Annotated in this window: 46 protein-coding genes (1 of these 46 running past the window's edge); 38 read left to right on the forward strand and 8 right to left on the reverse strand. The window is 43.1% G+C overall.

Annotation, left to right across the window (positions count from 1 at the left end; translation table 11 throughout):
• Positions 1-231 precede the first annotated feature (231 nt).
• The 33 genes from QUW60_RS05400 to QUW60_RS05560 all read left to right on the forward strand — a co-directional run bounded on the left by QUW60_RS05400 (position 232) and on the right by QUW60_RS05560 (position 35,100).
• Entirely contained in the window at positions 232-780 is a 549-nt protein-coding gene (locus QUW60_RS05400) for a UpxY family transcription antiterminator (protein WP_289558975.1), read from the forward strand.
• 2 nt (positions 781-782) lie between these two features.
• Positions 783-1,214 carry a BT0820 family HAD-type phosphatase gene (locus QUW60_RS05405; RefSeq protein WP_289558977.1) on the forward strand — a complete coding sequence of 144 codons (432 nt, stop codon included), beginning with the start codon at positions 783-785 and terminating at the stop codon, positions 1,212-1,214.
• A gap of 3 nt (positions 1,215-1,217) precedes the next feature.
• A complete protein-coding gene (locus QUW60_RS05410; RefSeq protein ID WP_289558979.1) occupies positions 1,218-2,753 on the forward strand; it encodes a lipopolysaccharide biosynthesis protein in 1,536 nt (511 codons plus the stop codon).
• A gap of 8 nt (positions 2,754-2,761) precedes the next feature.
• A complete protein-coding gene (locus QUW60_RS05415) occupies positions 2,762-3,634 on the forward strand; it encodes an SDR family NAD(P)-dependent oxidoreductase (protein ID WP_289558981.1) in 873 nt (290 codons plus the stop codon).
• A gap of 2 nt (positions 3,635-3,636) precedes the next feature.
• Positions 3,637-5,397, forward strand: a complete 1,761-nt coding sequence (locus QUW60_RS05420; RefSeq protein ID WP_289558983.1) for a thiamine pyrophosphate-binding protein — start codon at positions 3,637-3,639, stop codon at positions 5,395-5,397.
• 6 nt (positions 5,398-5,403) lie between these two features.
• A complete protein-coding gene (locus QUW60_RS05425) occupies positions 5,404-6,495 on the forward strand; it encodes a polysaccharide pyruvyl transferase family protein (protein ID WP_289558985.1) in 1,092 nt (363 codons plus the stop codon).
• 2 nt (positions 6,496-6,497) lie between these two features.
• A complete protein-coding gene (locus tag QUW60_RS05430; protein ID WP_289558987.1) occupies positions 6,498-7,436 on the forward strand; it encodes a glycosyltransferase family 2 protein in 939 nt (312 codons plus the stop codon).
• Positions 7,437-7,439: 3 nt separating this feature from the next.
• On the forward strand, positions 7,440-8,480 hold the full coding sequence (locus tag QUW60_RS05435; RefSeq protein ID WP_289558989.1) for a glycosyltransferase: 1,041 nt from the start codon (positions 7,440-7,442) through the stop codon (positions 8,478-8,480).
• Positions 8,481-8,488: 8 nt separating this feature from the next.
• Complete coding sequence (locus QUW60_RS05440; RefSeq protein WP_289558991.1) at positions 8,489-9,061, forward strand: serine acetyltransferase; 573 nt, start codon at positions 8,489-8,491, stop codon at positions 9,059-9,061.
• Positions 9,062-9,071: 10 nt separating this feature from the next.
• A complete protein-coding gene (locus QUW60_RS05445) occupies positions 9,072-9,812 on the forward strand; it encodes a glycosyltransferase family 32 protein (protein ID WP_289558993.1) in 741 nt (246 codons plus the stop codon).
• 13 nt (positions 9,813-9,825) lie between these two features.
• Entirely contained in the window at positions 9,826-10,836 is a 1,011-nt protein-coding gene (locus tag QUW60_RS05450; protein WP_289558995.1) for a glycosyltransferase, read from the forward strand.
• 131 nt (positions 10,837-10,967) lie between these two features.
• Positions 10,968-12,005 (forward strand): hypothetical protein, encoded by a 1,038-nt coding sequence (locus tag QUW60_RS05455; protein WP_289558997.1) that lies wholly within the window; start codon positions 10,968-10,970, stop codon positions 12,003-12,005.
• 8 nt (positions 12,006-12,013) lie between these two features.
• Positions 12,014-13,090, forward strand: coding sequence for a glycosyltransferase family 2 protein (locus tag QUW60_RS05460; RefSeq protein ID WP_289558999.1), 1,077 nt, complete (start codon positions 12,014-12,016; stop codon positions 13,088-13,090).
• Between the two features lie 6 nt (positions 13,091-13,096).
• A complete protein-coding gene (locus tag QUW60_RS05465; RefSeq protein ID WP_289559000.1) occupies positions 13,097-14,074 on the forward strand; it encodes a glycosyltransferase family 2 protein in 978 nt (325 codons plus the stop codon).
• Positions 14,075-14,087: 13 nt separating this feature from the next.
• Positions 14,088-15,389, forward strand: coding sequence for a hypothetical protein (locus QUW60_RS05470; RefSeq protein ID WP_289559002.1), 1,302 nt, complete (start codon positions 14,088-14,090; stop codon positions 15,387-15,389).
• Positions 15,386-16,252 carry an alpha-1,2-fucosyltransferase gene (locus tag QUW60_RS05475; protein WP_289559004.1) on the forward strand — a complete coding sequence of 289 codons (867 nt, stop codon included), beginning with the start codon at positions 15,386-15,388 and terminating at the stop codon, positions 16,250-16,252. The genes QUW60_RS05470 and QUW60_RS05475 overlap by 4 nt, the downstream gene beginning before the upstream one ends.
• A gap of 106 nt (positions 16,253-16,358) precedes the next feature.
• Positions 16,359-17,921 (forward strand): ATP-binding protein, encoded by a 1,563-nt coding sequence (locus QUW60_RS05480; RefSeq protein ID WP_289559007.1) that lies wholly within the window; start codon positions 16,359-16,361, stop codon positions 17,919-17,921.
• Positions 17,922-17,995: 74 nt separating this feature from the next.
• Entirely contained in the window at positions 17,996-19,135 is a 1,140-nt protein-coding gene (locus QUW60_RS05485) for a glycosyltransferase family 4 protein (RefSeq protein ID WP_289559009.1), read from the forward strand.
• Positions 19,132-20,367 (forward strand): glycosyltransferase, encoded by a 1,236-nt coding sequence (locus tag QUW60_RS05490; RefSeq protein WP_289559011.1) that lies wholly within the window; start codon positions 19,132-19,134, stop codon positions 20,365-20,367. The genes QUW60_RS05485 and QUW60_RS05490 overlap by 4 nt, the downstream gene beginning before the upstream one ends.
• Before the next feature lie 269 nt (positions 20,368-20,636).
• Positions 20,637-21,761, forward strand: a complete 1,125-nt coding sequence (locus QUW60_RS05495) for a glycosyltransferase family 4 protein (RefSeq protein WP_289559013.1) — start codon at positions 20,637-20,639, stop codon at positions 21,759-21,761.
• Positions 21,762-21,831: 70 nt separating this feature from the next.
• Positions 21,832-22,425: a sugar transferase gene (locus tag QUW60_RS05500; RefSeq protein ID WP_289559147.1), complete on the forward strand. Its 594-nt coding sequence runs from the start codon at positions 21,832-21,834 to the stop codon at positions 22,423-22,425.
• A 10-nt stretch (positions 22,426-22,435) separates the two neighbouring features.
• Positions 22,436-22,705, forward strand: a complete 270-nt coding sequence (locus tag QUW60_RS05505; protein ID WP_289559015.1) for a PqqD family protein — start codon at positions 22,436-22,438, stop codon at positions 22,703-22,705.
• A gap of 13 nt (positions 22,706-22,718) precedes the next feature.
• Positions 22,719-23,810: a nucleotidyltransferase family protein gene (locus QUW60_RS05510; RefSeq protein WP_289559017.1), complete on the forward strand. Its 1,092-nt coding sequence runs from the start codon at positions 22,719-22,721 to the stop codon at positions 23,808-23,810.
• A 46-nt stretch (positions 23,811-23,856) separates the two neighbouring features.
• Positions 23,857-24,777, forward strand: a complete 921-nt coding sequence (locus QUW60_RS05515) for a phosphoenolpyruvate carboxykinase (protein WP_289559019.1) — start codon at positions 23,857-23,859, stop codon at positions 24,775-24,777.
• Positions 24,778-24,794: 17 nt separating this feature from the next.
• The gene (locus QUW60_RS05520) at positions 24,795-25,586 is read left to right on the forward strand and encodes a polysaccharide biosynthesis/export family protein (RefSeq protein WP_289559021.1); all 792 of its coding nucleotides are present in this window, start codon (positions 24,795-24,797) and stop codon (positions 25,584-25,586) included.
• Positions 25,587-25,603: 17 nt separating this feature from the next.
• A complete protein-coding gene (locus QUW60_RS05525; RefSeq protein WP_289559023.1) occupies positions 25,604-27,955 on the forward strand; it encodes a GumC family protein in 2,352 nt (783 codons plus the stop codon).
• A 424-nt stretch (positions 27,956-28,379) separates the two neighbouring features.
• The gene (locus QUW60_RS05530; RefSeq protein WP_289559024.1) at positions 28,380-28,568 is read left to right on the forward strand and encodes a single-stranded DNA-binding protein; all 189 of its coding nucleotides are present in this window, start codon (positions 28,380-28,382) and stop codon (positions 28,566-28,568) included.
• Between the two features lie 22 nt (positions 28,569-28,590).
• Positions 28,591-30,855, forward strand: coding sequence for a fimbrillin family protein (locus QUW60_RS05535; protein WP_289559025.1), 2,265 nt, complete (start codon positions 28,591-28,593; stop codon positions 30,853-30,855).
• A 75-nt stretch (positions 30,856-30,930) separates the two neighbouring features.
• Entirely contained in the window at positions 30,931-31,113 is a 183-nt protein-coding gene (locus QUW60_RS05540) for a hypothetical protein (RefSeq protein WP_289559027.1), read from the forward strand.
• 136 nt (positions 31,114-31,249) lie between these two features.
• Positions 31,250-31,576 carry a hypothetical protein gene (locus QUW60_RS05545; RefSeq protein ID WP_289559029.1) on the forward strand — a complete coding sequence of 109 codons (327 nt, stop codon included), beginning with the start codon at positions 31,250-31,252 and terminating at the stop codon, positions 31,574-31,576.
• Positions 31,577-31,607: 31 nt separating this feature from the next.
• Positions 31,608-32,795, forward strand: a complete 1,188-nt coding sequence (locus tag QUW60_RS05550) for an OmpA family protein (protein WP_289559031.1) — start codon at positions 31,608-31,610, stop codon at positions 32,793-32,795.
• Between the two features lie 173 nt (positions 32,796-32,968).
• A complete protein-coding gene (locus QUW60_RS05555; RefSeq protein WP_258337010.1) occupies positions 32,969-33,433 on the forward strand; it encodes a S24/S26 family peptidase in 465 nt (154 codons plus the stop codon).
• The gene (locus QUW60_RS05560; protein ID WP_289559033.1) at positions 33,430-35,100 is read left to right on the forward strand and encodes an ABC transporter ATP-binding protein; all 1,671 of its coding nucleotides are present in this window, start codon (positions 33,430-33,432) and stop codon (positions 35,098-35,100) included. The genes QUW60_RS05555 and QUW60_RS05560 overlap by 4 nt, the downstream gene beginning before the upstream one ends.
• Here the strand turns inward: QUW60_RS05560 and QUW60_RS05565 are convergent.
• A complete protein-coding gene (locus QUW60_RS05565; RefSeq protein ID WP_289559035.1) occupies positions 35,086-35,676 on the reverse strand; it encodes an aminotransferase class IV family protein in 591 nt (196 codons plus the stop codon). The two genes, QUW60_RS05560 and QUW60_RS05565, sit on opposite strands and share 15 nt — an antisense overlap.
• Entirely contained in the window at positions 35,660-36,655 is a 996-nt protein-coding gene (locus QUW60_RS05570) for an aminodeoxychorismate synthase component I (RefSeq protein WP_289559037.1), read from the reverse strand. The genes QUW60_RS05565 and QUW60_RS05570 overlap by 17 nt, the downstream gene beginning before the upstream one ends.
• Positions 36,656-36,843: 188 nt before the next feature.
• On the opposite strand from QUW60_RS05570, the gene QUW60_RS05575 reads away from it, so the two are divergent.
• The gene (locus QUW60_RS05575; protein WP_289559039.1) at positions 36,844-37,752 is read left to right on the forward strand and encodes a hypothetical protein; all 909 of its coding nucleotides are present in this window, start codon (positions 36,844-36,846) and stop codon (positions 37,750-37,752) included.
• A gap of 181 nt (positions 37,753-37,933) precedes the next feature.
• The gene (locus QUW60_RS05580) at positions 37,934-42,817 is read left to right on the forward strand and encodes a RecQ family ATP-dependent DNA helicase (RefSeq protein ID WP_289559041.1); all 4,884 of its coding nucleotides are present in this window, start codon (positions 37,934-37,936) and stop codon (positions 42,815-42,817) included.
• A gap of 385 nt (positions 42,818-43,202) precedes the next feature.
• On the opposite strand, the gene QUW60_RS05585 is transcribed toward QUW60_RS05580, so the two are convergent.
• On the reverse strand, positions 43,203-44,099 hold the full coding sequence (locus tag QUW60_RS05585; protein WP_289559043.1) for a fimbrillin family protein: 897 nt from the start codon (positions 44,097-44,099) through the stop codon (positions 43,203-43,205).
• A 13-nt stretch (positions 44,100-44,112) separates the two neighbouring features.
• On the reverse strand, positions 44,113-46,140 hold the full coding sequence (locus QUW60_RS05590; protein ID WP_289559045.1) for a fimbrillin family protein: 2,028 nt from the start codon (positions 46,138-46,140) through the stop codon (positions 44,113-44,115).
• Positions 46,141-46,630: 490 nt separating this feature from the next.
• Between QUW60_RS05590 and QUW60_RS05595 the strand changes: the two genes are divergently transcribed.
• From QUW60_RS05595 to QUW60_RS05605, 3 genes are read left to right on the forward strand one after another with little or no spacing between them, the layout of a single operon-like run.
• Complete coding sequence (locus tag QUW60_RS05595; RefSeq protein WP_289559046.1) at positions 46,631-48,448, forward strand: DUF262 domain-containing protein; 1,818 nt, start codon at positions 46,631-46,633, stop codon at positions 48,446-48,448.
• Between the two features lie 31 nt (positions 48,449-48,479).
• Positions 48,480-50,036 (forward strand): RNA-binding domain-containing protein, encoded by a 1,557-nt coding sequence (locus tag QUW60_RS05600; protein ID WP_289559049.1) that lies wholly within the window; start codon positions 48,480-48,482, stop codon positions 50,034-50,036.
• Between the two features lie 17 nt (positions 50,037-50,053).
• Positions 50,054-50,785, forward strand: coding sequence for a hypothetical protein (locus QUW60_RS05605; RefSeq protein ID WP_289559052.1), 732 nt, complete (start codon positions 50,054-50,056; stop codon positions 50,783-50,785).
• Between the two features lie 135 nt (positions 50,786-50,920).
• On the opposite strand, the gene QUW60_RS05610 is transcribed toward QUW60_RS05605, so the two are convergent.
• The 4 genes in view from QUW60_RS05610 to QUW60_RS05625 are tightly spaced (at most 3 nt apart) and all read right to left on the reverse strand, a layout consistent with a single transcriptional unit that may run on beyond the window.
• Positions 50,921-52,693 (reverse strand): hypothetical protein, encoded by a 1,773-nt coding sequence (locus QUW60_RS05610; protein WP_289559054.1) that lies wholly within the window; start codon positions 52,691-52,693, stop codon positions 50,921-50,923.
• Positions 52,693-54,123, reverse strand: coding sequence for a BREX system Lon protease-like protein BrxL (gene brxL, locus QUW60_RS05615; protein ID WP_289559056.1), 1,431 nt, complete (start codon positions 54,121-54,123; stop codon positions 52,693-52,695). Before brxL ends, QUW60_RS05610 begins: the two co-directional genes overlap by 1 nt.
• A 2-nt stretch (positions 54,124-54,125) precedes the next feature.
• Positions 54,126-56,573 (reverse strand): BREX-4 system phosphatase PglZ, encoded by a 2,448-nt coding sequence (gene pglZ / locus QUW60_RS05620; protein WP_289559058.1) that lies wholly within the window; start codon positions 56,571-56,573, stop codon positions 54,126-54,128.
• A gap of 3 nt (positions 56,574-56,576) precedes the next feature.
• Positions 56,577-57,671, reverse strand: the 3' end of a protein-coding gene (locus tag QUW60_RS05625) for a DUF6079 family protein (protein WP_289559060.1). The gene runs 2,340 nt beyond the window's last position; only the last 1,095 of its 3,435 coding nucleotides appear in the window; the start codon falls outside the window, past its right edge; it ends in the stop codon at positions 56,577-56,579.

A 57,671-nucleotide genomic window follows, 5' to 3' on the forward strand; every position in this document is an offset into this window, starting at 1 on the left:
TTATTTTATTACCTTTGCCTCAGAAAATCCATCTCATTTTAGAAGATGAATAAAAGGTTGTCTGATTAAATAGTACGCAAAATCCTACTATTTATGAAAGACAAAAAAAACAAAAGAGTGAAAATTTGGCGCGGGGAATTGAGAGAAGTTTTAGGATTTTTCTTGTAACTGCTTGTTATTCTGACTTTTACAATAACTTGCAGGATTAGAGATAGTATCATTTTTTGAACTATGGAAAAGTTTACTCCTTTGCAAGAGGTTCGGTGGTTTGTGATGCGTGATCTGAAAAGAAGCAACGCCAAACTGCCTGCATACAAAATGCTCGAAGATATGAACCTTGAGATTTTCACTCCCAAAGTATGGAAACTGGTCACGTGCAAAGGCAAACGGATGCCTGTAAAAGTGCCGTTTATGCAAGACTTGCTGTTCGTGCATGACTCCCGCAAAATACTGGATCCCATTGTAGAAAGAATAGGTACATTGCAGTACAGGTTCCTGAGGGACGGACACGGAACTCCCATGACGGTAAGAGACGCCGACATGGAACGTTTCATCCATGCCGTGAGTTCGTGCGAGAATCCGCGCTACTATATGCCGGGCGAAATCACTCCCGACATGATAGGCAAACAGGTGCGGATAATCGGAGGCGCGCTGAACGGCTATGAAGGACGCCTGCAGAAACTGCAAGGATCGCATATCAAACGGCTGTTCATCGAACTTTCCAGCCTCCTGACAGCTTCCATCGAAGTACAGCCCGAATTTATCCAACTGGTGAAATAAATATGGTCATCGCAGTAGACTTTGACGGAACGATTGTGGAACACAAGTATCCGCAGATCGGAAAAGAGATACCGTTTGCCATCGCCACGCTCAAAAAGCTTCAGGCCGAACGCCACCTGCTGATCTTATGGACAGTGCGCGAAAACGACCTGCTGGAGGAAGCGGTGGAATACTGCAGAAAACGCGGACTGGAGTTTTATGCGGTCAACGCCAATCATCCCGACGAACAGGTCAGGTCCGACCAGACTTCTCCATGCCGGAAAGTGCGGGCAGACATGTACATCGACGACTGCAACGTGGGCAAACTCCCCGACTGGGGCGCAATCTATGAAATGGTGCATAACCGATGGAGCTTTGAGCAGTATATGGATATGGTGCATGGCGGCAGACAACAGCAAAAGACCTCATTTTTAAAAAGAATTTTCGGGAAATAAGACATGACATCTCATGCGGAAAATACCAAACGCATTGCAAAGAACACGCTGATGCTCTATGTACGGATGCTGTTCAGCATGCTTGTGTCGTTGTATACCTCACGGGTGGTGCTGAATACATTGGGCGTGGAGGATTATGGTATAAATAATGTAATAGCCGGTGTTGTTTCAATGTTTTCGCTATTATCTTCTTCTTTATCTACAGCTATAAGCAGATTTATAACCTATGGGTTAGGAAAAGGAGATATGCAGACCCTGAAAAAAATCTTTTCATCTTCGATAAATGTTATGCTGGGTTTAGCAACACTTATAATCATACTTACCGAAATAGTTGGAACATGGTTCTTGAATCACGAAATGAATATTCCCACAGAAAGGATGGATGCAGCAAATTGGGTGTTGCAATGTGCTATTTTTGCTTTTGCTGTTGGACTGATTACAGTGCCATATAGCGCCACGGTCTTGGCCCATGAAAAGATGGACGTTTATGCATATATAAGTATGACTGAAATCTGTTTAAGATTGGTAGTCGTATATTGTTTGTATGCCTCACCTTTCGATAAGTTAAAGTCGTTTGCACTGCTAACAATGACTGTCACAATTGTTATTCTTATCATTTATTATTACTATTGCCGAAGAAATTTCCACGAATGCAAATATTGCTATGTGTACGACAGTAGTCTTTTAAAGAAAATGTTAAGTTTTTCAGGGTGGAGTCTCTTGGGAAGCGGAGCTTATTTATTCAACACCCAAGGTGTAAATATCTTGATGAATTTATTTTTTGGAGTCGGAGTTAATGCAGCTCGCGGAATTGCAACTCAGGTAGATGGAGCTGTACAATCATTTGTCGGCAGTTTTACAATGGCAATGAGCCCACAAATCATAAAGTCATATGCCATAAATGATCTTGAGTATATGCACACTCTAGTTTGCCGAGGTGCAAAATATTCCTATTTCATGACTTTTTTTTTAACCATCCCACTAATATTAGAAGCTCAACAAGTCCTATCGATATGGCTCGGCGTTGTTCCTGATCATGCTATTGTATTTGTGCGAATGACATTACTATCCTCATTAACAGTAGTTATTGCCAATACATTGATAACAGCGCAAGTGGCTACTGGAAATATAAAAAAATATCAGATAATAGTTACACTGTGTGGACTTTGGGTTTTCCCGTTATCATATATATTTTTCAAATTGGGTTTTTCTCCTGAAACGGCATACATTATTTATTTTATAGTCTATTTCGGTTTGATTTTTGTCCGCTTATATTTAGTGAAGAATCTAATAAAAATGAATTGGATAAAATACGCAAAAGAAGTGTTACTCCGAATGGGATTGGTATCAGCATGTTCAATTATTTTTCCTTCTCTAGTATATTTCAACATGCCATCATCACTTATCCGTCTATTAACTATTTGCATAGTGTCGGCTATATCATCTCTCACTTTCATGTATCTATTAGGATTAGATAAGAATGAACGTATTTTTATTATAAATAAGATACAAAACAAAATTCATTTATCCAAACATTGATTAGGGATATGTCATTTCGTGAATATTTAAAACGCGGCATAAAATATGTAATTTACGGTATACCGCAAAAAACTATGACAGCCAACATTTCTTCTATTACGCCAAATGAGCTGCTAAAAAACAAAACAGCTCTTGTTACTGGTGGAACAAGCGGAATAGGTTTGGAAATCATCAAGGCATTTTTGAAAAGCGGTGCTGTTGTTGTATACACAGGAAGAAATGAAGAAAAAATCAATAAAGTATACGATAATATAGTAAAAGAAGAACCTAACTATGCCAACATGCTTTATGGCATTCTGATGGATAATTCCCATATATCTTCTTTTGAAGATATATTTCAGAAAATCTTATCTTTGATTGGCGGTAGACTGGATATTTTGGTCAATAATGCAGGAGTGATGGGAGGAAATTTTGGAAGTGCTTCAGAACAAGAGTATGACAAAGTTCTTGCCACAAATTTAAAAGGCAGTTTTTTCCTTTCTCAAATAGTTGCAAAACACATGAAAAATAACTCAATAAAAGGAAATATCTTAAATATTGCGTCATCCTCAAGTTTACGTCCAGCCAACTCTGCCTATATCTTATCAAAATGGGGAATAAGAGGATTAACTTTAGGACTTGCCAAAACTCTAATTCCATATGACATTGTCGTAAACGGCATAGCACCTGGACCAACTAAAACCCCAATGCTCATCGATGAGAAACAAAAAGACATTATAAATGAAAACAACCCATTAGGACGTTATATTATGCCAGAAGAAATAGCCAATATGGCTGTAATATTAGTCAGCAATATGGGCAGAAGCATAGTTGGTGATATAATTTATATGACTGGCGGTGCAGGAATCATTACGCTTGACGACATTAAATATTCATTTTAAATATGAATGACTTACATTATACAAATGAGCGGCAGATATTAATATTAATATCTTTACTGAAAGCCTATGGCATTCGTAAAATAATCGCTTCTCCTGGGGCAACAAATGTCACCTTCATAGGAAGTGTGCAGCAGGATGATTTTTTCGAAATCTATTCATGTGTTGATGAACGTTCGGCTGCTTATATGGCATGCGGTTTAGCTATAGAGTGTGGCGAACCTATAGTTTTAACATGTACAGGAGCCACCTCCTCTCGTAACTATTTACCAGGATTAACAGAAGCTTATTACCGTAAATTGCCCATATTAGCTATAACCTCTACCCAATTAACAGAAAGAGTTGGACATCTAATAGCTCAAGTTATTGACCGTTCTACAGCTCCTAATGATACTACACAGCTAAGCGTTTATCTACCTATAATCAAAGACGAAAATGATGTTTGGATATCCCAACTTAGAATTAATCAAGCATTACTAGCATTAAAAAGACATGGTGGTGGTCCGGTTCATATTAATCTAGAAACATCTTACAGTTGCGATTTTTCTATAAAACAATTACCAAAAGCACATGTCATCAATAGAATTACAGTTCATGATGAGTTTCCTACATTTCCAGACGGTAATGTTGCTGTATTTGTCGGTTCACATAAAATCTGGACAAAAGAGGAAACCGAAGCTCTAGACAGATTTTGTAGTTCTCACAACGCTGTCGTCTTTTGCGATCACACCAGCGGCTATAAAGGGAAATATCGTTTCTTATCAGCTTTAGTTAAAGCTCAATATTACAATCAGCCTTTACTCCCTAAAATAGAAACATTAATTCATATAGGAGAAGTGTCTGGAGACTATTACACCCTTGGAATTTCAGCAAACCAAATATGGCGTGTAAGTGAAGATGGAGAACTCAGGGACACATTCAAAAAATTGCATTATGTGTTTGAGATGCCTGAAAAAGTTTTTTTCTCACATTATACGACATCAAAAGCGGGAGATGATAGTTTTTTGAATTTATGCAAAAAGGCATACGATAAGACATACAATCATATTCCTGATCTACCTTTTAGCAATATTTGGATAGCACAACAACTTGCACCTCGCTTGCCAGAATACTCAGTAATCCATCTTGGCATATTAAACACACTGCGGTCATGGAATTTTTTTGAAATACCTACATCGGTTTTATCATATAGCAATGTGGGCGGCTTTGGTATAGACGGTGGCATGTCATCACTAATTGGAGCATCATTGGCCAATCCCAATAAATTATATTTTGGCATTTTGGGTGATTTAGCGTTCTTTTATGATATGAATGTAATAGGCAATCACAATGTAGGACATAATGTACGAATTATGCTTGTCAATAATGGACGTGGTACGGAGTTTCGCAATTACAACCACATGGCAAACATGTTTGGTAATGATGCCGATACATTTATAGCCGCAGCCGGACACAACGGCAATAAATCTAAAAGCTTAGTTAAACACTACGCAGAAGATTTAGGCTTTGAATATATAAGCGCTTCCTCAAAAGAGGAATTCAATATCGTTTATTCCAAGTTTCTCCAGACAGAGATAACCAATAAACCAATATTATTTGAGGTATTTACCGATAGCCGTGATGAAAGCGATGCATTACAAGCTGTTTCTACATGCTTGAAAAGTGCTAAGAATGAGCTATATGAGAAGATGGTGGATACAACAAAAAAAATGCTAGGCGGAAGTTCTAAAACAGCAAGCGCCATATACCATAAATTGAAATCCTAATAAATTATGAAAATTGGTATATTGACTTTTCACTGCGCAAATAATTATGGAGCAGTTTTGCAGGCATACGGTTTGCAAGAATATTTAAAAAAATTAGGATATGACACGTATATTGTTGACTACCGACCTAAATACATTACATCACAATATAAAACGTTTGCCAAAGAACTACCTCAAGGAAACCTGCCAATGAAAGTAAAGCATTTACTTCGCAATATATTAATCATCCCCATACGAAAAAGACGGTGTAAAGTATTTAATTTATTTCGAAGAAATCGCTTAAAAATATTCAAGCTAAATTTAAATAATTCAGAGAACGATTTTGATTCATTTATTTTTGGAAGTGATCAGATATGGAATCAGTCACTTACCGGCGGCAACTTGGACAAAATATTTTTAGGAGATTTTCCCGCGGCAAACGGAAAGAAATTAATTGCATACGCTGCAAGTACAGGCAGTTTAAAAAACATCAGCAATAAAAGTGATATTATTGACAAGCTATTAAAATTTAAAGCGATTGGAGTTAGAGAGCAATCATTAGATATATTTATAGGGAATAATATACCAAATTCAATACACTCTTTGACATTGGATCCTGTATTATTAGCCGGAAAACAAATATTTGAAAAACTCATTAAACCAATATATCCTGACACTAAAAAAAAATATTTACTACTATTCCAACTAGGATACGATATTCACGTTGAAAAAATAGCAAGTCAGATAGCCAATGAAAAAGGATTGAGTTTAGTTAAAATATCGTCATATTTCGAATCTTTGACAGACTCAAACATAATAAGCGACGCGTCTCCCGAACAATTTTTAGCATATGTAAAAAATGCTTCATACGTAGTAACTACGTCATTCCATGGAACAGCTTTTTCTATTCTTTTCGAAAAAGATTTTAACACCATCGGGTTAAGTGAAACAGTATCTGAACGTATGATAAATTTATTATTGCAATTAGGACTTGAAGATCGATTCTATAACAATAGCAACAAAATTAATACAACAGAGATTAACTATAGATCAGTTAATAAAAAATTGGAACAGTTACGTATAGCTTCTAGATCCTTTATAAATACAGCCTTTGCTTAAACATGAGATTGATAAAAATTTCAGTCATAGTACCGATTTATAATGCGGAAAAATATTTGCATCGTTGTATTGACAGCATCTTATCACAATCTTTCAAGGATTTTGAGGTGCTGCTTATTGATGATGGCAGCACTGATAATTCTGGGAAAATATGTAATAATTATGCTGCTAAAGATGCAAGGATTAGAGTCTTCCATAAAAAAAATGGTGGCGTTTCTACAGCAAGAGAGTTAGGTGTACAACAAGCCAAAGGAGAATATTCAATACATGTAGATGCGGATGATTGGATTGAATGTCATATGCTAGAAAAGATGTATAGGAAAGCTAAGCAAGAACAACTTGACATGTTGATTGCAGATTTTTATCATGATGATAAAGGAAAATCAATTTACATAAAACAATCTGGACTATCGACCTATCCAGACAGTGTGTTAAAAGATATTTTACAGAACAAACTTTTTGGTAGTTTATGGCATAAATTAATAAGGCATAATTTATATAAAGAAAAGAATATACACTTCATAGAAAATATCAATTACTGCGAGGATGTACTTGTTCTTGTTCAACTGCTACAACAGCCTATAAAAATAGGATTTCTTAATGAAGCTTTTTATCATTATAATTCCTCAAACAGCAATTCAATAACAAGAAATTATAAGCTTGATACATATTATATGCGAAAACAATACGTCACAATATTGATGGAGTTATTACCTATGACATATGAACCGTTCATCATGCAGGTAGCTACATTGGTAAAGAAAGAAGCGTTTACGCATAAAATCTTACCCAAGAACGAATTTTATAATTTCATGCCACTCACAATAGCAGAAATAATCCATTCCAAAAATCTTGGGAGAAAGTGTAAAATGTGTTACATATTAGCTTATTTAGGTTTATATAAATTATCGATGGAGTTATCTTCATTAATTAGAGCTTAAAAAATGAATCATTTGGATTTAAAAAATGGATTGTCAGGTTTAATGCGACTCAAAAATGAGGGGCCTTTTATCAAGAATTGCGTGGAATCTTGCATTGATGCTCTTGATGAATTAATAATCGTATATAATGACTGCACAGATGACACTCCAGAAATTGTAGAGGAAATGAGGAAACGATATCCAGATAAAGTCAAAGCCTATGCATATAACAATCATATACTTTCGCATAATCTTACAGAAGCAGATTTTAATATTGCAAAAAATCTCCCAGAAGATTCACCTCGTTTACACTCTAGTCAATGTAACTTTGCCTTATCAAAAGCAAATTATAAATATGCAGTAAAAATAGATGCTGACCAACTCTATTTTACAGATGAACTCAAAAAATGGCGAGATGTGTGCAGCGGTGACATTCCAATAAAATGGAATATAACTTTTATTCTAGGGTGGTTCTTCATGGTGTATTTTTCTGCTTACAGGCATTTATCTTCTAAATGTAGGAAACCTTGCTTGTGGATGTTACCGGATTGGCTATTCGACCTAGTCATTACATCTTATTTTAATTATGCAAAATGGAGATTAAAAAAAGGAACAGCCGCCATAGCTTTATCTGGCTTTAATGTATTTAAAGATATCAAATGGTATATACCATTCGATGGATTCAACATTCATCCTCCTTATAACGGTGAAGGTGACACTTTGATTTTCCGCATATCTAAAAATACTTATTATACTAAATTTGTGAATTATAAATCTCGCTCAGTTACTGAAAAATTTCACCATTCGTATAAAATGATGTTTGCTGGCCCAATGTGGTTTCATCTTCATGCAAATCGCGAATATTGCTGGTCAAAAATAAAAAAAACAAAAGACGAATATCCTGAACTATTTGTACCATTGGAGGAGTTTTCTTTAATGTCATACAAAGAAATCCACAATAGATTGAACAAGAAATCACATACCTTATATCAGAGGATTTTGTTTGCTTTCATACATAAAGCTGGGATAAAGAAAATGAAAGAATATTCATCTTTATTAAAATAAGAGTACGCATGTGCCGGTGGTTATTGAAAAAAGAAACAATAGAACTGATAACCAGTGATTATTATCGGTATATAGGAACAACAGCAAGTTTATTTAAAATGTTCCGGTTTACGTTTTACAACCATTGCTTTGCCTATACTTTTTGGCTTCGAATAGCAGCATCGGAAAAAAGTCTGATTTGTAAAATTGCAAAGAAAAAATTAAACAAATTGTCGATCAAATATGGATTACAGATTCCTTGTGAAACATCAATAGGATATGGTTTGTATATAGGGCATGGCATTGGAATTATTATAAACCCAACGGCAATAATAGGCAATAACGTCAACTTAGGGCAATTCACAACAATTGGAGCCAATAATGGAAAAGCTGCCATTATTGGAGATAATGTCTATATCGGACCGTCTGTTTGCTTGGTTGAAAATATAAAAATAGGTGATAATGTAACAATCGGAGCTGGCGCAGTAGTAGTCAAAGATGTGCCTAATAACGCAACAGTAGCTGGAGTTCCCGCAAAAATAATATCTTACAAATCTCCAGGAAGATTTATAAATAGGAAATGGGTAAAGTATAACTACTAATTTGAAATCTATGATTCCTAAGGTTATTCATTATTGCTGGTTTGGCCGGAAACCTCTTCCCCCACTTGCAGTCAAATGCATAAAGTCATGGAAAAAATATCTCCCCGACTATGAAATAAAGGAATGGAATGAGGATAATTTTGATGTGAATAGCATAGCTTACACAAAAGAAGCTTATGAAGCAAAGAGATATGCATTTGTGAGTGACTATGCTCGATTTTGGGTCTTGTATAATTATGGCGGATTGTATTTTGACACAGATGTAGAAATAATTAAACACATTGATGATATTATTTCAAAAGGAGGCTTTATGGGATGTGAAACTTTTGCACAAAAAAATGTACCTCTATACGTGGCTCCAGGTCTCGGATTAGGATGTGAAAAAGGACATCCTATTTATCATAGTTTGTTACAATTATATTCAGGCTTACATTTTATAGGAATTGACGGAAAACCGTATTTGAAAACAATCGTTCAATACACTACTGAATATCTTGTCCAACTAGGGTTAAACGAAATAAATGAGATACAATATATCAATGGCATATATATATACCCAAAAGAATATTTTAACCCCTATGATGTGGAACAAGATAAAATATTTATAACATCCCAAACCAGAACAATCCATCATTTTGCTGCCAGCTGGAAGACTCCCAAAGAACGTTTCATAGAATTTATAGAAAAAAAAGTGGGTAGTAGTCCTATTATTTTCATCCACAAGATGAAACAATTGTTTTTGGGTAAGTAATCTATTTCATCCTATGAACTATACCATCGAAGAATATCTTTTAAACGAATACAATGCAGCCTCAAAAGCAAGAAAAGATGTATCTCATTTTATCTTGCAGAATGGCTTTCGGTCATTGTTTAAAAATGACAAAACCAGAATGCGGCACAATAAATGGGCCAAGCTGATATTAACTTTCAGGCTCTGTATGAAGCTAATGTCATTGAAAAAAACTGATATTTTATTCATACAAACCTCACTGATTGTTTTGCCACCAATATTGAGAATTAAGGCTATCAAACAATTCAAACTGATATATCTTATTCATGATTTATATTGCTTGAAATATAATACAGAAAAAAGCATAAGAATAAATCAGAAAGAGATCAGAAAGGACATGTATTATATGTCAAAATGTGATTACGTGATAGCTCATAATAACTTGATGGTGGAAAAACTAAAACAGTTTGGCTGTACAAGCAAATTAATTCCGCTTGGAATATTTGATTATGACTGTTCTTATCCAAGAAAAAGAAGAGTATTAGCCGTAAATGAACAAATTAAAGTAACATTTGCCGGCTTTTTAGGAAAAGCCAATTTCTTGACAAAATTAGACCAGACCCCACACAAAAATTATCAGTTATTTGTATATGGGATCCCTAAGATTGCCCTAAGGAATTCAATCTACAAGGGAAATATAGATGCTGATATGTTACCTAATGTCATTGAAGGACATTTTGGGTTAATATGGGAGGGAGAATATGATGCTAATCCAGAAGATAATTACATGTGCGTAAATAATCCTCATAAGTTATCTATGTATATTGTTGCTGGTCTTCCGATCATTGCATGGAACAAAAGCGCAGCAGCACGCTTTATCGAAACGAATGGCATAGGATTAACCGTTGATACCTTAGATGAGGTGGATAAATGCGTAAAAGAAATATCCCCAGCTAAATACTCTGATATGGTCAACAATTGTTTGGCAATAAGAGAAAGATTAGTCCATGGAGATTATTTGCGCAATGCACTAAATATGATATAAACTTACAGTTCACGTATGTTCATTTTGATTCTCAAACATCTTTTAAATAAAAACTTCTGACAACGTTTTAAGATATTGGTTTCCAAATATTTAATTCTTGCCAGATACAAACTCTATTAATTATTTTTTTCATGTACAAAAATTATAGAATAGTAGTCAATACTGCTGCAGGGCGCCGCCGCTACATGCAATGCCTGATACCATACATTGTGTCTTGCAGCATCGTCGATCGGTATGATATTTGGATCAATACGCACAATGGAGCGGATATTGAATTCTTCAAACAAATCGCAAAAAGTTTCCCCATTGTCAACTTAGTATGGCAACCCAATGGAGTAGTGAATGGCAATAAAAGCATCAACGCTTTCTATAAAACATGTGTAGAAGAGAACACAATCTATTTTAAGCTAGATGATGACGTTGTATGGATGGAACCAGGATTGATAGAAAAGATGGTAAAATTTCGTGTAGATAACCCTCAATACTTTTTAGTTTCTCCTTTGGTCATCAATAACTCACTATCCACCTATCTTTTACAAATAGAAGGCCGGTTAAAGCTTGACAAATATTATGAGGCAGGGTGTTCGCATCCTGTTTTGTGGAAAAGTGGGTATTTCGCCAAAGAACTTCATTTATGGTTCATTGAACATTATTTGAAGAAGAATCAATGGAGAAAACTGTATGTGGGCAAAAAAGAGATGGGAATGACGCGTTTTTCCATCAATGCCATACTTTGGTTTGGTGATGAAATGAAGAAATTTACAGGCATTGTACCGGGAGATGACGAAGAATTCATGTCATGTATTTATCCTACACAACAAGGAATGTCAAACGCATGGAACGGAGATGCTATTGTGGCGCATTTTGCTTTTTTCACCCAACGTGAACAGCTAGATAAGTGGCATATTCTTGAAAGATATGAAAAGATATGCCGACAAGATTTTCTTGGAAATAAAGATTTACGCAACTTTTATGAAGAAGTACAGTCTGTGATGCAAAATATACAGGCACATGAGGTGGAGTTAATGCAACGTCCGTCACCTTACCTTTCTGTTCCTGTAAAAAAATCCTTAAAGAGAAAGATAAAGGAACATTTGCCGAAATCTGTTCAGGAATTCCTGCTCATCAGATACGACTTAAAGAAAAAAGATGGTTTTATCATTGAATAACACTGAAAATGGAAAAGCTATTGACAATTGTCGTACCGGCATATAACATGGAGAAATATTTAAGCTACTGCTTAGATTCTCTATGTGTGAATCAGGATAATTTGGAAGTTCTTGTCATCAACGATGGAAGCAAGGATACTACATCGGATATAGCTCACCAATATATGGAGCAATATCCTCATATATTCAGAGTAATAGATAAGGCAAATGGGAATTATGGTTCATGTGTAAACCGCGGATTAACAGAAGCAAAAGGAAAATATATCAAAATTCTAGATGCAGATGACAGTTTCGATACAGAGAATTTCAAAGATTTTCTTGCTTTTCTAGAAAAAACAGATGCAGATCTAGTTCTGTCAGATTTTGCCGTAGTTGATCCAGAAAGAAGAATACGAAAAATTATTCGTTATGATGTAGGAAAAGGATACAGCTTTGGAATAGATGAGGTTTGCAATACTGATGTGTTCAAAAACATGCAAATGCACGCCGTAACCTATCGACGTGAGAATTTGCTAAAGTTAGGGTACAAACAGACTGAAGGTATTTCATATACAGATCAACAATGGATATTCATCCCAATGACAACAATCAAGTCTGTATCCTATTTTAATAGGTATGTATATAAATACTTAGTAGGAAGAGCCGGACAGACCATGAATCCGGAAGTCAGACTAAGAAGTATGGATCATACGCTACGTTGTGCGCTGGATATGGCAAAAGTTTATGAACTATATAAACCTCTTTTTGAAGGAAATCCTATACAAGAATATCTTCATGCAAGAATAATTCCTTTCATAAAAGAAATATATGTATCTTCGTTAACACATTATGATAGAAAGACGAAAAAACTGCTCACAGATTTTGACAACAATTTGAAAGAAACGAGCAAAGACATACATGAACTGATAGGAAGCAAAAGAGTCAGTTCATTTAAAGGATTTGCATATATTGATTACTGGAGAAATCATAAGGATGTAAATAAAGAAATGGTCAAATTGCTCAGTCGAATGTATTTGTTGATGCTCCGCATGAAACGGGTAAGCAAAACAAAAAATAAAATGGCATTGCCTTCTTTTTTTAATTAAGGAGTAATGAAAGTTTCAGTTATTGTTCCCATATATAAGGTAGAACGATTCATCAGAAAATGTACAGACTCACTATTGTCGCAGACATTAGATGACGTGGAATTTATATTTGTAGATGATGCTTCGCCAGATAATAGCATAAACATATTAAATCAATGCATTGAGAAATATCCACAACGAAAAAAACAAATCCACATCCTATCTCATGAAATAAACAAAGGGCTTCCAGCAGCACGCAATACAGGATTGACTGCAGCTACAGGTGAATATGTGTTTCATTGTGACAGCGATGACTTTGTGGAACCAAATATGCTAGATACTCTTTATAATGAAGCAAAGAAAAAAGATGCAGACATTATATGGTGCGACTGGTATCTTTCGTTTGGACACAATGAACGTTATATGAAACAGCCTGCCTATGATACACCTATGGAAGCTTTAAAAGCGATGTTGGCAGGCAGAATGAAATTCAATGTATGGAACAAGCTTATTCGGCGTAAATTGTATGTGAATAACAAGATTTCTTTTCCTGAAGGATATGCCATGGGAGAAGACATGACCACACTGCTGCTGTTCGCTGTTGCAAAAAAAGTGGCATATATGCCTCAAGCATTTTACCATTATGTAAAATTAAATACAGGAGCATATTCACAGAATTATTCAATAGAACACTTTGAGTCTGTTCAATACAATATAAATAGAGTAGAAAAGGCCTTACATGATAGATTTGACAATATACTGAATTTGGAGATTGCTTGTATGAAACTAGAGGCAAAGTTTCCGTTTCTAATGAGCACAAAATCTGAAATGTACAAACTTTGGGCTAGAGCTTACCCTGAAGCAAATGCTTACATTATGAAAAACCGTTACATATCGATTCGGCGACGATTGGTACAATGGTGCGCTTCCAAACACTTGTGGTGGCTAGTTTCACTTCATTATCTTGCTATTGACAAAATAATATATGGTTGTATTTACAGATGATTTTTAATTTAGGATGATAAAAGCATTACAGGTTTCAGTAGTAATCATACTGACAAGTCTTTTCCTTTTCCCTTTTTTCTTTTCTTTCCTGCCGTCGGTAAACACAAAAATGTTTTTAGCGGTGTTGGGATTAATAGCTTTTTCTTTTGACTGCATCAATGGATATACCCAACCATTTAATAAAAGTCTGGCTAAAATTTCTTCATGGGCATTAGGAGTTTCTTTCTGCAGCTTTCTTTCAATGACATTGAACGGCACGCCAGATAATTCTTATTTAGGTTATATCGTTTCTATGGCTGTATGGCTTTTTGCTGCTTATTTCTGCGTAAGTCTGATGAGATTGACACATGGAAAAGTAACGGTAGAAATCATAGCCTGCTATCTCGTAGGAGTTGCTTTACTACAATGTACATTGGCCCTGCTAATCAACCATTTCCCTTTCATAAAAAATTTGGTCGATGCAAGCATCACAGGAGAAAAATATATGGGGGTTGGAGTAAAAGGAAGACTTTATGGTATCGGTTGCGCATTGGATGTAGGTGGTGGACGCTTGGGAGCTATTCTTATTCTAGTGGCATATCTGATACTTTTGGCGATGAAACGACAATCCCGTTGGAATTTTGTTGCGTTACTGGGAGTTTTTATATACATTCTGGTAATTGGAAATATGATCGGGCGCACAGCTTCTGTCGGTGGTGCCTTGGCTTTAGCTTATCTAGCCTGGTCAATTGTAAAAAGCCCTAATTATCGTTCCGTTTCTTTCGGGTCTTTTCTCCCTTTGACTATTTTAGTCATCGGTTGTGGAATATTGCTGTGCGTCGGATTATATCAAGTGAGTCCGGAAGCCCAAAAACTGTTGCGTTTTGGATTCGAAGGTTTCTTCAACTATTTCGAATATGGTAAGTTTGAAACTTCCTCCACCAATATGTTATCTGAAGGTATGATTTTCCCAGACAATTTATGGACCTGGATTTTCGGTGATGGATACATGGCAAGCGGACTAAATGACCCATATTACACAGGACCTTCTGATTATGGTTTCTACATGAATACAGACGCAGGATATTCTCGTTTTATATTTTATTTCGGTTTAACGGGACTTTCAGTATTCATCCTATTTTTTGTAGCAGTATGCAAAGAATGCATGGCAAGAATAAAAGACCATAAACTTTTATTTTTTGTTCTTTTAACAATGAATTTATGTGTATGGGTAAAAGTGTCCACTGACTTATTTCTAGTGTTTGCCCCATTCTTATGTCTAAATACTCAGGACATACGATGTGAAATGAATAATGAAACCAGTAAAGAAGTATGATTATTGTCAACATAGCTTGTGGCCTCGCAAACCGCATGTTTCAGTATAGCTACTATTTATATCTGAAAAAAATGGGATATGATGCAAAGGTTGACTTTTACAAGACAGCCAAACTGGAGCATGAAAATGTAGCATGGAACTCTATATTTCCTAATGCACCCATACAACAGGCTTCTGTATGGGAAGTATTCAAAACAGGTGGAGGAAGCGATATGATTTCTAAGATTCGCCGGCGTTATTTTTCATTTAGCTGCAACGTGAAGACTCTTTCTGCCTTTGAAGCACCTCTCCCTGATAAAACTAGCCACTCTGTCTATATGATGGGAGTATTTCAAAATGCTGAAATGGTGGAAACGGTTCGTGATGAAGTGCTTAAAGCATTCATGTTCCAACCGTTTATAGACCGTCATAATCTTGATTTGATGAAAGAAATACAATCGTGCCGGTCGGTTGCCATCCACGTGCGAAAAGGAAAAGATTATATGTCAAGAATCTGGTATCAACAAACTTGCCCTATAGCGTATTATCAAAAAGCAATAAAATTGATAGAAGAAAAAATAAAAGATCCCCGATTCTATGTTTTTACAGACAACCCAGAATGGGTAAAAGAAAATTTCAGAGATTTTGAATATACACTTGTGCAAGAAAACCCAGTTGCAGGATATGGCAGCCATTTTGATATGCAACTGATGAGTCTTTGCCAACATAATATTCTTTCAAACAGCACATACAGCTGGTGGGGAGCTTTTTTGAATAGAAATCAAAGCCCAATTGTTATCTGTCCAGAAATATGGTTCAACCCGAACAGTTGCAAGGAATATTCTTCTCGACAGATCCGGTGTAAAGGATGGATTACACTATAACAATAAAAACAAAAAGCGGATTGTTCCACAGCTATATATGCCTGATTAGTCAAAAAAGTTTGTATCTTTGTCTGACTGATTATCCAACAAAACATTCATTAGGAGTATGGCAAGAAAGAGATACCCGATAGGAATACAGACTTTCTCTGAAATCAGAAAAGGTGATTATCTGTATGTCGACAAGACGGAATATGTTTATCGCATGACGCATGCTGACGCGAAGTATATGTTTTTAAGCCGTCCGCGCCGTTTCGGGAAGTCACTGCTTGCCAGTACGCTCCATGCTTACTTTGAGGGAAGAAAGGAGTTGTTTGAAGGACTTGCCATCGCGAACATGGAAATAGAATGGGAACAATATCCGGTTCTGCATTTTGACATGAGTCTGGGAAAACACATGGACAAGGATGCCCTGAACCGCTACCTGCACAACATGCTGCAAAACAACGAACTGCGTCTGGGAATAAAAACCCGTGATGTAGAAGATACAAATGTGAGATTTACCAATCTGATTATGGACATCTACCATCAGACGGGAAAGCAGGTGGTTGTGCTGATAGACGAATACGATGCGCCTCTCCTGGATGTGGTGCATGAAGAAAAGGATCTGCCCGTGCTGCGCAACGTGATGCGCAACTTCTATAGCCCGCTGAAAGCCTGCGATCCCTATCTGCGCTATGTCTTCTTGACCGGAATAACCAAATTCTCGCAACTGAGCATTTTCAGCGAACTGAACAACATCAAGAATATTAGCATGGAAAGGGAATATGCGGATATTTGCGGCATTACGGAAGAAGAGATAAAAAGGCATATGAAAGAAGGGATGGATGAACTTGCTGATAAACTGCAAGTGACTCACGACGAAGTTCTTGATGCCTTGAAAGAAAATTACGACGGCTATCACTTTACATGGCCTTCACCGGATGTATATAATCCGTACAGTTTGCTGAATGCCTTCAGCGACGGCAGATTAAATTCATACTGGTTCGGCAGCGGCACTCCGACTTATCTGATTGAAATGTTGCGCAAGTACAATGTATTGCCTTCCGAAATAGGCGGCATAGAAGCTATGGCTGCCGACTTTGATGCTCCGACGGAACAGATGGAAAGCATCGTCCCGCTGCTTTATCAAAGCGGATATATCACTATTAAAAAAGGCGATCCGCAAATGGAAATATATCTGCTGGACATTCCCAATAAAGAAGTGCGGGTAGGACTGATGAGAAGCCTGCTCCCGAATTATGTGAACCGGCAGGTGCGGACCTGCAACGTGACGGTAGCCAAAATGTCGCTCGCAATCAGCGAAGGACGGATGGACGATGCCTTGCGTCTGCTGCAAACGTTCCTGGGAACGGTTCCCTACTGTGACAACACGGACTATGAGGGACACTATCAGCAGCTGATGTACATCATATTCAGCATGTTGAGCTATGAGGTAGATGTAGAAGTGCGTACACCTCATGGACGTGTAGACATGGTGCTGAAGACACGGAGCAAGCTTTACCTCATCGAGCTGAAGCTTGACAGGAGTGCAGACAAGGCCATGGAGCAAATTAATTTGAAAAACTATTCCGACCGGTTTGCCTTATGCAAACTGCCGGTTGTAAAGGTAGGCATAAACTTTGACAGCAAAAAAGGCACAATCGAAGACTGGAAAATAGAAACGGCCTGAAAGCCGAAAGACAAGAAAGTTTTTGCTCTTATTATGGAATAATGCTCAGCGGAGCATATTTTAAGCTAAAAACGATGAAAATCATTTATTGCACACACTCCCTCTGCAATCCCGGAGGAATGGAACGGGTACTTGTTAACAAGGTTACTTACCTCGTAAACAGGCTTCATTGGGACGTTTCCATAGTGACGACAGACCAGAAAAGCAGGCCTGCATTCTATCCGCTGCCTGAGGGAGTAAAAACAACAGACCTCGGAATAAACTACTCGGACGACAACGTAAAAAGTCCGGCAGAAAAGATTCTGGGCTACCTGAAGAAAAAGAGAAAGCATAAAAAACTGCTGTCCGAACTGCTGAAACGGGAACAGGCGGATATCGTGGTATCGCTCTATCCTTCTGAATCTTCTTTCATTCCGGATATCAAAGACGGCAGCAAGAAAGTGCTCGAACTGCATTACTGCAAATATTTCCGTTTGCAATATGGCCGGAAAGGAATATTGGGAACAATAGACAAATGGCGGACGAAACAGGATGAACGCATTGTCCGGAAATTTGACAAGTTCGTTGTGCTGAGCCAGGAAGACAAAGGATATTGGGGAAATCTTCCGAATATAGAAGTGATTCCCAATGCGGCGTTGTTACAGACCGACAATACATCAGACGTAATGCCCCATCGGGTCATCGCCGTAGGAAGGTTGGATTATCAGAAAGGATTCGACCGTCTGATTAAAGCATGGCGCATCATTATGGAAAATGGAAAGTTCCCCGACTGGAAACTGGATATCTTCGGCCAGGGAGAATGGAAAGATATGCTTCAGGGAATGATAGACAACTTTAGCCTCCAGCATTCGGTCAAACTGAATGCCCCCACCAAAAACATTGTTCAGGAATACACGAAAAGCTCCATGCTGGTCATGAGTTCCAATTATGAAGGCTTTCCCATGGTAATGATTGAAGCAATGGCATGCGGGCTGCCTGTAGTATCCTTCGACTTCAAATGCGGACCGAAAGACATTATAGATAACAACGCAAACGGCATTTTGGTTCAAAACGGCGACATAAAAAAGTTAGCGGACGCCATGATGAAGCTGATGAAAGATGAAACGCTTCGCAAAAAGATGTCGGAGCAGGCAAAGAAAGTTGTACGCACCTACTCTGAAGAAGCTGTAATGAACAAATGGATTCATCTGTTCAATTCTTTAAACAAGCAATGAAAAAACTTTTGCAAATAAATCCCGTGCTGCGGGTTTCTACTTCCACAGGACGCATCATGCAGGAAATCGGAGAACTGGCGATGCATCACGGCTGGGAAAGCTATATTGCCTACAGCAAAGGACGGGACGGACTGCGTGAATGCCAGTCGCATCGTGTTCCTGTGGGATGCAAGTGCGACACCCTCTGGCATGGAGTGGAAACACGCCTGTTCGACCGGCATGGACTGGCTTCATCGGCGGCCACACGGGCACTGACACACCAGATAAACGAAATACGCCCGGATATCATACACATTCACAACATCCACGGCTATTTTCTGAACTACAAGATACTGTTCGACTATTTGTCCAGATGCGGGATTCCGGTCATATGGACTATACATGACTGCTGGCTGTACACCGGACATTGTTATTATTATTCTTACGTCGGATGCAACAAATGGCAAACCGGATGTGAACATTGCCCGCAAAAGAAAGAATTTCCGTCCAGCCTGTTTTTCGACAGAAGCCGGAAAAACTACGAAGACAAAAAAAGAGCCTTCACGTCCATGCCGAAGGACAAACTGATTATTGTACCTGTGTCAAAATGGATAAGGGGAGAAATGCAGAAATCTTTCTTGAACGGGTATGAATACAGGGTCATTCACAACGGTATCAACACGGACGTTTTCAACATGCGAGATACACAAAACGTCAGGACAAAATACAAACTGGGAAACAAGCATGTCCTGCTTGGCGTTGCCAGCATCTGGAGCAAAGAGAAAGGACTGGATGATTTCATCAAGATGGCGCATGCGCTGGAAGAAGATGAGGTGATCGTACTGGTAGGAATCAAGCCGGAGGAAATGAAAAAACTGCCCGGAAACATTGTCGGCATAGCCCGGACCGAAAATATAAACGAACTGGCCGAACTGTACTCGGCTGCAGATGCGTTTATCAATCCGACATGGCAGGACAACTACCCTACCGTCAATATGGAGTCCATCTCATGCGGCACGCCTGTTGTGACATACCGGACGGGAGGCAGTATTGAAGCCGTAACGGAAAGCACCGGCTACATCGTGACGCAGGGCGACATAAAAGGGCTGCTTGACGCTGCCCGCACCATCCGGAAAGCCGGAAAGCTGCACTATCAGCAGCTATGCCGCAAATACGCCTTGGAGCATTTCAACAAAGAAGACCGCTATACGGACTATATCCGGCTTTATGACGAACTGACGGAGCGTCACTGACATGCTGCAACGGATCTAAGAAACTGTTTTGAATTTCTCCAAAAAGTTTTTCTTGGCTTGATGTATTCGTTTTCGTGTGTGCTTTGGGCTATTTTTTGGTCTTTTCCGCTTCTGTTCTTCGTCAGATAGCCCGCTATCTTCCTCATCACACAAACGGAAATGCCTCAAAAACTCATCCCAAATCAGCACACGATAAATTCAAAACAGTTTCTAAAGCGGAGGCATACAGTCAGACGCTGCCGGGAACAACAAACAAATGAAAAACTTCTATGAAAAATAAACCGTTGAAAATACTGCAACTCGGCAAATTTTATCCGATACGCGGAGGAATAGAAAAGGTGGCATATGACTTAACTGTCGGACTGTCTGAACAGCACACTGACTGTGACATGATGTGCGCTGCCATACAAGGGGGAAACAAGATCATTCCAATAAACGAACATGCACGGATAATATGCTGCCATACATGGATGAAAGCCGCCGCAACCATGATTTCGCCGGCTATGGTCTTTATGCTGCGGAAGATGCAGCGGCAATATGACATCATCCATGTGCATCATCCCGATCCGATGGCCTGCCTGGCCTTGTTTCTGTCCGGCTACAAGGGGAGAGTCATCCTGCACTGGCATAGCGACATATTGAAGCAGCAGTTTCTGCTGAAACTGTACAAGCCGCTGCAACAATGGCTGATCAGACGTGCTGACCTGATTATAGGCACATCGCCTGTATATCTGGCCGAATCACCTTTTCTGCAGAAAGTACAGGAAAAAACGGTCTGCCTCCCGATCGGAATAGCACCCGTAAAACAGGACTTGAAAAAAACAGAAGAAATCAGAGAAAGATACAGGGGAAAAAAAATCGTGTTCTCGCTTGGGCGTTTGGTCCCTTACAAAGGCTACAGATACCTGATCAATGCAGCCAAATACTTGGATGAAAGCTATGTGATCCTGATAGGGGGAACAGGACCGCTGAAAGATGACCTGCAGAAAGAAATCGAAGAACAGAACCTGTCGGAGAAAGTATTTCTGGCAGGACGTATCAGCGATGAAGAGCTTTCAGGATACTATGGAGCATGTGATGTGTTCTGTCTCAGCAGCATACAAAAGACAGAAGCTTTCGGCATCGTGCAGATCGAAGCCATGTCGTGCGGAAAACCGGTTATCGCCACAAACATTCCGCATTCAGGAGTGGCGTGGGTTAATGCGCACGGCATATCCGGACTGAATGTCAATCCGGAAGATGCGCACAGGCTGGCCGAAGCCATCAAAGCCGTAACGGAAGACGAAGCTGCATATAAAAGGTATTCAGAAGGTGCGGCAAGCAGATACCGGGAGCTATTCACCAAGGAAAAGATGATAAGTAAATGCTTAAATATATATTGTTATGAAAAATGAAAGTACAGATGCAATCGCAAAGACACTGGAAGCAAATGTAACGGCAGAAAGAAGTTACAATTACAGAAGCATGTCGGTTGCTGCATGTAGGACAAAACGTGTCTTCGACTTTTTGGGGAGTTTGTTGGGTATGGTGGTGTTCTCACCTGCATACCTGGCTATTTATTGTCTGATCAAATGGGAGGATGGAGGTCCGGCCATATTCAAGCAGGAGCGTATCGGCTACGGGGGAAAGCCGTTCACGCTTTACAAATTCCGCTCCATGACCGTACAGTCTGAATCAGACGGCAAACCGGCTTTATGCCAGAAGAACGACAAACGGCTCACCAAGATAGGAGGTTTCCTGCGTGAGCATCATCTGGACGAACTGCCTCAACTGTGGAACATACTCAAAGGGGAAATGAGTTTTGTGGGGCCGCGCCCGGAACGCAAGTTCTTTGTCGACAAAATTACGGCGATAAATCCGAACTACGAACTGCTGTACCAGCTTCGCCCCGGGGTTTTTTCCCCGGCCACGCTCTACAACGGCTATACCGATACGATGGAGAAAATGCTGGAACGGCTCAGAATGGACCTGAAATATATGAGGGAAAGGTCACTGTGGCTTGACTGCAAGATTATCTTCCTTACGGTAAGTTCCATTCTTACAGGAAAAAAATTCTAAAACAAGAAATATGGTAAAGACAAAACCCGGACTGAAACTGAGAAAAATAGGCAGCCAGTACATGATTGCGGACGCATGCGACGGAAATGTAAACATGAGCAGCGTATATAGCCTGAATCAGACGGCTGCACAGCTATGGACACAGATAGAGGAAGGCAATTCGACCCCTGAGGGACTGGCTGACTACCTGTGTGAAATATATGAAACAAACAAAGATACAGCTCTGCACGACGTGGAAAGGCAACTGGCCGAATGGAAATCTTACGGTCTGATATGCTGACATCTCTGAAACTATGACATCCAGGGAAACAGAAAACACAGAGAGGGAACGGACAGCGTTGCTTGCGCTTCTGAAGGCCGGATTATGGGAATGCAGCCCGAACAACCTGAATCTTTTTCCTCTTTCGGCAACGGAGTGGAAGCATGTATTCAGGATGGCCGGACAGCAGACGGTCACCGGACTGACATTCCAGGGACTGCGCTGCTTGCCGGACAACCTGCTTCCTCCCCAAACATTGCTGCTGCAATGGACCGCCGAAACGGATGCCATCGAACGGAGAAACAAAAAAATGAACGCTGCATTGCAGACTCTCTGCTCCTCCTTCCATGAAAAAGGACTGAATCCGATCCTCCTGAAAGGACAAGGCATAGCCCGGCTTTACGAAAATCCGCTGCTCAGGGAATGCGGCGACATCGACCTTTATTTTCAAAGCGCACACGACAGGGAGGCCGCACTGCAACATATAAGGCAAATGCGCATACAGATAAAGGAAGAACCCGACGGCAGTGCATTCTATGTGTGGCAAGGAGTGAACGTGGAACATCACCAACGGCTGTTTGATCTGTACAATCCATTCCAGCAGCATGCCATCGGCCTGCTGATACGTCAGAAAGGATTTCAAGAAACAGGATCGGCACCTTACCGGCTTCCCTCCCCTTTCCTCAACCTGCTATTGCTGAACCTGCACATCCTGAAACATGCGCTGGGACGAGGCATCGGCCTGCGCCAGTTTTGCGACATGGCACGTGCCTGCTACAAACTGCATGGGGAAATCAACCGGGAAGAAATGAAAGCAGTATGCCGGAAACTGGGGCTCGGACAATGGAATCCGCTGCTGCATGCTTTTCTGACAGACTGCCTCGGACTGCCTGCCGAATGTCTTCCATATCCCGAAATCGCATCTACAGCGCAGCCTCTTTCCGACATTGTATGGAGGGGGGGGAACTTCGGACAGCATAATCCGCTATACAGCAACACGGGAAACAAAGCACGCAAATGGGAAACAGCACGCTCGTTCGGACGCAACGTAGGCTTTGCTTTCCGCTATGCGCCGGCAGAAGCCTTCTGGATTTTCACCAGCCTGATAAAAGGACAGTTCAGGTAAAGGAGGCAGAGAGATTAGAGTTTAAATTTTCCGATTAAGTATTTTTATGCCTATCAATTGCACTACATATTATTTCCGCATAGCAGACTTTCTGTTCTCGGTACAGTTGCCTGAAGCATCAGACATCGAAAAGCTGCTTCCTTCTTTCCAGCCTTTCCGGGAAACAGAAAATACGGACGGACAGATTCTTTTCAACTTTTCGGCACTGCCAGACGGCATTTCGCAGGAAGAAAGTTCGGACAAGCTGCTGGAGGAAACCGATAATGACATGGGGCATCTGAGCTTATACGCTTCAAGCACAGGCTATCGCGTTGATGTTTCAAACAACGGCTATACCCATCGGCTACAGGCATCCCCAGACTTTTCGTCCGTCAGAGCTTCTGTTCTGTGGAGCGACAAATACGTGGGAAACATACTGTCTTCCATGATCCGCATCGCTTATGCACAAGCCATACTGCCCCATGAGGCTGTATCCATTCATGCCGCAACGGTTTCACACGAAAACAAGGCTTACCTTTTCATGGGAAAAAGCGGAACAGGCAAAAGCACCCATGCCAGTCTATGGACCGCCTGCATACCGGGTGCTGAACTGTTGAACGATGACAATCCTACCGTCCGCATCGTGAACGACAGAGCGTATGCCTACGGCACACCCTGGAGCGGAAAGACGCCCTGCTATAAAAACGCCTCCTATCCCATAGAAGGGATGGTACGGCTGGTCCAGGCACCCGAAAACCGTTTCATTCTGAAGGAAGGAACAAAAGCATTTGCCATCCTTTATCCGGGATGCTCAGTGATATCGCAGGATGTCCGCCTGCGCAACTGCCTGTACGACACACTGGCACGGCTGTCCGGAATGACAACCGTCGGTGCGCTGGAGTGCAGGCCCGACAAAGAAGCGGCGCTTCTGTGCTTTCAGAATCTGAATCGCTTGTCAACTCCAAATGAAATAAGTATAATCCATTAAATTTATAACACACAACAATGAACAAACAATTTTTATGGGCAAGTCTGATTGCCGTACTGTTGCTGACATCCTGTGCTTCACGAAAGAATTTCGTCTACCTGCAGGATATGCAGCTGGGGGAAAAATACCCCGTAGAAACCAGCTATGAAGCTGTTATCCACAAAGACGACCGGCTGAACATCACGGTAAGCAACAAAAATCCGGAACTTGCCATTCCGTTCAACGTCTCGGGAGGAAACTTCAAGGTCGGAGCCGACGGAAATGTAACGGCAGACAACTCAACCCGAACAAACGAGAACGGATACCGCGTGGACGCGTCAGGAAACATCGACTTTCCCATTCTCGGCAAGTTGTACGTAGAGGGCTTGACTGTAAGCCAGGTGAAAGAACTGATCAAGAAGCGGATCGAGGAGGGAAACTACATGAACGACCCGCTCATCTCGATCGAGTTCCTCAACTTCAAGTACACCATGCTGGGAGCTGTTGCAAATAACGGCACCTTCACCACAAACGGTGACCGGATAACGATTCTGGAAGCCATAGCCAAAGCGGGTGACCTGAGTGCGAAAGCGAAGGTAGACCGGGTAGCCGTCATCCGGGAAGTGAACGGCGAACGCGAAATGCACATGCTCGACCTGCGCAGCACAGACGTGTTCGACTCGCCCTGCTTCTACCTGCAGCAGAACGACATCGTATATGTAGAACCCAGATACCGCAAGAAAGACAACGAAGACCGCGGCTGGCAGATCGGAACAACCCTGCTGTCCATCGCAACCGTTGTATGTTCAATTTTGTGGGCTATCAAATAACCATTCTATAAAAAACTATGCAGACTAATACTCCGACAAACAAGAACGACCAGAGCATCAATGTAATGGATCTGCTCGTTTATTTCGCATCCAAGTGGAAATGGTTCCTCATTTCGATACTGGTATGCGGAGGCATAGCATGGTACTGCTACGCCAGTGCGCCGCTGGTCTATTTCCGGTCGGCAACCGTTATCATCAAAGATCCGTCCAACAAGACTTCCACTACGGGACTGGACCGCTTCGACAACATCATCAACAAAGTAAACGTAGCGAACGAAATTCTTCAGTTCCGTTCCAAGAAACTGGTGCGCGAAGTGGTAAAGCGGATACACGCCGATATCAGCTACCTGAAGGAAGACGGACTGCGCACCAACGAGCTGTATACACAGTCGCCCGTACTGGTCAATTTCCCGGATGCTTTGCCCGAACAGCATTTCGCCTTTACGCTGACGCTGAAGGACAACAAGACAGTGGAGCTTTCGGACTTTACAGGCATCAGCGCCAAACCGAACTATACCATCAGCCTGAACGACACGACGGAGCTGGCCGAAGGCATGCGCATCGTGGCCACATCCACCAACTTCTATACCGATTCATGGAAAGACGCTTCGATCCGCATCGTAAAGCGTCCGATGGAGTCTATGGTAAACTATTACAAGGGGGCGATCGGAATCCGTCAGGAAGAAGAAGAATCCTCCATCCTTACCCTCTCGCTGAAAGACAGTTCGCCGGCACGCGCGGAAGACATGCTGAACACGCTTATCAACGTGTATAACGAAGAGGCGGTGAAAGACAAGAACCAGGTGGCGGTGAATACGGCCAACTTCATCAACGAACGCCTCATCATCATCGAAAGCGAACTGGGAAGCGTAGAATCGGATCTGGAATCGTTCAAGCAGAGAAACCAGATTATCGATATCGCTTCGTCGGCAGGCATGTACATGTCTGAATCGCAGAAGTACAACACCGACGCACTGGAACTGGAAACGCAGCTCAGACTGGCAAACTTCATCAAGGAATACCTGACAGACCCGACCAAGGAAACCGACCTGATTCCGTCGAACACCGGTATCAGCGACATGAATATCGAAAACCAGATCAATCTGTACAACACGGCCAAACTGAAGCGTGACCGGCTGATAGATGACAGCAGCGAGAACAATCCGGTTGTGAAAGAGCTGAACAACACGCTCAGGGCCATGAAACAGAATATCATACGCGCCGTTGACAACATGATTGTCAGCCTGAACGTAAAGCGGAACGATGCGCAGAACCGGGAAATGAGGGCACAGGACCGCGTAACGGCAATCCCGACCAAAGAACGCCAGATGCTGTCGATCGAACGCCAGCAGAAGATCAAGGAAGCGCTTTACCTGTATCTGCTGAACAAACGTGAGGAAAACGCGCTCTCGCAGGCAATGGCGGACAACAATGCCCGGGTAATCGACGGAGCGGAAGGAAGCGATTCGCCCATCTCACCCCAGCGGAACCGCATTCTGCTGCTCGGAATACTTATCGGAATCGCCCTTCCGGCTGTGGGATGCCTGCTGGTACTCTTCATGGACACACGTGTACGCAGCCGCAAGGAGGTGGAAAAAGCGCTGAACGTGCCGTTCCTCGGAGAGATTCCTTTCGACAAGGAAAAATCGAAAGAACACCAGAATGGAAGAACTGCAGGCATAGCGGACGAAGACGGCATGGTGTCTGAAGCCTTCCGCATCCTGCGCACCAACATCTCGTTCATGTCGCACAAAGACAAGCCCATACAGGTGATCACATTTACGTCGTTCAGCGAAGGTGCCGGAAAGACCTTCATCTCGCAGAACCTTGCCACCAGCCTTTCTTATACAAAGAAACGGATTGTCATGGTAGACCTCGACATCCGAAAGGGTACGCTGAGCCACCGCTTCGGAAGCCGTCAAAACGGCGTTACAAACTACTTGTCCGACTCTTCGGTCACCGTAGATGACATCATCCAGAAGCACGAATACTTCGATGTCATTCCGTCCGGACCCTCGGCTCCCAACCCGGCCGAACTGCTGATGGACAGCCGACTGGACGAACTGATTGCCGAACTGCGCAAACGTTACGACTATATCATTGCCGACAACGTGCCTGTGGGCATCATCGCCGATGCCAGCATCGCCAACCGTATAGCGGACCTCACCGTGTTTGTGGCGCGCGCCGGACGTCTGGACCGCCGCCAGCTCCCTGACATCGAAGACCTCTACGAAGGAAAGAAGCTGCGCAACATGGCGCTCGTTCTCAACGGAGTGGATCCGAAACGCCGGGGATACGGATACGGCTACGGATATGGTTACGGTTACGGACATGGATACGGCTACGGACATTCGAAGAAAAAGAAATGACGCTCCGCCGGTACAATTGCATAATCCGGCATGGACTTCTTTTGCCCACAAAACCTGCATTTTCTAGGGTATCAGAGCGCGAAATTTGTCTTTTTTGGCATTTTTTACCACCCGAAGAGCAAATTCTTCGCAAAAATTATCCGTCATATCATAAATATACGTAACTTTAGCCGCTAAGGATGTAGCGGGATCGTTAAAATGTTGTTTCAAGCACCACAACATTTGATACTTTACCGCTATTATTCCATTTAGGGGAACAAATCAACATTATACAGAACTCACGTAATTAAAAAAATTAAAAGGGAACAGCGAATGAACGGAAAAAGCAAATGAAAAACATTGCTGGCCTGGCGGCCGGCGGCTGCCTCCAGCGCATTCAAGAGATTCAAATTCAAACCAATAAACTAAAAAAGAAAGGAAAACTATGAAGAAAGAGTACATTGCTCCACTCACCGAGAAAACGGAGGTGGAACTGGAGCAGGGGTTTATGAGTAGTGCCTCCGTCTTCGATCCAGAAAACGGACAGGATGATGGCGTATCCATCAAAGGACACGAAGTCGGTAACACCGGTGACTACACAAATATTGGCTGGGACAATGACAGTGCATGGTAATTAACTTAAATGATTTTTAATCATGAAAAAAATCGTATATTCTTTATTAGCAGCCGCCATGGTAGCCATGAGCAGCTGCCAGGACGAGATGGTCGAAAATCCGGTTACTCCGGCTCAGACCGGCGATGAGATAACGTTCGGCTCGTCATTGACGGATATTGAAGAACAGACCCGTACAATTTACGGGGATGAACCTGTAAACGGGGCTTACCCTGTGACTTGGGAAGACGGAGACCAGATAGCCATCTACTGCCCGGAAGCATCCAATGGCAACATGGTATATTACAAGGTGACTCCTGACGGAACTGATGCAAGCCACTCGTCTGCCGTGACCAAAGTCAATCCCGACCAGGCCGGCTTACAATGGGGACAGGCTCCAGTACACCATTTCTCGGCGTTTTATCCGGCCGACCGGATTGTAGGCTTGCAAAACGGGAAGATTACGGCTACAATCCCTGTTCAACAAACTCCAGTGAGCTGGAAAACAACAGACAATGACGCAGGCGGCAAAACTTATACCGGCGTTGCCAATACCGATTATGCCTTTATGTGGGCCTATAACACACATCAAAAGAGTCAGGGAGGCGATGTCGCTCTTAATTTCAAGCCTTGGGTGACTATCCTTGATGTTGAAATCAATGGCCCGGAAACTGCTGGCGCGGAAATTAAGATGTCGGCGGTACAATTGGTTTCTACAACAGGCGAAACATTGAATGGCGAATTCACGATGGACTTCACCAAGGTGGAAAGTGGCGAGAAGGAATATCCAACTTATGAACAGGCTGGCAATCCTGCTTCTACCCGCAGTTATATCACAATCCAGCTGTATGATAGCGAGAAGAACGATTTTATCACTCTTAGGCAAAACGACAAGATTGTGATACGTTTCTATCTGCTGCCTAAGGACGACAATTATGACACCAGCACCAGCGGACGTACCGACCTGCAACTGCGTGTGACGCCTTACAACTCGGCCGTGCTGACCCGTACGCTTAATGCCGAAGGCGGCACTCAGACGGGCGGTATCCTTGCCCACAAGGTGAACAAGGTCATCCTGCCGTCGGTAAGCCAAACCGGTCCTAACTACTGGATGTCGTCGCTCGACCCGAACATCTATCTGACTGAGCTTTCATTGCCGGGTTCTAAGTTCTCTTACCAGAACACCACAGACCAGCCAAATGTGAGCACACACTATCAGAGTCTGTCGGTTGCCGACCAGATAAAGAACGGTATCCGTGCGTTCCACGTGCAGACCATTGGCGACAATGTGGATTCAGATGGTCCCAGTAGACGGGATGACGGTGGAAACGCCAACAGCATGGAACTGAAAATCTCTGTGGCTGAAAACAAGACCAGCATTGGCCTTAAAGATATGGTCAAGACCATTGCCAATGGATTGAAAGAAGCTGAAACCAACTACAACAAGTACGGTGAATATGCCTTTATCCTGCTTACATACTCTGGCAACGGGTCAGAGGGATTTGGAAGAACCTATGACTGGGGCTATGATTGGCGAGTCGCACCCGACCAGGCATGGATGCAGGCCGTGAAGAACGATTTGGCAAAAATGGCTGAAGACGAGGATACCTACCGCCTTTACACGGGTGAAATCACGCCGAGTACCACGCTTAGACAGGTAGCAGGTCGTGTCATTATCAAAGTGAACTATAATAACGACAATATGGCTAACTATCTCTCTAGAAACGATCGGGTGCCTGCCTTGTTCTCCATTTGGGGCTTGACGGACCAGACAGTCAGAGACGATTTCGAACCTACCAGTGCTTATGCCATCAACATGTTGCGTTGGGGTACATCGAACCACAACGCGACTGCTAACATGAGGTTCTTCTATCATGAGGCCAGCTCTGTAGGCCACGAGGAGTCGGCATACGATAAAGAGAACAACATCAAGGACATGTGGGAACGCAGCATCAACTATTACAAGACGAACAGCAACCACGATATGTGGTTCATGAACGATGTCGGCGGCTATTATTACGGCATTAATGGCGCCCCCGCATCAGAGTCTCAGATCGGTATCGATGGCTGGACGGAATACATCGGTCCGATTGCTACCGAGTACTTGCAGAGCCGTACGGAAGATGCTACCTTAGGCATCGTGCTGCTGAACTATGCTGACCCGGCTAACGACTATTCCGGCAACCTGATTCAGACCATCATCAACAACAACTTCAGCTTCCAGTTGCGTACGAGTGGAAGTTCGAGCCAGTCAAATACTTACAATGCCGCTTACAGCAAGGGCGGCAATGCCATCGGCTGGGACTAACAAAAGTTTATTCAAGGATACTTTCACGGAACAAATCCGTGAAAGTTCCTTGCTTTCCAAAACAGCAAAACGACCATGAAGCATCCAACTAGAACATGCGCTGCAGCAGCTGTCTGCCTGCTGAGCCTTGCCGCCTGCCAAGAAGAAATGCTGACAAGCGAAGGGACAAAAGGCAACGTGAAAATCCTTGCGCGAATGGACGGCAACATAAGCACCCGTACCTGCGTCGGAAATACCACGGAAGATCATCATCCCTGAACAAGTACGCGCTTATGGAGGCTCATATATAGACCAACTGCGCAATACCGACGAATGGCTCTATGGAAGCTCAAAGCTGGCGGAAAATACGGAATGGCCGTGGGATCCTTATGATTATGAAAATGACATGCCTTACATGTGGTATCCGCTTCTGTTCAAGGACGCTACGTTCAGAAGCAAAGTACAGGAACGATGGACCACTATCTATCCGGCTTTGCTGAACGTTACAGAAACAATTGATCAGTTGGCAGAACAGAACCGCATTTCCGACATGTTTAATTTTGCCATGTGGCCCACCGCTGCAATAAAACGCGCCGGAACAAATATCAGTGCCGCATTCAACGGTGATGAGGAGATGAGCTTCGACAATGCCATCCAATCCATGAAGAAAGCTTATGCAGACCGTCTGGAATGGATGAACAGTCAGATCATCAGCGGAAACTTTGTTACCGATGCTGAATAGCAAAATAATTAACGAATAAAATAGAATTGACATGAAACAGAAAACATTCATCGCAGCTTTAGCCTTGGCGGCTGCGTGTCCGGTTTTCGCACAAACCGGAGAAAACGCTGAAACCACAGAAACCGTGGAATACAGCAGCGACAAGTATAAAGTAGAAACAAACCGTTTCTGGAGCAACTGGTTCATCAGCGTGGGCGCAGGTCCGCAAATGCTGTTCAGCGACCACGACAAGCAGATGAAGTTTGGCAAGCGTATCTCACCCGCACTGGACATTGCCATAGGTAAATGGTTCACACCGGGCATCGGTGTACGCTTCATGTACAGCGGACTTTCGCTTGACGGAGCGACACAGAACGGGGCGCACTCTGACGGCACTCCCATCAGCGGCAAACCCTGGCACGGCTACTGGCTGACCAACCAGGACATCAATTTCTACCACTTCCACCTCGATGCAATGCTCAACTTCTCGAACCTGTTCTGCGGATACAACGAGAAACGCATCTGGAACTGCATTCCTTACGCCGGTCTGGGTGTAATCAAGGCGACAGACTCTCCTACCCATACGGACATTGCCGCAAACTTCGGTATCCTGAACACATTCCGCCTCAGCTCGGCATGGGACATCAACCTCGACATCCGCGGTACCATAATGAGCGACGACTTTGACGGAGAAGTTGGAAAGCGTGGCGGAGAAGGTCTGCTGGCAGCAACCGTAGGCTTCACTTACAAAATCAAGCCGAGAGGATGGGAACGCAGCAAGACGATTACACGCACTGCCTACAACAACGACGAACTCAACGCCATGCGCGAGAAACTTAACCGCATGAACGACGAGAACGCCCGCCTGAGAGAGCAGCTTGCCGAAAAGCCTGAAACAGTCACCAAGCAGATCGCATCTTCCAACCTGATCACATTCCGGATCGGAAAGAGCGACCTCTCGAACGAAGCCCGCGTCAACCTCGGCATGCTGGCTGAAGTCATCAAGAAGGGAGATCCCTCTACCGTTTACACAATCACCGGATATGCTGATGCCGGTACCGGAAGCAAGAAGCTCAACGAACGTCTGAGTAAGGCACGTGCGGAAGCCGTATACAACTGCCTTGTTGAAGAGTTCGGTGTGAACAAATCGCAGCTCAAGGTTGACTATAAGGGCGGTGTAGAAAATATGTTCTACGACGATCCTCGCATGAGCCGTGCGGTAATCACAAAGAGCAACTGATCGGAATAACCGCATTCTTTAGAAGAACGCAAAAGCGTTAAGACACGGAGCATTGAAAGAGTCCGGAGTTCACGGAGCACACAAAAGCTTCGCGCGCTCCGACTCCTTCAAAAATACGTTTCCGCGGCTTTGCGTTTTTGCGTTCGTTTTTTATAGATTCTTTCGCTTCGACTATGCTTACAGACAAACTCTTGCTGAACAACGACCAATTCTTCACGGAAGTGGCACGCATGCTTGCCGGAGGAAACTCCGTAACCTTGCGGGCCAAAGGAAACAGCATGTATCCGTTCATCGTAGACGGACGTGACAGCGTCATATTGCAGACCTACAGGAAAACAGCCGCCGTAGGAGATATCGTACTGGCCCATTTGCCGGAAAAAGGATTCGTGCTCCACCGCATTTACAAGAATGACGGAAATGAATTCGTGCTGATGGGCGACGGCAATCTTCACACAACCGAACGCTGCAGCAAGAACGACATCGTGGGGAAAGTTGTCAAGATCATACGGAACGGAAGATACATAGACTGTTCCTCTTCCATCGAACGGTATAAGGCCACACTTTGGAGAAAAATGCTGCCCACACGCCGCTACCTGCTGTTCGCATGCAGATGGTGGGTGAAAAGAAATGAACGATGAACAACCTGAAATGGCTATGGAAAATATCGGACGGATTCCGTCCGGCTATCGCATGCAGCGCACTGACAGGTACGCTGCATGTTTGTGTTTCACTTGCATTCGTGTATGTGTGCAAACACCTCATTGACATCGCAACGGGAATATCGGATGACAGGCTCGGCTCTTATATAGGCTGGCTGGCATCATGCCTGGCCATGCAGCTGCTGCTCTCGGCAGCAAGAAGCCGCCTGACCGCACAGACAGAAATACGGCTGAGAAACGAGCTGCGGAGAAAACTGTTTGTCCACCTGATGGACAGCCGCTGGAACGGACAGGAAACATACCACAGCGGTGATGTGCTGAACCGGCTGGAAGAAGACGTGAGCACAATCACCAACGCACTGTGCAGCACAGTTCCCGCTGTATTCATCACTGTCGTCCAATTCGGAGGAGCCTTGTTTTTCCTCTCCAGACTGGACGTACGCCTTGCCGGAATACTCCTATTCATCATGCCGGTCGCTTTGCTGTTCAGCAAGGGCTACGTACGGAAAATGCGCCGGATGACACGCGAAATACGTGAAACGGACAGCCACATACAAAGCCATCTGCAGGAAAACCTGCAACACCGCATACTGATACGCACGCTGGAATATACGGAAAAGACAATCGACAAGTTTGCAAACATACAGTTCCTATTGCAGGACAGGATTGTCCGCCGCACAAACTTTTCCATTTTCTCACGCTCAATGATACAGATCGGATTCATGAGCGGCTATGCAACCGCTTTCCTGTGGGGAATATTCGGACTGCAGGATGGAACGGTTACATTCGGCATGATGGCCGCCTTTCTGCAACTGGTGGCACAGATACAACGCCCGATGGTGGACATGAGCCGGCAAATCCCCACGTTCATACGCGTCTTTACTTCCATCGACCGGCTGAAAGAACTGGAAGCACTCCCCTCAGAAGAGTCAAGCCCGTCCCTCCGTATGGAAGGCCCCTTGGGAATACGCGTCAATCATCTCCATTTTTCATATCCCGGAAGCAACCGAAACGTTCTGGACAATTTCTCGCACGACTTCAAGCCCGGAAGCCTCACCGCCGTTGTGGGTGAAACCGGCGCAGGAAAAAGCACCCTCATCCGGCTGATGCTGGCACTGCTCCAGCCCGACGAAGGCGAAATAGCATTCTATAACAGCAAAGAAACAGTAAAGAGCTCCCCTCACACCCGCTGCAACCTCTCTTATATACCGCAAGGAAATACCCTGCTGAGCGGAACAATCAGAAGCAATCTCCTGATGGGCAGACCGCAAGCAACCGACCAAGAGCTCTACAACGCACTGTATCTTGCCGCAGCCGATTTCGTAACGGCCCTGCCAGACGGCCTTGACACACCGTGCGGAGAAGGCGGAGCAGGACTTAGCGAAGGACAAGCGCAACGCATAGCCATCGCACGCGGCCTGTTGCGACCCGGAAACATCCTGCTGATGGACGAACCGACCTCCTCCCTTGACAAGGAAACGGAAGAAACGTTGCTGAAGCGCCTGTCCGGACAGGTAAAAGGAAAAACCCTCATTATGATTACACACAGGGAAACAATCGCCGGACTGTGCAAGGAAGTCGTAAGGATGACAAAAAACACGCCGGCAAAACAGGAGAGCATTTCACAAGGTTCAGTACATGACTGAAGTGCAGGGAAGTTCTACCTCACCAAAAAGCAGCATGGCATTGAACAGGCAGATTTTCCGGTACCCCGGAAGAGCAGACACCGCTATGTCACGCTCGGCGATCACACCATCCCGCAACAGTTCTTCACGCCTGGTTCCCTTGAGCAAGGGATGTGCCGGCGTATGCCATTCACTTCCGTTCCATAGAGCGATATTGGCAATGGAAGTGTCCGTAAGCAGTCCGTTGCGCACAATCAGCACATCATCAGCGTTTCCTCTTTGCGAGAACAGGACATCAAGTCCGGTACGGTCGGCATACTTGAACGAATAGTCAACGCCGCCGCACGGAACGAGCCGCAGACTATGCACCGGACGGATACGGTAAGGAAAATATTCCACCCGTTCAATCTCCCGGCCATACACAATCCGGCATCGTGTCCTGCTGCTATAAAGGGCAGGACGAATCACATCTTCCAGCCGAAGCGGAGGCATGTTTCCCCACACCGCACGGCGAGTGGCATTCATCCGCTCATCATGCAGCGGCATATTCCAGACTGTCCGCCCTTCAATCCGAACCGTTTCAATAAATCGGCACATACACTTTTCTTTTCATTTCTTCATATTCATCACGCACATCGCTCAGAAAGGTTATACCTCCCCCACTCTTGAAGACCAGCTTCCCTCCCGCTTCCTGCTCCAGAAAACGGATCATCACGGCACTGTCCAGATCTTTCCCGTCAAAATAACCCATTACACCCGTATAGAATCCCCGGGAATAGTTTTCGGCTTCCCGAATGATATCCACCGTTTTTTTCTTGGGAGCACCGGTAACGGAACCGGCAGGAAGCAAACGGAAAAACAGTTCTCCCAGCCTCCGGGCGTAATCGAGAGGCAGGCGGCCCCGTATCTCAGAACTCATCTGGAGCAGCCGCCCGTCATGCGTGTCCACTTCATCCAGATAGCGGTAGCGCATCACCGTAACCTCATCCGCTATCTGGCTCAGATCATTGCGTATCAGATCGGTGATTGTGGCATGTTCAGCCGTTTCCTTTTCATCGGAAAGCAATCGCAGCCCCGCATCAGGCACAGACGCGTCAATCGTTCCCTTCATGGGATGAGAACTGATAAATCCGTCCTGTATGCGGACAAAAATCTCAGGCGAGAAGACCACAAACCGGTCTTTCAGCCACAACTTATAAAGCGCCTCCGCACGGACAAATATACGGAACAGAGAGAGATCCGTTTCCACCGGAGTAGCGCATGTCAGGTTAATGAGAAACGTATTCCCTTCCCAGATATTCCTCCGGACAATGCCAAAAGAATGGCTGTAGTCCTCAAAACTTTCCGGAAAACTTTTCCATAAGAAAGGTTCCTTCAGATGCGGCATTTTCCCGGCCCAGTTTCCGGCCCGGGGAAATAAAAACAAAAGCTCATCCTCCGGAATATCTTCGGGACGCTCCACCAGGCATTGTTCCATGTCAAAATCAATCATGAAGAAAAAGGGAGATCCTTCCCCTCCCCATCTGTCCATTCTCCGCACAGCTTCTTCCTTATCAACAAACACAAGTTTTCCCATTTTCATCCACATTCTGATTCATATTCCGAAACCGCCTTTCCAACAGGCTGAAACAGAAAAATTGGGGCAAAATTAATGAAAAGAAAAGAATAAGCAAATACCTATTTTCAGGTATTGGCATTGTCGCGGCAGATGGCTAATTTTGCACCGTTATTTTTTTACGGCAAAAACATACAGACAAATCGATTATGACTGACAACGGAACAAAAGACTGCAAACCCGCTTCCGCCAAACGTTACTGGTGGAAAGCTATCGCCTCATTTCTGACGGTTCTTTTTACCATGCCCTTAGGACATGCTCTGATGATTATCATGGAACACGCCATGAACGAAACGGCACTCCACTATTCGGCCTTCGCCATGGGAGCCGCAGGCATGATCATGGTCATAGCGGGCGTTTATGCAAAAGGTGATACCCGGCAGACACTCTGGGGATTTTTCGGCGGCCTGCTGTTCTGGACCGGATGGGTGGAATTTCTTTTCATGTACTATGCCAACCGCTACGGCACCCAGCCTCAGCTCGATCCTGTTACCGGCGAAGTCATCACGCGCCCGGAATACCTGATCATGCCCGCTTCTTTCGGTTTCTGGATGATGGTTATGCTCATGTACATATTCAGCACAAAAAACGGATGCAACTTCATCAACTGGTGGCAGCGCCGCATCCTGAGAAACCGGAAAAATGAAATCGCCGCCCGCCCCATGACGCGCCATACGTCCATTGTCACTTTCATGGAACTGATCATGATTCTTTGGGGATCCTACCTTTTGCTCATGTTCTGCTACGACGACAATTTTCTGGGCGACCATCATCCGGTCACACTGCTTGTCGGGCTGGGATGCCTGATCGGCTCCTTCTTCATCTTCGCCAAGCAACTGCGGATTGCTTCGTGGGGAGCAAATATCCGCATGGCAATCGCTACGGTAGTAGTATTCTGGACACCGGTAGAAATCATGGGACGCATGAATCTGTTCAATGAAATCTGGATTGCTCCCATGGAACACAAAACCGAAATGGGCATTGTCGTGGCTGCATTTGCAGCGCTGGTAATCTACCTGTGCGTCGCCGCCAGAAAGAAAAAGAAAGCGGTACACTGACTTCTGGAAAAACAGCCCCCGTTTAAGAGCGTTTCAATTTTCCAATGAAACTAATTCCACCCACAAACGGCTTCTGAACAGCATACCGGCCAAAAGAACACGAAAAAATTTCACTATTTTTCCGTTTTATGCTTACCTTTGTAAAAAGGATTGGATTGCTATATCAAACAGCCGGTTAGATATGTCACTATGGAACAAACTTAGAGGGATCTGGAATGCCGAAGACGCAGACGAAGCCGTCGGCAACAGTTCTGTGCCTGCACCGTATTCCATTCCGCACTACGTCATAGTAGACGTTGAGGTTGGCGTGAAAGACCATAAAATCCATGACATCGGAGCTCTCCGCGACGACGGAGCTGTATTTCACAAGAATTCAAAAAAGGAACTTTTTGACTTTATGGGAAATGCCGGCTATATCTGCGGACACAACATTATCCATCACGATGCCACTTACCTGTTTGACCAAACGCCTCCCGGCAGGATGCTCGTCGATACCCTTTACATCTCTCCCCTGCTTTTTCCTGAACGCCCGTATCACCGGCTCGTGAAAGACGACAAGCTGGTGAGCGACCAGATGAACAATCCGGTAAACGACTGCGAAAAGGCAAGGGACCTGCTGATGGACGAAATAACGCGCTGGAGTTCATTGCCGGACAAAAAGCAGGAGCTCTTCGCGTCACTGCTGAAAGGGGAAAAAGAGTTTGAAGGATTTCTCAGCATGGTGAATGCAAGATACTGCAAAAAAGGACTGGCGGAACTGGCAAGAAGCCTCTACAATGGAAAAATATGCGACCATGCCGATCTTCAGACGCTGATCAGGCAATACCCGTGCGAACTGGCATATGCACTGGCTCTGATTGACACGGCAGACTACCGCTCGGTTACGCCCAGATGGGTGCTCCGGAATTATCCGGCAGTTGAATATGTTGTAAAACTCCTCCGCCATACCCCATGCAACGAAGGATGCGACTATTGCAACACCCAACTGGATGTACACCATAATTTAAAGGCATTTTTCGGTTATGAACATTTCCGCACATACAACGGCGAACCGCTTCAGGAACGGGCTGCCCGGGCAGCCATAAAAGGCAAGTCGCTGCTTGCGATATTCCCGACCGGAGGAGGCAAATCACTGACTTTCCAACTGCCCGCACTGATGGAGGGCCGTTCCGTACATGGACTGACAGTTGTCATCTCTCCTTTGCAGTCGCTGATGAAAGATCAGGTAGACAATCTTGCCGACAGAGGCATTACCGATGCCGTGACCATCAATGGCCTGCTAGACCCCATAACCAGGGCGTTAGCCATACAGAGAGTGCACGACGGAGAGGCTTCACTGCTATATATATCCCCGGAAACGCTTCGTTCAAAAACCATCGAACGAATTCTGATGGCACGCCATGTCGTAAGGTTCGTTATCGACGAAGCGCATTGTTTTTCTTCATGGGGACAGGATTTCAGGGTAGACTATCTTTATATCGGAAAATTCATAAAGGAATATCAGCTGAAAAAAGGATGCAAAGACCCGATACCGGTTTCCTGCTTCACTGCTACGGCAAAGCAAAAAGTGGTGCAAGACATACGCGACTATTTCAAGCAAACGCTCAACCTGGACTTGGAGCTGTTTGCTTCAACAGCTTCAAGAACAAACCTGCACTATTCGGTCATCCACTCTGAAACGGATGAGGACAAATACCTGAAGCTAAGGGAACTTATATCCGAATCCGACTGCCCGACAATCGTCTATACATCGCGGACCAAGCGCACCGAAGAACTGGCAAAGAAATTAACCCGCGACGGATATAAAGCACTGGCCTTCAACGGAAAGATGGACTCGGACGTAAAAATAGCCAACCAGGACGCGTTCATGAACGACCAGATACGCATCATCGTGGCAACTTCAGCGTTCGGCATGGGCGTGGATAAAAAAGATGTAGGGCTCGTTGTACATTACGATATTTCCGATTCGCTGGAAAATTATGTGCAAGAGGCAGGAAGAGCCGGCCGGGATCCCAGCCTAAATGCCCGCTGCTATGTGCTTTACTGCGACAATGACCTGGACAAGCATTTTATTCTGCTGAACCAGACGAAACTGAGCATCAGTGAAATCCAGCAGATATGGAAAGCTATAAAAGACCTTACCAGGCAACGCAAAAGGATATGCTGCTCGGCTCTGGAAATCGCACGGCAGGCAGGATGGGACGACGCTGTTTCAGACATTGAAACCCGTGTAAGGACAGCCTTGGCAACCTTAGAACAGAACGGATACATCGAAAGGGGCAACAATGTGCCGCACGTCTATGCCACCGGAATTACTGTAAAGAACGTAGACGAGGCAAGAAACCGTATCACTGCTTCCCTGCTGTTCGGCAGCGATGAAATAGAGAATGCTGTCCGGATCATCAAATCGCTGATTTCCCAAAAGCACATCACCAAAACTCCGGATTCAGAGGCCGAATCACGAATCGACTATCTGGCAGACATCCTGGGACTGAAGAAAAAGGAAATCGTGTCTGTTGTCGAAAGGATGCGGCAAGAAGGCATTCTGGCGGACAGCAGGGACATTTCTGCCTATCTGATGGATGCAGGCGACTCGGAGAAGAAATCACGGACACTTCTTGAACGTTTTGCGAAACTTGAAAAATACATGCTAAGCAGCATCCCCGACGAAACATTGCAGATATCATGCAAGCAGTTGAACGACAATGCTGTAAAGAACGGCATCAGCACTTCCAAAGAGAAGGATATCCGAACTTTGCTGTACTTCCTTTGCATCAAAGGATATACCCGCAAAAAAGAGGACGCAGCCCACAACCTGAAAATCATCCGCCAGACAAACATGGAATCGACCCTCAGCCGATTTGAAAAACGGTTGGCAATAAGCCGGTTCACCGTAGAATGGCTATACAAACTTGCTTCCGATGAAGAGGCTAGAATTTCCGCTTCCCCTGACAACTCTGTGCAATTTTCCGTTGTGGAACTGCTGAATGAAATAAAAGCGAACAGCCAGTCCCTTTTTAAAGAACTCAACGACATAACACTGGAAGATGTGGAGGAAGCGCTTCTCTACCTTTCAAAAATCGGTGCGCTCAAGCTTGAAGGCGGTTTTCTGGTCCTTTACAACGGCATGGACATCAGACGGATAAAAGACAACAAGTCAAGATACAAAATTGACGATTACCGGATGCTGAACGAGTTCTACAAACAGAAAATCCAACAGGTACATATCGTGGGCGAATATGCCAATCTGATGGTAAAAGACTATAGCGCCGCCCTGCAATACGTGCAGGATTATTTCCAGATGGACTACAAGAAATTTATCGCAAAATATTTCAAGGGAGAAAGGACGATTGAAATAGAGCGTAACCTGACACCCAAGAAATACAAACAGCTCTTCGGCCAGCTATCCAAACGTCAGATGGAGATCATATCCGACAAAAGTTCGCGCTGCATTGTCGTAGCCGCAGGACCGGGCAGCGGGAAGACACGTGTGCTCGTCCATAAACTTGCGTCGCTTCTGATTCTTGAAGACGTGAAACACGAACAGCTGCTGATGCTGACATTTTCAAGGGCGGCCGCCACCGAATTCAAGCAGCGGCTGATGGAACTGATCGGCAACGCTGCACATTTTGTCGAAATAAAGACTTTCCATTCCTATTGCTTCGACCTTCTGGGACGGATAGGCAACCTTGAAGATGCCAGGAATGTGGTTGAAAAAGCTGCCCAGATGATAGAGGAGGGAGAAGTTGAACCTAACAAAATCGGCAAGACCGTACTGGTCATCGATGAAGCCCAAGACATGGGTGCCGAAGAATATGCGCTGGTGAAAGCGCTCATGGCCAACAATGAAGAAATGCGTGTGATAGCAGTAGGCGATGATGACCAGAACATCTACGACTTCCGCGGATCGGACTCGGGATACATGTATAAGCTCACGCAAAGTCCCGGAAGCAAACTGATTGAAATGACAGAGAACTACCGCTGTGCACGCCATGTGGTGGATTTCGCCAATGCTTTTACAAGAAACATCGGCAGAAGAATAAAGAAAAATCCCATCTCTTCCATGAGCAAAGAGAACGGTTGGGTGGAAACGACATTCCACCGCTCAAAATACATGTACCAGCCGCTTGTGGACGAACTGACTTTGCACAAAAAGGCAGGAACCTCGTGCGTCCTCACCCAAACGAATGATGAGGCAGTCATCCTGATGGCTCTGCTGAGGAAACAAGGGGCTAACAGCAAACTGATACAGTCGCTGGACGAAATCCGGTTCTGCAACATCGCTGAAATACGGTACTTCCTGAAATATATGGACAGACGGCTGAGAACGCCCATGATTTCAGACGAATTGTGGGAGGATGCCAAACGTGCAACTTTCAACGCCTACGCCACAAGTCAGAGTCTGACATATATAAGGCGATGCGTGGAACTGTTTGAACAGACAAACAAAGTAAAATACATCAGCGACTTTAAAGAGTATGTTTTTGAATCGTCGGTAGAAGATTTCTGTGATCTGTCCGGAGCTGATGTGGTGGTATCTACCATCCATAAGGCTAAAGGCCGGGAGTTTGACAACGTATATATGCTCATTTCCGACAATTACCAGAAAGACGACAACCTGATGCGCCGGTACTATGTAGGAATTACCCGTGCAAAAAGCAGCCTCTGCATACACACAAACGGCTATTTCTTTGACCGTTTGCCGCAAGACCGCTACTCCATCGACGAGAAGCAATATGGAATGCCCGAAGAGATTGTTCTCCAGCTTTCTCATAAGGATGTTTATCTTGACTTCTTTAAAGGAATCAAGCAAGATGTTTTGGCTTTAAGAAGCGGCGACCCTTTGCTTTGCAAAGATTCCTATTTATACCGTACATCCGGCCGTCAGCCGATAGCCAGACTGTCAGCAAAAATGCAGAAAGAACTGGCGGGATGGAAAGAGAAAGGCTATGAAGTGAAGTCGGCATCCGTCCGGTTCATCGTGGCATGGAAGCCCAAAGACGCTCCGAAAGACGAGCCGGAAACAGCTGTCCTTCTGGCTGACTTGATCCTTTCGAATGAATGAAATTTTGCTCTGCCTCGGCTTGAGAATTGTTTTCGAGGATGTTTTTCTGTTTTTACTGAATCGGAAAATTGAAACAGGTTCTAAACAAAAAGGCATGCAATCCGTCCGGACTACACACCTTTTCCTCATCATTTATATAGAATTCATTGGTTTCCTGAACAAATAGCCACAAATGCAGTGCCTACTTTAAGTCAAACATCCGCAAGCAACCACATCTCTTGTATGCAAAAGTACAATATTCTTCATAAATAACGAAAAAAACAACAGGAAAAATATCCAATGACACCTTTAGAGCCTGCAAGAAATAGAATGCACTTCAAGATTCAGATCCGGAATACATTTCATTTATAAGATCCTCCACTCCGGGCATGTCATATGCAGAACGTTACAGCTCTATCTCTCCGTCCACAGTTCCCTGATGCTCCCATCCTCCTATCTGCACCCCGTCAAGCTTAATCTCATCGGAGGATACATTTATTTGCACAGTCAGGCTCTTTCCTCCTTCGAGCATGGCGACAGGACTGCCATCCTGAGCATGGTCAGGAATATCAATTGTCCGCGTCATTGTTCCCACGCTTACATCAAGCGTAATGTAATCCTTTTCCTGAGGTACTATAAAGAATGAAGCCCGCCTGCCTTGTCTGCTCCCGACCTCAGACAATCCCGCAGCCGTACCGTCCAATATAATCCCTTTTGTCTGATCCACGCTGCAGGAAGAAAGGGCTCTGACAGAAGTGGAAACCTGCGACAACTGTTCATCGCTCAAATCATCTGACACATATATGATTACAAGCCTGTGAAGGGCATGTCTGAAAGCCAGGTTTACTGCAGTGTTAGCATCTTTCTTCACATTTACCGCCCTGGCCAGCAGAAGATCCGTTTCTTCTGTCGGAGAAACAGTAAATGTAAATATACCATCCACTGCTGTTTCCTGCACAGGATAACAGCCGGAAAAATACACATCCCCGACATCTTCAGGCAAGTCAAGGTCTTTCCACATAAGTTCGGTAATTCCCGCAGCATAGTTTCTGCCGGTGCTGGCAAAACCGCTTCCAGACACGGTAACCGTAAAAATATCTCCGCGAGAGAAATTTCCTTTTCCTTCTTCATCAAGCACGGGAGCCTTGGTCAGCGCGTCAATGGATGTACGGATGTCAATCACTCCCGTCCCATCTGCTTCATCGCCGCCATCAACAGGAGTCTTCCCGCATGAAACAGACATGGTTATAATCAGGCCGGCCGCAACAGCCATAATTGAACTGTGAAATATCTTATTGCTCATGATAACTTGCCATTTATTGAATATAATCTTCTTTAATCACCACTTCAGGGAATTCTTTCTGCCAGATATCCCGTTTCAGATCCACAAGCGTTATACTGGATATGGCGTGTACGTTAGAATTTCCCATCATTACTTTCCAAAGTCCATCCCTATATCTGATCTCCTGCCGTATCAGGCGGTGATGCTGGAATTTATTGGTCCCTCCTTTAACCTCAAAGTTATAGTGGTCATTATTGTCTACATAATACAGGGCAGATACATAACCCGCATCATCAAATTCCACACCCCAAATTGTCATAACGTGCGTAACCCCTTTGCTCACGTTAGACTGAACGAAACCCAGTCCCTGCTTATTTTCCAGAGCTCCTTTGATGATCCTGCTAAGACTCTCTTTATTCATAGCGTCTTTGGGCTTGACTGCAACGTCTATATTGTCGAATATTTCCGTAAAATATCCATTAAAATTGTCATCGATGTCAGGATCCGGAGATGATATTCCCGGAGTCCCGCAGATAAACCAGTTAATTCCAACGGCATCCGATCCCCCTCTGTTTCTGGATATGTTTCTGAAGAAATCGAAAATCCCACTGCTATCCTTATCGGAAAATCCAAAAGAAGGACGCGGATATGACGGCCATGGATTTGAACTGTACTTTGCATCATACGCCTCGATATACGGTTGATTGAGCCGTGTCCACCAATGCAGCAAATTAGATGCGCCCGCCGCCCAGCACATATTGCCGTCATGATATCCAGGACGAGATTTACTATCGTCCGGATCGTTCTTATCGCAGTCATACCATAAAAAGTCTTTCTGCCAGTTCAGATACATAACACCGGAAACTTTATACCACATACCGCTGGGAAAGTTTTCCGGAACCAGGAAACTGTACTCGGGTACAGACTCTTCATGATCTCTTGGATAATCTGGCAGGCCCGCGGTCTTGACTCCGTAGACCCAGCATGTCTTGCCACCATAGTCAGGATCTGGAGCAGGGTCAGGATCCGTACCTATATCTCCATCGGATTTGAGATGCAAATTAAGCACTGTTTCTTTTCCGCTCTCCAGAAGGCTGCTTTCTCCGATTTTCACCGGAGCTTTGTAAACGGAAGTCTTGCCGCCGGTGGATATCTCAACCCATCCTTCAGCATAGGCATCAAGACTGCCGGGAAAAAGAATAGCCGAGTATTTCCCCTCCGATTCTGACAATATGCGGGGGCTTATGTCCTTCATCGTTCCCCCAGGAATGTCTATCTGCCCAGTGGAAAGGTCAAATGAACCTTCTGTAATATTCTTCACAATAACGGTCAAGTCTTCCGGAAGCGAACCGCTGTCGCTTGAAATATGAATGGACAACTTGTGCATTCCATGAACAAACGGCATCTCTATTACATTTCCTGTCAAATCGTCCTGTTCCATGTCGATATGACTCCACAATAAATCCGAATCCTCATATCCGCTTCCTGTCTGATCCGTATCTACACTGTGGGTATGCCGGTCCGTTTCGGGCGAAACATCCTCCCTGGCCGGATAGTATGCGGAAAGACGTACGGTACCTGCCCCCAATTCGCTTTTCAGCAGTTTCGGAGTCCATTGTCCACCCTCCCTAGTCAGTATGACATGCTTTGTCTGCTTTCCGTATATATAAAGTCCGACTTTGTCACCATCGGTGAAGAACCCGCTTCCGTCATCCCCGATTTCGGCTCTTGTATCGCTATCTTCTTGCGTGAACTTTATTTCTATATACCTGTCACCCTCTGATATGCAAGCCTCAGATTTTTTGCACCCTGACAATAAAATTGGGGCAACAACCAACGCCAGAAGCAGATATTTCACTATAATCCGTATGCTATTCATTTCACGAACGATTAAATTTAACTGCAAAAGTAGTGAAAAACCATAAAAGAAATGATATGGGCTGAATAATTTCCACAGACAATGCGGAAAAGATATCAATAAAAAGATAATGGAAAGGGCGGCATATGAAGTTAAGGATGAACGATACAGACTTTGCATTGAAACTATTGAATCCAGTTCCATTTACACAAAATTTTGGACAATGTCATTATTTCTGAAGAAGATACCGAGAAACACCATATCGCATATTTGGTATTCTTACGGCTTTTAACTATACTAATTTTGAAAATTGAAGATGATTTATGGTACGCAACAAAAGCCTTTGTTACAGGGATATTATCAACCCTATAAACGCAAAAATCGTGCAACTCATTGAGCTGCACGATTTTGCTTATTGTTTATTATTTGTTTACTTATCGGAATCATTTGACTTCCTCAAAATCAACACGTTATATCTCTCAGCGACTTGCGTGAACGTGTTGCAAATATCATGCAAACCCGAAAATAAGCATCCATAAGCAACCACAGCTCTATGTCGCAAAAGTATACTTTTTCCTCCTAACACACAAAAAAATGAGCAATATTCTCTATTTTGTTTTATTATACGTATCTTTGTGGAAGATTGACAAATACTCTTTTTAAATACATATTAATTAATAATGATTTGTAAACAATGAATGGAAACCCTATTTCAAGCACAGCCATAAGTGTACAAATGGCTTATCAATATTATATAGAAAATAAATTCATAGTTAACCGTAAATATCAAAGAAAACTAGTTTGGACAATGGAAGAAAAGGCCGCTTTCATTGATTCCTTACAAAAGTGCTATTCTGTCCCCCTATTTCTCTTTGCCAATAAAAATATAGAAGGAGTTGCTTCATTTGAAATAATAGATGGCATGCAAAGATTAAATGCAATAATGGCTTTTATCGAAAATGAATATCCAATAAAGACCTTTGATGGAGAATATAGATATTTTGATCTTGAAACTCTTTCTTCTACCAAATCAGCGATGGACAATGGTGAAATCATTCAAAGAACACCTAAACTTGAAAGACAATTATGTGTTAATATCACAAATTACCCCTTACCATTTTCCTTTATCAGTGCAGATGAAAAAAGTATTGAAGATATATTCAGAAGAATAAATTCTTATGGAAGACAATTATCTAATCAGGAAATAAGGCAGGCGGGTGCAATCGGATTGTTCCCAGAATTGGTAAGAAAAGTAGCCTGCATAATCAGAGGAGATGTTTCTCCACATGACCAACTTAAATTAAATGAAATGAAACTAATAAGTTTGTCTAACAAACGATTAAATTATGGAATCGTCATGGAAGATATTTATTGGGTTAAACAGCATATTATAACTATACCCAATATGCGTGTATCAAGAGATGAAGAATTAATTGCCTGGATACTTTCTTATATGATTATGGGTGAACAAATATCCCCCACTTCTTATACACTCAATAAACTTTACAAATATTCAATAACCGATAATGACAATTTATCTACCAAAATAGAAGCTCAAATTGAGCATTTAGGTTCTACTACTATACAACAATGGTTCTCTTCAATTCATTCATTTATAATAGATATATTAGATTATGCAAAAAAAGATTTTAGAACATTGGTTTTTTCTGAAGAATACTCGGAAGGTCTTGTTAGAACATATCAAGTAATTTTTCTTGCTTTTTTTGAACTTATTATAAAGGAAAAGATGTGTGTTAGTGATAAATTACAACTCATTAATAAGCTAGATAAAATTGCAAAAAAACATCTATTAGGTATATCTAAATCTAAATGGGACGCTAAAGATAGGTTTGAGAGAATCCAATCAATTAAAGGCATAATTAAATGTTGTTTTAAAGAAGCCACAGGCAACAATGTTTTAAATGAAAATTGGACTTTAGAACTTGATAATTTACTAAGACTATCCAGAATAGAAGGAAGTCAATACGATTTCAAATCAGGTTTTCATGATTTAATTGAAAATAGTAAGTTCAATACCAAATTAGTACAGAAAATTATTGAAATATTGACAGCAGAAGTAAACAAAGGTCCTCAAACTTATGGCTATGTAGTTGTTGGTTTAACAGAAGGAGAAAAAGACTTTGAACGTTTTAAAAAACACTACAACACAAGTAAAGGAGAGTTATTTGCTGGGACAGATTTTTATATTACTGGTGTAGAAGATGAAATAAAAAAATATTACGGAGGAGATGGTGATAAATTACAAAATGATATACTTAACACAATAAAAAACACCAGTGCAATAGACGAAACGGTTAAAAATTATATAACACAGCATTTCCGTATGGTTAAATACAAAGAGCACGATATCATTGTTTTTCAATTAAAATCTGAGAATGACCCTGTTCTTTATAATGATACGATCTATGTCAGAAAAGGAAACAACACGGAAGCTGTCACAGGTGTTAGTGCTATAAAGGACTTTTATTTGAAAATTTTTTCGAATAAATAAATTGTCTTATAAACTTGCCAACAATAAGCCGATGCAAATTCATAACAATACATTGATAGCAGAATGTACGTCTTACGATTTCAAGAAGATGCTGGAACGCAAGAAAGTGAAGTCGTGGCTCAAATCCGTGTCGGCTTTCGCCAATACGGACGGTGGCAGTTTGTTCTATGGAGTAAACGATGACGGAGTGATTGTAGGTTTGGAGAATCCACAAGCAGATGCCGACTTTATCAGTGAAATGATAAAGGCAAGACTTGACCCTGTACCGGAAGTTCAACTTATCCCGATCGAACATGAAGGACGTACCCTGCTTGAAGTGAAAGTAAAGGCGGGAACGCTGACACCATATTATTATTATCAAGACGGAACACGTACAGCTTATACACGAGTCGGTAATGAAAGTGTAGAGTGCAATTCGCAACAACTTCTTTCATTGGTATTAAAAGGTACGCACATGACCTGGGATTCGCTGCCTACACAAGTAGATGCTAACAAACATTCTTTCGTTATCCTTGCCAACGCTTTTCGCGAACAAACTCATCAGGAATGGAATGATAAGTATTTGGAGTCATTCGGACTTGTCACATCTGACGGTAAACTGACCAATGCAGGATTGCTGTTTGTGGATAATTGCACTGTATTCCAATCACGTATTTTCTGCACCCGTTGGACAGGACTTTATAAAGACGATGCTATCAGTTCCGTGGAACATCGGGCAAATCTTGTATTGCTTCTGAAATATGGCATGGATTTCATCAAGAACTACACCATGAGCGGATGGGTCAAAATGCCTGACTATCGCCTCAATCTGCCAGACTATTCCGACCGAGCCATTTTTGAAGGATTGGTAAACCATCTGATTCACAGAGATTACACAGTGATGGGCGGTGAGGTGCATATCGACATCTACGATGACCGTGTGGAATTAGTATCGCCTGGTGCGATGCTTGACGGCACACAGATCCAAGACCGTGATATCTATAATGTCCCATCTTTACGCCGCAACCCCGTCATTGCCGATATGTTTACCCAACTCGACTACATGGAGAAGCGTGGTTCCGGTCTGCGCAAGATGCGTGAACTGACCGAGAAGTTGCCCAACTTCTTACCCGGCAAAGAACCTCTCTATAAAACCGAAGCATCCTCTTTTTTCACCACCTTCTATAATCTGAATTGGGGCGAGAATGGTAGAATCTCCGTAGAAGAGGTGGCCGACAGGGTAAATAGTACCCTCAAAAAGTACCCTGTAAACGGAGGAGGTTCGGAGAAAAAGTTCGGTGTAAACGAAAAAAGTTCGGAGAAAAGGTTCGGTGTAAATGCTGAAAGGTTCGGTGTAAACGAAAAAAGTTCAGAGAAAAGGTTCGGTGTAAAAGGAGAGGATGCATCTAAAAGAGTTAGCAGGACAGGGCAAAAAATAATAGACTTAGTTATTTCCGACCCTTCTATAACAGCAGAAGCAATGTCTGTAAAAATTGGCGTGTCCAAGCGGGCAGTTGAAAAGAACATCAAAGAGTTGCGTGAGAGGGGCATTCTCGTCCATGAAGGTTCTGACAAGGCAGGCTATTGGCGTATCATCGTAAAACCATAATAGGGAGGACGTGACACATGACAATCTTTATCTTGGTCTCCATCTTATTGGTCGCAGCTTTGGCGATAGCCTTGCTTATGGGCGTTTCTCCTGCGAGTCAAAAAGTCAAAGTCCGGACAATGTATTTCGGAGCTGCGCTTATGCTCGTAGTTGCTCTTGTCGTCTGCGACTATATTGATACTTTGCCGGATTTTCCGTCCAAGTTCCGATTTCATGCGGTACTGGTACTTACCGTAACCGTAGGTTATCTCTGCATTGCCATTGCTTGTATGGAAAAGTACAATGTCCTAAAGCGTAAGAATCGCGTGCTTGAAGAAGCTCTTACTGAAAAAGAGCAAGAGAAAGTATCCATTCTGATGGAACGTCAAAGCAAGCAGCAACAGGCACTCCAAAAAGGCGAACTTGAATGGTTTGCCGGAAAAATCAAGATGTTCAGTGAAGAGGAGCAAAAGGCGATTCTTGCCAGTTCCTACGCATTTGCAGAACATGACTTGATTCTTCCGCCTTCAATTACAATCCAACCCAATGATATGTGCAGTCAGCAAGAACTCATGTATTACGTTTACTCCGCTTTCTCTAACATGGGCAAGAAACGCTGCGATATTGTGAGTTTCTTATGTCAGGTTTTTAAGGCATACTTTCCTGCTGGTGAGACTTCTGTATCAAAGAAGATGCCGGGATTGGATAAGGTTAAGGAGAGAAGAGAGAAAGAAAATAACGCATCAAAATTATCGTCTGAGAAAGTCTGAATTATAATGAATATCCGAACCGTGTGATTAAGTAAATTTATAGTCAAAAGTAAGTGAAGTGCGAATAATTGCCCTTACAAATATATTAAAATATCATGGAATTTATTAAAAGTAAGACAACCAATTTGTATCCTATTATACTTCTTCAATCATCCAACCGAGTTTATCTTCAACATATTTTCTGAATTTGTCGAACTGATTACCCCATTGATGACAGACCGCAAATACAACCCCATCGATAGTCGTAAATCGACTTGAAGGGTCGAGGAAGTAACGTTTCTCGTCATCGAATCCTTTTTTTATGCGATATTGTATGCTCTCAACGGTATTTATAACTCCATAGCTACCTTGAAGCTCTTTAGGAAATACATCAAGCATTTCACGCCAAGTTACTCTAGGATGGAATCTCATATAAAGGGAAACGACAGAATGTACGGTTCGACGCTTGTTCTGTGGTTCGCCCCCGTTCAGAGAATATTTTGCGCGACCTGTAGCCGCCATATTATTCGAATGCCTTATTTCATGGGCTGATGATGTTGCCGTTGGTTCGTTGTCATCCTTTTCTTCTATGTCGAAGGTAACCTCTGTGCCCAAATATTCACCAATCTGTTTCATCAGCTCAATTTTATTTGTTGTACTGCTATGAGTATTGAGCCAATAGCCTCCATTTAAGGGCTTGCAAAATGTGATATATTTTAGGTTTCTAGTCTTATCAACAAGATAGCCACCACGGAAAGGAATCTTCATTTGGTACACTAATTTCGGGCCAACAATATTGATAAATTCGATGAACTTTTCGGTGGAGTTGCCGTTTGAGATTATATAATCATTAAAAGAAATAGAATTGATGACAATCCAAGGGGCACGAGTTTGCGTATCTGTCTCTTTTATGGGCTCAGTAGGTGAAACCATTTCTGCTTTGAGGATTGGTTCGACATCCGTCTCTTTTTTATCCGAAAAGTATGTCTCAATGAACTGGATATATAGACGAATAGTTTGAGGAGAACCCGAATTTGTTCTCTTAGCCTCAAAGTCGGCCTGAACATCGTCATAAAGTTGTGATAGTATTCGTAGGTCTGTTAGATTATAGAGATAGCCGGAATGATGATATTTTAAGATCTTATTCCGCATGTAATTACTTCTAGTAGCTGTGCAATACACATTGACCGTAGATGGAGAATAGCTTCGTCCGTGATTATTTTTTATCATTGATAAAAAAGTACGAAAACCTTCTAATGTACATTTGATGTTTTTTACAGCTATGCTTTGCTCTAACTCGTATTTTGCGGGAACTACAACAATGTTTGATGGAGAAAGATTTTCTGTATATACATCTGTCATTTTGTCTTTAATAAAATTGCGTACTTCCAACTCATGCTTCTTGGAGAAAATCCAACCAGCACCTTCGCGCAGCCTATCATTAAAATATCCACCTATCTCTTTGAATTTTTCAGAGTAACGCATGGTATCGCCATACACAGCTATGGCCTTGTCAGAATATTCAACTATGCGAACAATTGCATCTGTAGCAGATGCGGAAGTAGGTTTCAGAGAGATAATCGCCGAATAAGTAGCATCTGTTTTCTGCATCTCAATAATACTATCATCTTGGGAACCACATTCGTATTTGTCTCGGACAAATACTGTAGAGCCGGATTTGCAGAAAGAATAATCAAGCTGCTTCTCGCCATCGAATTGCAAACTCATATCAACCGAGCACCTCAACCAAGATATCTTGCGGCTTAGAGTTTTCATCATTTCCGGAAACACATTTTCTTTGAGATATTGCAATTCAATGTTGTTGATTTCTTTACGTATTTCTGCAACAACATCCTCCCCGGCCTCTTTCAGTCTGTCGAGAGATTCATATAGCTCTTTCAGCTTTGATATGTCAGTATTAGACAGCATTACTTTAATTCAAATATTGGCATGGGTTTGGAAAAGGAACTTTCACTGTCGATGTTTGCACATTGACGACGAATAATATCTCTACGATGAACAGCCGGTTTCAAACAATATGTATAGAACTCAGCAATATCCATATCCTCCTTTTTGAGAACGTGTGGAAACAGAAGCTTCAGATAGGCTGAGGCAATACGCTTTACGGCTTTCAGATGGCGCATATCGGCACCCTCCGGAACTGCGATAGATTGATTTACAATTGTGGCATACTCCGTTGCGGTTCTGAGTTGGTGGAGGACCTCCGAAAAGAATTCTACGTTTAAGGTCCAGTCGCGCAGTGCCATGTCATTGGTAATGCGTGGAAGTAACCAACCTTCTATGAAACCGTGGAATCGGTCGAGAAGAGCAGACTCTTTAAATGCTTCTGGAAGTTCTTCTACATAGTTATCGGACATTGGGAAACCATCTTCCGATAAAGATATATTACCAAGAAGAATCAGGCCACACTCAGACATGAATTCGAAATTATCAATGTTGGTCTTACCATATTCGAGATAGTTTTTAAGGATAGAACGCATCTCCATGGGATCAGTAAAAGTAATAGACTGAATCTCATCAAGTGCAACAAGGTCATGATGGAACATAATTCCCGGTGTCTTGCGTGACTTGTCATAAAAGAGCTTGGCACGGGAAACTTTACCCCCACCAATGAGCCAAACGAACTTTGATAAATTACCGAAAACATAGGATTTACCGGTGCCCTTGGGTGCTAGTTCAATCAAGTTTAGACGAGGTTCGATGAATGGTAGCAAACGAGCCAGAAACTCCAGTTTTTGAGTTTTGCCCGAAAAGGCTGAAGGGGTGTACTCCATAGCCGAAATAAGCACATCAATCCATTCATCGGTTGTAAATTTCTTACGGCACTCTCTGAACGAATTGAGATCGAGACGTTCGAGTGGACGGAAAGGTTTATATTTCGACATTTCAATATACCCCTTCTCCTTATCTTGCGGTGGAATATAAACAAGTTTGATAATTCCCCATTTTTCTCCGTCAATCAAATCATCGGGATTTTGGTCTACAACATACTGTGGTATATCCGTATCCGCCATCTTTATACCCATTTCCGGAATTTGGAACTGTGTCTTGTTTTTGGCGATATTTGTGCTTATCTCAAAACGAGTAAGCAGAGTAATAACATCGCCTTGCATGAGACGGCTGCGAATAGCATTCGGATTAAGAGGTATGTGTTCATCGAGGAATCTAACAAGATCATCACGACGTAGTTTGCCGTTCTGATCAATATGCGTGGCTATCAGATAGTCCTTGACGAATGAGGGCAGATTACGGCCAACGAATACTTCATTGTTGGCTGGATTCTTATAGACAGCAGATTCTCTGAAAACCTGCCTGATTTTATCACCAATTTCACTCATAATTAAAAGTCATCTAAATCAAGACCTGAGCTAAAGCCCATACCAAAGAATTCAATTTCCAATTGCACAGGTTTCCCTCTGAAAGGAATGACCGTGATGTGATGTTTGCCCTCGGTTGCATTGGAGATGATACCCTCCCATTGCATGCCATGGCGAATAAGAGCTATCTCTTGGCCATTGAATATGGCCTTGGAGGACTGAGGCTCAGGAATAATCTTAAATGCGACCTTCCTGTCGGAAATGGGCACCTTAGCCTCGACTGGTACAATCGTGTATTTTAGAAACTTCGAGGCATCATCATTGGAAATAACAATGAATGGAACAAGCACTTCTTCAGGCGTGGCACCGCCATGTACCTCGTGTGTCGGTTTGACACCAAGCGACTGATGTCTGAGAGCGACTTTATATTTCTTATGGTCGCGTTCATTTTCGTGAACCACGAAATTGATATCGCTGACCATCGTACAATCATCTGCAAGGGGTGCATATCGGCCTTCATGCTTTGTTTTGGAATCAATCTTCAGTGAGTCGCACTTGCGGGACATGGAACTAAGTCCATGATCCGACACGATGGCAATAGTGTGTTTACCTACTTTATTATCGTCAAGAATTTTGTGGATAACTGCTTTAACAGTTTCCAACTCTGCAACTAGGGTCGCATATTTTTGATAGTGGCCTTCGTGCGCCAGTTCGTCGAGCGCATTAAGTTTAAAGATAAGATGATTGTTGACATCAAACGAGTTAAGATGTGTATTCGATGGAATGGTAGTACGCGCGATTTGTGAAAGCACGGCTTCATAACCACTCTGTGAGTTTTCGAGCAGATAGTGAATGAACGGAATAAATTCAGCGCCGAGACCGTCCACCCAATAGATTTTATCTATTGGGTAAACTTTATTATGCTGAATTTCGCTCAGCAAGTCATGACTGTCTTGAAACGAGTAGTACCAATTATAAAAAGAGTCTGCACTTGCGTTACGCTCATCCACAATAGCTTTGAGCTCATCGGTGTAATTATCGGCCATTTTTGCCCTGCGGAATTGCTGCAGATAATCAGCGACCCATGAAGCCGGAACTTTGGTCGCAACAGCTTCAAAGGGAGTAAGATATCCAGTGAGGTCAGGATAAAAATCTTTAAGGTGAGAAAGCCCGAAGTCTTTCTCTGCCCTAAGAACATACCAACCGAGGAACAGGACTTTCTCAAAGTCAAAGGTGGCTGTACAAATTCGTTTCGCCTGAGAAAGGCTGTCATCCTTCTGAGCTATTTCAATGATATGCTCTTTGAGCCAAGACTGATGTTCCTCTGGAACAAGTGCACGGAACAAATCGCGCTGAGATTGCATAATGTTTTTGCGACTGTCAAAGTTTTGAAGACGTTCCGCATTAGTCATATAGAAAATCCGCTCAGTAAAGTTAACAAACAATGTGTTGGCGATCTTAAAATCGTCTATTTCCTGAAGTATGTTTCGCATATAGCCTGACAGTTCGTTCTCTTGGTATGTAAGAGCGTAAGCTTTCAGCAACCAGCGACCATAGGCAGGTGTACCGTCATCAGCCCAAAACGAAAGAATGTCATTGACGGTTATCGTTTTGCGATTAAATAGATCTTCAACATATTGTGAAAAATCGAACATCTGAGCAGCATTTTTGCCGATGCTTTGAAGCAGATCGTCCCAATATTCAAGTTCGTCTTCCTTGTATTCGATAGGCAACGATATTTCAAGGAAATCGGTGATGAACTCATGCGAATTGTCAACGGGCTGGAACGTGAATATTGAGTCCGGCTTGGCGTTTTGCCAGCGGTTTAGAATTGGTGATGCTCCACAAAGAATTTTATCCTTGGGTGCCTGCTTCTTCCAAAAGCTGAGCCAATCACGCATGGTAGTCAGAGAGCATATATTAAGCTTATCAGGGATAATGTAATCTTTGAACTTTGAGACGTACACCATTACCTTGTCGTCCTTAGGTGTATAATATTGCCAAATGGGGGCGCTTTCTTCAATACGGCCAAAGGATTTGAGAAAATCCGTAAATCGGTTATGTAGTCCGATAATGGGAATATAGATTCGCTTTTGAGGATGCGCAATATCTTCTGACAAAATAATATCATTGAAAAAGCCCTTGAACTCGCTCTCTTTAAAGAATCGAGCAAGTTCAGAAAAGGGCGTGACAATGCTTGAAACTTTCAAGCTCCGCACGGCATCGCTCAGAGTGTCGATGTCAATGGTCTTGTCGGGACCTAACGCAAGCGTTTCAAGATCGAACTTCTTCACACCAAGTTCCCTGATAAGAAACTTAGTGAGTTCTCGGAAAGCATCAAAGCAGTTCAACATAATAAAGCGCACACAATATCGTTGCGCTAGCACATCATGCGACTTTACATCGGTGCTGATAGCCTCTTTAAGGTCATCAAGCGAGTGAAATACTATTACTTTGTCGGTTGCATCCATCTTTTATAATCTGTTGAAAAATTCTGCGGTTTCGGGATACTGCTCGAGAAGGTTTAGAATAGCCATTTGCCACATGGTGTTAGGCATATTTGTGGTTTTAATTTTCTCCTTGGCCTGCTTAACAATGTCTTTAGTTTCGCCATTATTGTCTCCATCATTACCACCGTTGTTACCGTTTTCACCGTTATTACCGCTGCCATTACCATCTTCTCCCCCCTGACCGCCGTTACCAGAAGTCTTACGGATATAGAATTGGTAGATAGCTTTCTCAACATCGGACTCCTTGCGAAATGCAATTTCACTGGGAAGTTGCGAGAGTTTTTCAAGCATCTCGTTCCACCATGCTTTCTCAATTTTGACACCTTCTATGCTATCAACGAAATTTATGAATCCTTTTTCGTAATTGTCAACATTGGTTATAAGTATTAGAAGCTCCACATGATTATTTTTGATGTCACGATAAATCGCTTTGATTTTCTCGACCGAAGGAGCCTCCTGAGCGAAAATTGCAATAAGGGATTGTATTGCATTCTTTAAATCCTCCGACAAACCGGGAATATGAATAAGAGTCCACAGAGGCTGTTTTGCATACAGCTTGCAAAATTCTTGAATGTACCATTTTGCATTGTCGAGACTTTTAACATCATCAAGTTTTGCCTTAATTGTGTGACCAAGGTCGAATGTGTCATAAAGCAACTTGGTAAGGTCACTTTCTTCCTTCGACCCAAAACGGAGAAACATCTTTGAATTCGAGTCAGACTTACCGTCTTTCCACATCTTGAATAAGTCGGTCACCATGGTGCAGAGTGCCTCGTCAGAGATGGGTTGAGATATAGTTGTTTGGAATAACTCAGACTTATATTGGCGGAGAGCGTATGCTATAGCAGCACAGTTCAACATGGATGTGAACATACCATAGGGTGGCTTTATGAACGAAGCGAGCACTACAGGCAGACTGAATTTATCAGCGTATTCCTTGCGTGCTTTCTCCATACATTTTTCTACATGATGATAGATTTCTACCAGCCACGAATGTCCGTTCAGAGCATTTTCCGAAAGCGTTCCATCGGATTTGATAAGTGTATTTCCGTTTTCCTC

The sequence above is a fragment of the Bacteroides gallinaceum genome (genome assembly GCF_030373775.1).
Lineage (GTDB): Bacteria > Bacteroidota > Bacteroidia > Bacteroidales > Bacteroidaceae > Phocaeicola > Phocaeicola excrementipullorum.

Excerpts from the sequence above, each read along its gene's own strand:
- QUW60_RS05400 (WP_289558975.1), top strand. The coding sequence starts at position 232 with ATGGAAAAGTTTACTCCTTTGCAAGAGGTTCGGTGGTTTGTGATGCGT.
- QUW60_RS05405 (WP_289558977.1), top strand. The coding sequence starts at position 783 with ATGGTCATCGCAGTAGACTTTGACGGAACGATTGTGGAACACAAGTAT.
- QUW60_RS05410 (WP_289558979.1), top strand. The coding sequence starts at position 1,218 with ATGACATCTCATGCGGAAAATACCAAACGCATTGCAAAGAACACGCTG.
- QUW60_RS05415 (WP_289558981.1), top strand. The coding sequence starts at position 2,762 with ATGTCATTTCGTGAATATTTAAAACGCGGCATAAAATATGTAATTTAC.
- QUW60_RS05420 (WP_289558983.1), top strand. The coding sequence starts at position 3,637 with ATGAATGACTTACATTATACAAATGAGCGGCAGATATTAATATTAATA.
- QUW60_RS05425 (WP_289558985.1), top strand. The coding sequence starts at position 5,404 with ATGAAAATTGGTATATTGACTTTTCACTGCGCAAATAATTATGGAGCA.
- QUW60_RS05430 (WP_289558987.1), top strand. The coding sequence starts at position 6,498 with ATGAGATTGATAAAAATTTCAGTCATAGTACCGATTTATAATGCGGAA.
- QUW60_RS05435 (WP_289558989.1), top strand. The coding sequence starts at position 7,440 with ATGAATCATTTGGATTTAAAAAATGGATTGTCAGGTTTAATGCGACTC.
- QUW60_RS05440 (WP_289558991.1), top strand. The coding sequence starts at position 8,489 with ATGTGCCGGTGGTTATTGAAAAAAGAAACAATAGAACTGATAACCAGT.
- QUW60_RS05445 (WP_289558993.1), top strand. The coding sequence starts at position 9,072 with ATGATTCCTAAGGTTATTCATTATTGCTGGTTTGGCCGGAAACCTCTT.
- QUW60_RS05450 (WP_289558995.1), top strand. The coding sequence starts at position 9,826 with ATGAACTATACCATCGAAGAATATCTTTTAAACGAATACAATGCAGCC.
- QUW60_RS05455 (WP_289558997.1), top strand. The coding sequence starts at position 10,968 with ATGTACAAAAATTATAGAATAGTAGTCAATACTGCTGCAGGGCGCCGC.
- QUW60_RS05460 (WP_289558999.1), top strand. The coding sequence starts at position 12,014 with ATGGAAAAGCTATTGACAATTGTCGTACCGGCATATAACATGGAGAAA.
- QUW60_RS05465 (WP_289559000.1), top strand. The coding sequence starts at position 13,097 with ATGAAAGTTTCAGTTATTGTTCCCATATATAAGGTAGAACGATTCATC.
- QUW60_RS05470 (WP_289559002.1), top strand. The coding sequence starts at position 14,088 with ATGATAAAAGCATTACAGGTTTCAGTAGTAATCATACTGACAAGTCTT.
- QUW60_RS05475 (WP_289559004.1), top strand. The coding sequence starts at position 15,386 with ATGATTATTGTCAACATAGCTTGTGGCCTCGCAAACCGCATGTTTCAG.
- QUW60_RS05480 (WP_289559007.1), top strand. The coding sequence starts at position 16,359 with ATGGCAAGAAAGAGATACCCGATAGGAATACAGACTTTCTCTGAAATC.
- QUW60_RS05485 (WP_289559009.1), top strand. The coding sequence starts at position 17,996 with ATGAAAATCATTTATTGCACACACTCCCTCTGCAATCCCGGAGGAATG.
- QUW60_RS05490 (WP_289559011.1), top strand. The coding sequence starts at position 19,132 with ATGAAAAAACTTTTGCAAATAAATCCCGTGCTGCGGGTTTCTACTTCC.
- QUW60_RS05495 (WP_289559013.1), top strand. The coding sequence starts at position 20,637 with ATGAAAAATAAACCGTTGAAAATACTGCAACTCGGCAAATTTTATCCG.
- QUW60_RS05500 (WP_289559147.1), top strand. The coding sequence starts at position 21,832 with ATGTCGGTTGCTGCATGTAGGACAAAACGTGTCTTCGACTTTTTGGGG.
- QUW60_RS05505 (WP_289559015.1), top strand. The coding sequence starts at position 22,436 with ATGGTAAAGACAAAACCCGGACTGAAACTGAGAAAAATAGGCAGCCAG.
- QUW60_RS05510 (WP_289559017.1), top strand. The coding sequence starts at position 22,719 with ATGACATCCAGGGAAACAGAAAACACAGAGAGGGAACGGACAGCGTTG.
- QUW60_RS05515 (WP_289559019.1), top strand. The coding sequence starts at position 23,857 with ATGCCTATCAATTGCACTACATATTATTTCCGCATAGCAGACTTTCTG.
- QUW60_RS05520 (WP_289559021.1), top strand. The coding sequence starts at position 24,795 with ATGAACAAACAATTTTTATGGGCAAGTCTGATTGCCGTACTGTTGCTG.
- QUW60_RS05525 (WP_289559023.1), top strand. The coding sequence starts at position 25,604 with ATGCAGACTAATACTCCGACAAACAAGAACGACCAGAGCATCAATGTA.
- QUW60_RS05530 (WP_289559024.1), top strand. The coding sequence starts at position 28,380 with ATGAAGAAAGAGTACATTGCTCCACTCACCGAGAAAACGGAGGTGGAA.
- QUW60_RS05535 (WP_289559025.1), top strand. The coding sequence starts at position 28,591 with ATGAAAAAAATCGTATATTCTTTATTAGCAGCCGCCATGGTAGCCATG.
- QUW60_RS05540 (WP_289559027.1), top strand. The coding sequence starts at position 30,931 with ATGAAGCATCCAACTAGAACATGCGCTGCAGCAGCTGTCTGCCTGCTG.
- QUW60_RS05545 (WP_289559029.1), top strand. The coding sequence starts at position 31,250 with ATGTGGTATCCGCTTCTGTTCAAGGACGCTACGTTCAGAAGCAAAGTA.
- QUW60_RS05550 (WP_289559031.1), top strand. The coding sequence starts at position 31,608 with ATGAAACAGAAAACATTCATCGCAGCTTTAGCCTTGGCGGCTGCGTGT.
- QUW60_RS05555 (WP_258337010.1), top strand. The coding sequence starts at position 32,969 with ATGCTTACAGACAAACTCTTGCTGAACAACGACCAATTCTTCACGGAA.
- QUW60_RS05560 (WP_289559033.1), top strand. The coding sequence starts at position 33,430 with ATGAACAACCTGAAATGGCTATGGAAAATATCGGACGGATTCCGTCCG.
- QUW60_RS05565 (WP_289559035.1), bottom strand. The coding sequence starts at position 35,676 with ATGTGCCGATTTATTGAAACGGTTCGGATTGAAGGGCGGACAGTCTGG.
- QUW60_RS05570 (WP_289559037.1), bottom strand. The coding sequence starts at position 36,655 with ATGGGAAAACTTGTGTTTGTTGATAAGGAAGAAGCTGTGCGGAGAATG.
- QUW60_RS05575 (WP_289559039.1), top strand. The coding sequence starts at position 36,844 with ATGACTGACAACGGAACAAAAGACTGCAAACCCGCTTCCGCCAAACGT.
- QUW60_RS05580 (WP_289559041.1), top strand. The coding sequence starts at position 37,934 with ATGTCACTATGGAACAAACTTAGAGGGATCTGGAATGCCGAAGACGCA.
- QUW60_RS05585 (WP_289559043.1), bottom strand. The coding sequence starts at position 44,099 with ATGAGCAATAAGATATTTCACAGTTCAATTATGGCTGTTGCGGCCGGC.
- QUW60_RS05590 (WP_289559045.1), bottom strand. The coding sequence starts at position 46,140 with ATGGAACTGGATTCAATAGTTTCAATGCAAAGTCTGTATCGTTCATCC.
- QUW60_RS05595 (WP_289559046.1), top strand. The coding sequence starts at position 46,631 with ATGAATGGAAACCCTATTTCAAGCACAGCCATAAGTGTACAAATGGCT.
- QUW60_RS05600 (WP_289559049.1), top strand. The coding sequence starts at position 48,480 with ATGCAAATTCATAACAATACATTGATAGCAGAATGTACGTCTTACGAT.
- QUW60_RS05605 (WP_289559052.1), top strand. The coding sequence starts at position 50,054 with ATGACAATCTTTATCTTGGTCTCCATCTTATTGGTCGCAGCTTTGGCG.
- QUW60_RS05610 (WP_289559054.1), bottom strand. The coding sequence starts at position 52,693 with ATGCTGTCTAATACTGACATATCAAAGCTGAAAGAGCTATATGAATCT.
- brxL (WP_289559056.1), bottom strand. The coding sequence starts at position 54,123 with ATGAGTGAAATTGGTGATAAAATCAGGCAGGTTTTCAGAGAATCTGCT.
- pglZ (WP_289559058.1), bottom strand. The coding sequence starts at position 56,573 with ATGGATGCAACCGACAAAGTAATAGTATTTCACTCGCTTGATGACCTT.